Raw genomic sequence first — 53,932 nt, 5'->3', positions numbered from 1 at the left:
GAGCGCGCTTACGATAAGTTCCACGTGTTACACTCGGAGTTCTTCCAGCAGCGCCTTGCTCTCCTTCAAGTCGCGAAGGTCGAAGCCCTCGTTGAACCAACCGTAGACCGGCGCGAGAAGACCGCGTGCTTCATCACCCCTGTCCTGATCACGCCAGAGCCGGGCGAGACTGACGGCGGAGCGAAGTTCCCAGAGTTTCGCCTCCTGCTGGTGAGCAATCGCAATGGCGTGGCGAAACTCGGTCTCCGCTTCGGCCTCGGCGCCTGGCCGAGCCCTTAGCATCAACTCTCCTCGTCGCCGATGCAGTTCGGCCTGGAACCATCGCACCCCCAATTTATGGGTCAGTGCCAAGGCATCGGATAGTTGGCCAAGCCCGGTTTCGAATCGTGCCGCCTTTACCTCGGCTGCCGCGAGCTGCGCGAGGTAGAACGGAAGAGTCCATGCTGCGCCGGACGCCTGGAATCCCTCGATACCGCGCCGCAGCAAGTCCACCCCGGATTCGACGTCGCCGGCTTCTGCCAGCGTCCAGCCGCGATATGCCGTCCCCATCGCGAGAAAGAAAGCAAAGCGCTGCTCGGTGGTAAGCGCAACGAGCTCCTCCGCCCTTCGCCCAACCATACCCGCATCATCGAGCACGAAATGCAACCGGCAGGCAACGCTCAGCGCGAATGCGAGACTGATCGGGTGGGACGCATCGCGCGCCTCTGCCAGGGCGTCACTGCTCTGCACGCGCGCTTGATCGGCGAACCCAAGCAGGCCACATGTCAGCGACAGGAACGAAAGCATCGCTACGCGGGCGTTTTCTGCGAACAGAGCCGTCAGAGAGCGCTGCTGCGCCGGATCGTAGAGGGCAAGGCCCCGCTCAAGATGGGCGCGCGCCAAAGCCAATTGTCCGCGATGAAGCCAGCTATCGCCGACAGCCCGATGCCCGGCGACAAGAATGGCCGGGTCGTTTTGTCGTCCAGCCAAATCGAGCAGGTCCTCGGCGATGCGATGCGATCGTTCCGTTTCACCACGCACGTGATAATGCACGAACTCGCCCCAGAGCGCCTTGAGCAGGTTCGGCGTATCGTTCAATGCCTCGCAGAGGCAACGCGCCCGGGCGTAGGCCCTGCCCGTCTCTTCGGCCGCATGGCCCTTTGCGGCGATCAGTGCTCCGCCGAGCGCGAGTTGAAGGTCAGTTTCCGTGCGCTGGCGCCCGGGAGTATCCGCCAGATGGGATAGCAGATCGAGTGCCTTTCGCATCTGCGCGATTGCTTCTGTCATCGCCGATCGAGCCTTCGAACGCTCACCAGCCTCCTGCCAATAGGAAACTGCCTTTTCGATCAGACCCGCATGCCCGCAATGGTGGGCGAGGATCTCCGGTTGCTCTTGGATGCCCTTAGCGAGCCTCTCCTCGAGCGCGCCGGCGATCCGCGCGTGCAGCTCGCGGCGTTGGCTGCGCAACATTGTGCCGTATGCCGCATCCTGGACCAGTGCGTGTTTGAACAAAAAATTGGCATCGGGCGGTTCGCCATGTCCAAACAAGAGCTCGGCCTTGATCAGCCGATCGAGCGCCGCCTGCAGCTCGTTGTCGCACCGCTGTACGATCGCGGCGAGCAGATCGTAGGAGAACTCGCGGCCAATGGCCGCGCCGACTTGCGCCACTTCCTTAGCTATCGGGCCGATTCGGTCGAGCCGAGCCATCAACGAAGCATGCAGCGTGGCCGGCACAGCAAGTCCGGGCAGCGGCGCGAAGGAGATGGCTCGCGCGATACCCTCTGGGCTCGTTTCGAGCACCGCTTTGGTCAACTCCTCAACGAACAGCGGCACGCCATCCGTTCGTTCAGCAATTTCATTGACGATTTCGGTCGGCAGCGCCCGGCCGCCTGCCACGCTCCGGATCAGCGCAGCGCCCGCTTTCTGGTCAAGCCGGTTCAGCACGAGCAAGCTGACGTGCGGCCTTCCGGTCCATACCAACTGGAATTCGGGACGGTAGGTGATCAGGACCAAAACCGGTAGGCTTGCTACGCGATCCACGGTCCGGTCCAGCAGCTCGCGCGAGCTTGGATCGATCCATTGCATGTCCTCGAACACGACCATGATTGGACGTCTTTGCGCGAGAGCTTCAAGCTGGCGAACGAGAGCCGTGAAGCTTCTCTCCTTCTTTTGTTGCGGCGTACTCGTAACCGGCAAGCACAGATCATCGTTCGGGATCGACAGCAACTCGGCCAGGATCGCCACGTCTTCGTCGGACGGCAATGCAGGGGATAGGAGCGCTCGAAGTTTGTCGAGCTTCGCCCTCGGTGTGTCCTCACGATCGAAGCCAGCCGCTCGCTGGAGTTGTGCGGTAAAAGGGTAAAGCGCGCTTTCCTGATGATGAGGCGAACAGAAGTAGCGCAAGCAGGTGTGCGGCTCCCGCTCGATACGCTCCTGAAGAGCTGCAACGAGGCGTGACTTGCCGATGCCCGCCTCGCCGACGAGCAGCATGACTTGACCGGTACCCGCCCGCGCATGGCCCCAGCTCCGCTCCAACCGCGCGAGTTCTTCCTCACGCCCAACCAGCGGGGCGAGGACCGAAGGGTGCAACGCCTCGAAGCGGCTTTCCGCTGTTCCCTCATGAAGCACCCGCCAGGCTTGCACCGGTGCGGCGAAGCCCTTCAGCGTCACCGCGCCGAGATTTTCGTAGTCAAAGAGCCCGCCGATGAGCCGCCGCGTGTCCTCGGCAATGACTACCCCATCCGGTTCGGCGAGCGCTTGGAGTCGAGCGGCAAGGTTCGGGGTCTCGCCAAGGACTGCCTGCGCCTCCGCAGCTTCGCTGCCGATAAGATCACCTACGACGACGAGGCCAGTCGCGAGCCCAAGACGAACCCGCAGCTCGAACTCGGGTGGGGCTCCCGGCGCGTGCCTGGTCGCGGCGATCTCAAGCGCAGCGCGCACTGCGCGTTCGGCATCGTCCTCATGCGCTGAAGGATGGCCGAATAGGATGAGCATGCCATCGCCGATGTAACGGCTGACGGTGCCACCGTACTTGCGGACGACCGCCGCTACGCTGTCGCGGTACTCAGCAATTATGTCCCGTAGATCTTCCGGATCGAGCTTTGTCGCAAGTGCTGTCGAGCCGACGAGGTCGCAGAACATCACTGTGAGCTGACGACGCTCGGCGGAAGAGCTTGGTGCGGCTAACAAGCCAGCGCGTTTCGTGACCGGTGCTACGATGGACGTCGATGCGCCGGCCTCAGCTTTCACCTGCGGCGGCACTGTCGGCGTGAGCGCGGCACCGCAGTCGCCACAGAAGTTCTTGCCTGTGGGATTGTCGCCCCCGCATGCAGCGCAGCGAAAGAACAGCGGCGCGCCGCAATCGCCGCAGACCTTCGTTCCCTCTGGGTTGACTCTGCCGCAATTCGCGCAATCCATGGCCGCACCCGATCGAATTCCGACCGACATGAGTTCGCGTCGGTCTATGGGCGAATCTTCAGAGCGCGCTCTTATTCTCTTCGTCAGCCGCCTACCAAGCGCCAAGCATGATCAAACTCACAATGGCCAGGAAGTAGACACAGGCGATAGTCGCAGGGAAATGAGCCAGCCGGGTGTCATCGTTGCCTCCCGAGCGGTTGTCTCGAAAAGCTTAACCTGGCCGGCGCAATTAGGATTATGAACTGGCTAACACTCTGCAACTCAAGCCCATTTTCAATCTGAGAAAGCTGACCACAGCCTGACACGACCCAAACGCGAAATTGGAAGGCCACCAACTACCGCCTGCCGAGTCGACGAAAGGTTCTCTCGCACGTCAGCAATCGAGCGCTTTGGGGCAAATGCGAATTTGTGAGAGCGGCAGCTCTTGGGTGCAAAGCCAAAGAAAGCGACCGCACGCCCCGCCCTACGCTGTCCGCAACACCGGCGCCGGCGGCTGCGATGGCCTGACGAGCGCGAACGCGACCTGCACGATGCCGCCGGCGAGGCCGAGCGCGACGCCGATGCGCCAGGCCATGGTGTAGGAGCCGAGCGCGTCGTAGAGCAGCCCGCCTCCATAGGCGCCGAGGAAGCTGCCGACCTGGTGGCTCATGAAAGCGAGGCCCTGGATCATCGCCTGCCAGCGCAGGCCGAACATCTCGGCGACCGCGCCCGCGACCAGCGGGCCGACGCCCATCCACAAAAACCCCATGATCGCGCCGAACAGCAGCGTCGAGAACGGGCTTGCCGGCAGCATGAAGTACCAGGCGAGCGCGAGCGAGCGCAGGATGTAGATTGCGCCGAGCAGCGCCAGCTTGTTCCAGCGCTGGCCGGCCCAGCCGAAGAACAGCGAGCCCAGCACGTTGAAGCCGCCGATCATGCCGAGCGTCTGTGCGCTCAGCATCGGATCGAGGCCGCAGATCGCGAGGTACGACGGCAGATGCGTGGTGAGGAACACGAGCTGCATGCCGCAGACGAGATAGGCGCAGGTCATCACCACGAAGGAGGCATTGCCGAACGCGGTTCTCGCCGCAATTGCCGCCGAGGCGTCACCGATGTCATCGGCGGCCGGCTTCGGCAGCGGAATCTTGTCGACGCGGCCGGCATACCACGCTGCGGGAATCATCAGCGCCGACATGATGACGAAGCCGGCGAGCCCGATGCGCCAGCCAAAACCCTCGTTGAGCATCTGCCCGATCGGCGCCGACAGCAGCGCGCCGAGCGAGCCCGCGCCGGAGACGATGCCGAGCACGGTCGAGCGCACCGTCTCCGGCACCGCACGCGCCGCCACCGACATCGCGATCGCCGCCGCGGTGCAGGCGAGCGAGGTCCCGATCAGCACGCCGGCGCCGATCATGATGCTGAGAAGCCCATTCGCCGTTGCCATCAGCGCGAGGCCCGCAATGTACATCAGCGCGCCGGCGATCATGATCGGGCGAAAGCCGTAGCGCACGGTGAGCGCGCCGGCGGGCGGCTGCAGGAAGCCCCAGGCGAGGTTCTGCACCGCCAGCGCCAGCGTGAAATCCGAGATCGAAATGTGGATGTCGTGCGTCAGCGGCTGCATGAAGATGCCGAGCGACTGCCGCAGTCCCATGCTCAACGTCAACATGATCGAGGCGCCGATCAGGATCGGCAAGGTCGGGCGCAGGACCTGCAGCAGGGGCATTTTTCTTCTCCCTTTTGGGCGCGGCACGCGTGCCGTCGTCTGCTTTTGCCGATGTTTTTGGGTACACAGACCTGTTTACTTAGGCTATAGATGGAAGCGGCTGTCAAGCGAACAGGACGCATTCCGCTGCATGGCTCCCCCGCCTGCCCCACAGACGATGAAAGAGCGGATCCTTCAGACCGCCGACAAGCTGTTCTACCTGCAAGGTATTCGCGCCATTGGCGTCGACACCATCGCGGCCGAAATCGGCATCTCTAAGCGCACGCTGTACAATCACTTCCCGTCCAAGGACGCGCTGATCGCGGCCTATCTCGAGCGCCGCTTCGTCAGCGCACGCCCGTCCGACAAGCCGCCCGCCGAGCAGATCCTCGCCACCTTCGATTCGTTGGAGCGGCGCTTTGCGGCGAAGGACTTTCGCGGCTGCCCGTTCGTCAACGCGGTCGCCGAGCTCGGCCCCGCCGACCGCACCGTGAAGAAGATCGCCATCGCCTTCAAGGAAAGCCGCCGCCTCTGGTTTCGCGACCGCCTGACCGAGCTCGGCGTTGCCGATGCCGATGCGCTGGCGACGCAGCTCGTGCTGCTGGTCGACGGCTCCATCGCGCAGGACCTCGTGCGCGATGATCCGGCGATGGCACGGGCGGCCAAGGAAGCGGCGAAGGTGTTGCTGCGGAATGCGGGGGTGGATGTGGGCGAGGATGCGGAGAAGCCGGTGAAGGGACGCAAGCGCGCGCCACAATAGACGTCGCCGCACCCAACGGTGTCATCACCCGCGAAAGCGGGTGATCCAGTATTCCAGAGGCAGTGAGGCTAGACCCGGGAAGCTGCGGCGTACTGGATTTCCCGCTTTCGCGGGGAATGACAGCGGAATTCGTGGAGGAAGCGCGGACACCTGACTACTCGTCAGGACCATTTCGCGACCTTACCAATATGCTCCTGTTTTGCCCGACGGGTCAAACGGCGTTGCTGCCTGCGCGGGCGATCTTGTCGCCTGCATAACCCATTGATCCGGCTAGTGCCGCCTACTGTGCATGGGGTTGTTTTCGCACTTTTTGTGTCCGGCCCTCACGCCGCCTGCGACACGACGCGATTGCGGCCGTCGTGCTTGGCGCGGTAGAGCGCGGTGTCGGCGCGCTTGAGGACGTCGGCGACCGACTCGCCCTTTCGCTCCAGGGTGGTGAGGCCGATCGAGATCGTGACCTCGATGCGCTTGGCCCCCTTGTGAATCGCGAAGGGCTCGCCCGCGATCGAGCGGCGCAGGCGCTCGGCGACCATGCCGGCGACGTGGAGATCGGTCTCCGGCATCACGATGACGAATTCCTCGCCGCCGTAGCGGCACGCCAGGTCAATGCCGCGGATCGACTTGCGCACGCGCACCGCGAACTCGCGCAGCACGTCGTCGCCGGCATCGTGGCCGTAATTGTCGTTGATCGACTTGAAGTAGTCGATGTCCAGGATCATCAGCGCCAGCGGCTTGCCCCGGGTTGAGGCCTGCTCGGCGAGCGTCGCCAGGTGGGTCTCCATGTAGCGGCGATTGTGCAGGCCGGTGAGCGCGTCGGTGATCGCCATCTCGATCGAGTTCTGCACGTTGTCGCGCAAATGATCGGTGTAGCGGCGGCGGCGGATCTGGGTGCGGGCGCGCGCCAAGAGCTCGGTCTTGTCGATCGGGCGCAGCAGGTAGTCGTTGACGCCGATCTCGAGGCCCCGCAGCAGCCGTGTCGAGTTCTCGGGGTCGGCGATGGCCAGGATCGGCACGTGGCGCGTGCGCTCCAGCGAGCGCGCCTGGCTGCACAGGCGCAGGCCGTCGAAATTGTTGAGGTCGAGCGAGACGATCAGGAGGTCGTAATTGCCCTCGGCGGCGTGGAACAGCGCCTCCGTCGGGTTCGGCTCGACATCGACCGTGTGCTCGGCGGCGAGGATCGTCGCCAGCCGCTCGTAGGAGGACTGGCGGTCATCGACCAGGAGGATGCGGCCGCCCTTGCCGGTGTCGGCGACGGCGCTGCGCTCGGGCGCCTGCATGCCGATCTCGAGCGAGGTGATGGCGCGCATGCGCAATTCATCCGTCATCATCTTCAGCCGCGTCAGCGAACGCACGCGCGCGATCAGCACGACGTCGGAGACGGGTTTGGTCAGGAAGTCGTCGGCACCGGCCTCGAGCCCGCGGTTGCGGTCGGCGGGGCTGTCGAGCGCGGTGACCATCACGACAGGAATGTGATGCGTGGCCGGATCGGTCTTGAGGCGGCGGCAGACCTCGAAGCCGTCCATGTCGGGCATCATCACGTCGAGCAGGATGATGTCGCATTCGGCACGCCTCGAGATCGCGAGCGCCTCGGCGCCGTTCGCGGCGGTCATCACGTCGAAATATTCGGCGGAGAGGCGGGCCTCTAACAGCTTGACGTTGGCGGGGACGTCGTCGACGACCAGGATACGCGCGGACACTGTGAACTCACTTCCTATCCGATAAAACGCCGGACCGTCTCAATGAATTTGCCGACCGAGATCGGCTTGGACAAATAAGCTTCGCAGCCGCCCTCGCGGATGCGCTCTTCGTCGCCCTTCATCGCGAACGCCGTGACCGCGACGACGGGAATGGCACGCAGCTCCGGATCGTCCTTGATCCAGCGCGTCACCTCGAGGCCGGAGACCTGCGGCAGCTGGATGTCCATCAGCACGAGGTCGGGCCGCATCTTGCGCACGAGGTCGAGCGCCTCGTAGCCGTTGCTGGTGCCGGAGGTCTGGTACCCGTGCGCCTCCAACAGGTCGCGGAAGAGCTTCATGTTGAGCTCGTTGTCTTCCACGATCAGGACGGTCTTAGCCATCCCGCCCTCCTGATTGGTCCGAAGGACCGGTACATGTGAGACGCCTCAGACGCCGCTTTCCGGCGTTTCGAAAACTGGATTCAAACTAGCCTCAGATTCGCTTGAGTTTCGTTAAACCCGAGGGGCCACTTTCTGCGATGTGGTTTCCAGTTGCTTGTCCGGGGCCGCAAGACTCGAGCACGAGACTCGGGCATGATGATTCCAAATTAGAGCCCGAAAGTTAACGGAAAGGCAAACCGTCCCCGTGAAAAAGCCTGTTCACAACCCCCGCGAAGTCGCTGAAATCGTTGCGATTCAGGCCTTGTCCTTCGTTGCGGGCGAGCCTGAGCGGCTGGGCCTGTTCCTGGCCGAGACGGGGGTCGGCCCGGAGACCCTGCGCAACGCCGGCGCGGACCCGAATTTCCTCCTCAGCGTGCTCGATTTCGTGATGCGGGACGACGCCACGGTGAAAGCCTTTGCCAAGGCCGCCGAACTGCACCCGACCAACGTTGCCGCGGCGCGGCAGGTCCTCGGCGATGCGCTCGGCGACCCCTCCTGGGAGCGCGACGTGCCGTGAGCGTTCCAGAGCCGGCCGGGCCCCGCTGCTTCTGCCGGGATTGTCTGGCCGACCTCGACATGGGGGTACAGAACTTGGGCGTGCGGCGCTGCTCGGCCTGCGGTTCCCCCCGCCTCGTCCGCCACCGCTCGCTCGCGGGCCTCACCATCGCCCATATCGACTGCGACGCCTTCTACGCGACGGTCGAGAAGCGCGACAATCCTGCTATCGCCGACAAGCCCGTCATCATCGGCGGGGGCAAGCGCGGCGTGGTGTCGGCCGCCTGCTACATCGCGCGCACCTATGGCGTGCGCTCGGCGATGCCGATGTTCAAGGCTTTGGAAGCCTGTCCGCATGCGACCGTGATCCGCCCGGACATGGCAAAGTACGTCCGGGTCGGCCGCGAGGTCCGTCAGGCGATGCAGGCGCTGACGCCGCTGGTCGAGCCGCTCTCGATCGACGAGGCGTTTCTCGATCTCTCCGGCACCGAGCGGGTGCACGGCATGGTCCCCGCCAAGGTGCTGGCGCGCTTCGCCCGCGACGTCGAGCGCGACATCGGCATCACCGTCTCGGTCGGCTTGTCCTGCAACAAGTTCCTGGCCAAGATCGCCTCCGACCTCGACAAGCCGCGCGGCTTTGCCGCGCTCGACCAGGAGGAAGCCCGATTGATGCTGGCGGAAAAACCGGTCGGCTTCATCTTCGGCGTCGGCCCCGCAACACAGGAGCGCCTGATCCAGCGCGGCTTCCGCATCATCGCCGATCTGCAGAAGGCCGACGAGATCGAGCTGATGCGGCAGTTTCCGAGCGACGGCCGCCGGTTGTGGCGGCTCGCGCGCGGCATCGACGAGCGCCGCGTCGAGCCCGACCGCGGCGCCAAGACCATTTCCAGCGAGACCACCTTCGAGACCGACATCCGCGATTTCGCGACACTGGAAAAAATCCTGTGGCGGCTCTGCGAGAAGACGTCGTCGCGGCTGAAGAGCAGCGCGCTCGCCGGCTCCACCGTGACGCTGAAGCTGAAAACCGCAGATTTCCGCCAGCGCACGCGCTCGCAGTCGATCGCCGCCCCGACCCAGCTCGCCGCAAAGATCTTCTCGATCTGCCGCGAGATGCTGGCCAAGGAAATGGACGGCACCGCCTTTCGCCTGATGGGCGCCGGCGTCAGCGCGCTGCGCGAGGGCTCCGCGATCGACGACACCGACATGCTCGACCGCCGCGCCGCCCACGCCGAACGCGCGGTGGACAGCCTGCGCAAGAAGTTCGGCAGCGCCGCGGTGATCCGCGGCATCGCCTATGAGGGGCCCGAGAAGGCGCAGGAGTGATCTGGTCCTGGTCGACTCAGTCGCGTTCGAAGATCCGTGCCCCCGGATAGGCGCGCCTGGCATACTGAACGACCAACTCCCGATCCTGAGTCTCCAGGAACGGAGTTCGGATCTGACAGGACCCGATGATGAGGTGCCACAAGCCGTTGAGCTTTCGAATGACGACGTTCATTTGAGCTTCCTCGCAGTGACCCGCGTGGACTCAAATTGTAAGAATCTCCCGCCGTCGCTCAATTGTACCAGCGTAAGCCCAGCGCATGAGAAGGATTAGAGGAGATATACAAAGGTATGTTGGACATGGCCGCTGGCGCCGATAGCTTCGCAACGACGCAGACGCCCCTCCTCGTCCGGAGGCTCGCACCGTGACCGGCGAACGCGATCTCAACGTGCTGCTGAAAGTCATGAAGCCGGAGCTGGTGAACGGCACCTTCGTGTTCTGCACGCTTGCGCCAGGCGTGAGCATTCCAGCCACGATCAGCCCGACGCTGACATTCCGCGAACTCGAAGGAACAACCCTCATCATAAGACAAGAGGAGGCCGAGCGTGCCGGACTACGCCACGATTTTCCGGCGCGCCTGATCACGCTGACGGTTCACTCCGCGCTGGATGCAGTGGGCTTTCTGGCAGCCATCACGGCGCGCCTCGCCGAGGCAGGCATCAGTGTGAACGCCGTGTCGGCCTTTCATCACGACCACCTCTTCGTGCCTGTCGACCAGGCCGATGAAGCGATGGCTGTTCTACGGGAGATGTCCAGAGCGAAGCACTCTTAGCCCGCTCAATCCGCGACCGCGACCGCCTCGATCTCGATCAGCCATTCCGGCGCGGCGAGCGCGGAGACGCCGACGAGCGTCGAGGCGGGCGGCTCCATGCCTTCGAAGAAGGCGGAGCGGGCCTTGCCGATGATGGGCCGCAGCTCCGGCTTGTAGTTCACCACGAAGGTCGTGATCTTGACGATGTTGGAATAGCTCGCCCCCGCCGCCTTCAGCGCGAGGCCGAGATTCTGCATCACCTGCGTCGTCTGCGCGGCAATATCGCCCTCGCCAACGATCCGCCCCTCCTCGTCGGTCGAGACCTGGCCGGAGATGTAGATCGTGCGCGCGCCCGTCGCGGTGACGACGTGGGAATAGGCGGGGTTGTGATGCAGACCGCTGGGGCGGAGATGGTCGAGCTTGGGCATGGGCTGGCTCCCCGAGTTTGTGGTTGGGACGGAGCGTAGCTGGAGAGTGTGACGAGAGCTAGATGCCACGCGCACCAGTCTTGCTCCGTCATCCCCGCGCGACGGCAAAGCCGTCGTCGCTGGAGGTGCGAGTGATGGGGCGCGCAAAGCGCCCCATCGTGAGCCTCGAAGGATGCACGGCCCCGCTGCTGCAGCCGGGCCGTCGCCCTTCGAGGGCCGCTGAAGAAGCGGCCACCTCAGGGTGACGGTGAAAGAGTGGCGTACGACGTGGCCGAGTGCCCTCAATTACAGGGCTTGCTGTCCTTGACGTCGAACTTGCCCATGGCGCCGGAAATGACAAAATCGTTGTAGTCGAGCACGAGCTGGCGCGAGACGCCATTCTCGTAGAGCTCGAACGCCATCGCATAGACCGGGGTCTGCTCGCCCTCTTTCTGCTGAGCGTCCCGGTCGAAATAGCTCACGGTGACCGGCCAGCGCTTCAGCGACTTCATGTGCTCGTCCGCGGTCGACGGATCAGACGCGGTGGCACGGTCGGCAGGGATCGGCTGGCCGATCACAGTCAGCGTGTTGTAGACCTTCTGGCCGTCGTCGGAGCCGTCATAGACGGACAGCTCGAGCAGCGACTTGCCGTCCTTGGCGGCGGCGATGATGCGCTGGATCTGCTCGGTCGGGAACACGATCTTGCCGTCGAGCGTGAACGTTTTCGGCGCCGGCAGCTTCAGCTTGACGGTGATGTGGTCGCCGTCGCGCTCGGCCGAGCCGTCGACGCGGCCGGCATCCGCCTCGTTCATGCGCGTCTCGATCCTGAAGCGGTAGCTCTTGCCGGCGGCGTCCTCCCAGGAATTGGAGCGGAGATCGCTGAGCGTGACCTTGCCCTCGCCACTGTCGAGCTCGGAGACCTGGCGGAATTCCGAGGTATAGCCCTCGCAGGCGTTCCCCGTGAAATTGTAGAGGATGCGGCCGCGCGCGCTGTTGACCGAATTGGTGCGCGATTTAACCAGGCTGAGGTCATAGAGCGCCTGATGCGCGAGAAACGGACCGTTGGCGGCCTGAGCCCCGCCACTGAGGCCGACACTGGCCGCGGCGAGCGCCATCATACCGAGCGAAGTCCGGAAAAGGTGCACCATGTCTGTTCCCTGAGGAAGCGCAGATTCGACATTTTAATGACCGTTCCATTACGCCGCAACTGAGGCCGTTTCACGTAAAGTTGCCCCTCCACGTTGAACCTGCTGGCCTGCCTCAACAAAATGCGCCCCTCCGGTTGCTTGCATGTGGCGGCACGATGGGCGAAACAGGGCGCGCCCGGCCATCCAGGGGACGCGCCGGCGCGAAGGATTTTTGGACAATGAGGTCGGACATGGCGGGCACGGTCGAGCAGAAACTGGCGGAGCAAGGCATCAAGCTGCACGAGGCCCCTACCCCCGTCGCCAACTACGTGCCCTTCGTGCGCACGGGCAACCTCCTGTTCGTCTCCGGCCAGGTCTGCTTCGACCCCGCCGGCAAGCTGATCGCCAAGGGCAAGCTGGGCGCCGGCGTCTCGATCGAGGACGGCGCCGCAGCCGCGCGCGGCTGCGCCGTCAACCTGCTGGCCCAGGTGAAGGCGGCGCTCGGTGATCTCGACAAGGTCGTGCGCGTGGTGCGCCTTGGCGGCTTTGTCAACTCGGCCCCGGATTTCCTGGACGGGCCGAAGGTGCTCAACGGCGCCTCCGACCTGATGGTTGCCGCCTTCGGTGACAAAGGCCGCCACGCCCGCACCACGGTCGGTGTCGCCTCGCTGCCTGCGGACGCGGCGGTCGAGGTCGAAGGCGTGTTCGAGGTCGCCTGACGCCAAATGCGCGCTCCGGATTGGCTGACAGCCCGGCCGGTCGCCCATCGCGGCCTGCACGACATTTCGCGCGGCATCGTCGAGAACATGCCGGGCGCGGTGCAGGCTGCGATATCGGGCAATTTCGCCATCGAGGTGGATGTCCAGCTCTCGGCCGACGGCGAGGCCATGGTCCATCACGACCATGCCCTGGGCCGACTCACCGAGGCCACCGGCGAGGTGATTGCAAAGACCGCGGCCGAACTGAAGGCCGTCAGGTTCAAGGACACCGATGAGCGGATGATGTCGCTCGCCGACCTCTGCGCCATGGTCGCCGGACGTGTACCCCTGGTGATCGAGGTGAAGAGCCATTTCGGCGGCGATCGCAAGCTGGTGAAGCGGATGGCCGAGGTGCTGGCCTCGTATGACGGCCCCGCCGTCGGCATGTCGTTCGATCCCGACCAGGTGCTGGCGTTGCGCGAGTTGTTGCCCAACCGTCCCCGCGGCATCGTCGCGCAGCGCAGCTATGAGGACGAGTACTGGGCCAAGCTCACCCAAGAGCAGCGCGACAGCATGTTGTACCTCCGCCACGGCTTCCGGACCCAACCGCATTTCGTCGCCTTCAAGGTCGACCACCTCCCGGCCCCCGCCCCCTGGATCGCCCGCAATGTCTTCGGCTGCGCCCTGCTGGGCTGGACGGTCCGCACGCCTGAGCAGCGGAGCCGGGTCGCGCGTTATGCGGACCAGATGATCTTCGAGGGGTTCGTGCCGTAGGGCGGACTCTCGTGTCCCGGACAAGCTGCAACGCTTCAGCGTTGCCGCGCAGAGCCGGGACCCATTTCTCCGCGAGCGCGCTACCGCATGGGCCCCGGCTCTGCAGCGCACCGCTGAAGAAGCGCTGCGCTGCGTCCGGGGCACGAGAGCATGCACGTTCCCGCCCCTTGAAGTCGCTGCTGCAATGCACGATCTTGGGCGCAATGGCATCATCCGAAATTACGCTCGAGGCCGTACCGTCCATCGGCGAAATCTCGCCCGGGGATTGGGACGCCTGCGCCAATCCCGGCAAGACCTGTAATGGCGATGACGTGGGGAGTTCATCCGCCCCTCCAGGCGATTCCCTCGGGCTCTCAAGATCCGCCTATAACCCATTCGTCTCCCACGCCTTTCTCTCCGCAGTCGAGAAATCGGGTTCGGCCACGATCCGCACTGGCTGGGGACCCCGGCATCTGGTCGCCAAGCTCGATGGCCGCGTCGCCGGAGTCGCGCCCTGCTATCTGAAATCGCATTCCCAGGGCGAATACGTCTTCGACCGCGGTTGGGCGGATGCCTATGAGCGCGCCGGCGGGCGGTACTACCCGAAGCTCCAGGTCTCGGTTCCCTTCACGCCGGCGACCGGGCCGCGGCTGCTGGTCCGCGACGGCGTCGACCGTGCCCAGATCAGGGAGGCGCTGGCGAGTGGCCTCATAGCGCTGTGCGGCGTCAGCAAGGCCTCCTCGGTCCACGTCACGTTCGCGCGCGAGGACGAATGGAAGCTGCTCGCCGAGCACGGCTTCCTCCTGCGCACCGACCAGCAGTTCCACTGGCACAATGAAGGCTTTGCGAGCTTTGACGACTTCCTGGCGACGCTGAACTCGCGACACCGCAAATCGATCAAGCGCGAGCGGCGCGATGCACTGGCCCCCGGTATCACCATTCACTGGCTCACCGGCAAGGACATCACCGAGGATGCCTGGGACGCCTTCTTCGCATTCTACATGGAGACCGGCTCGCGCAAATGGGGCCGGCCGTATCTCACGCGCGAGTTCTTCTCGCTGATCGGCGAGACCATGAACGAGGACGTGCTGCTGGTGATGGCCCGCCGCAACAATCGCTGGATTGCGGGCGCAATCAACTTCATCGGCTCCGACACGCTGTTCGGCCGCAACTGGGGCGCGGTCGAGCATCACCCGTTCCTGCACTTCGAGGTCTGCTACTATCAGGCGATCGACTTCGCGATCAAACACGGCCTGAAGCACGTCGAGGCCGGCGCGCAGGGCGAGCACAAGATCGCGCGCGGCTACCTGCCGCGCACTACCCATTCCGCCCACTTCATCGCCGATCCCGGCCTGCGCCGCGCCATCGACGATTACCTCAAGCGCGAGCGCGCCTATGTTGCGGAAGCGGGACGAGAGCTTGCCGAACTCGGCCCCTTCCGCAAAGGGGCCGACGAGGCGCCTTGACGCCTCGCCACCGCTGGTGACAGTAAGCGCAAATCGTTCGAGGAGCCGCCGCCATGACCGCCTACGACAGCAACAACATCTTCGCAAAGATCCTGCGCGGCGAGCTTCCCTGCTACAAGGTATACGAGGACGAGCACGTCTTTGCCTTCCTCGACATCATGCCGCGCGTGCCCGGTCACACGCTGGTGATCCCGAAGGCCCCTGCCCGCAACATCCTCGATATCGAGCCGGACGACTTCGCCCATGTCGCCCGCGGCGCGCACAAGATCGCCGCCGCCGCAATGAAGGCGTTCGACGCCGACGGCATCACCGTGCAGCAATTCAACGAGCCTGCCGGCGGGCAGGTGGTGTTTCACCTGCACATGCACGTGATGCCGCGCCACGACGGCGTCGCCATGCTGCCACCGGCGAGCCGCAAGGAAGACGACAGGGTGCTGCAAGAGCACGCGGCGAAGTTGATGGCGGCGTTGAGGGCGGGGTAGCGCCACACACTTCGTCATTGCGAGCGTAGCGAAGCAATCCAGAATCCCTCCACGGAAGCAGTCTGGATTGCTTCGTCGCAAGAGCTCCTCGCAATGACGGGGTTAGAGCGGAACGCCCCTCACTCCGTCTCGAAATCCCCTGCTTGCGGCGCGGCCAGCGGCGTGAACTCGCAGCGATCGGGTTTGATGTCGATCAGCGGCGTGTTGTCGATGCAATCGAGGCCGCGCACCAGGATGGCATTGCCCTCGATGCCGACCAGCTTGACGATCGAGGTGCCGATCGGATTGGGCCGTACCGGCGAGCGCAGCGAAAACGTGCCGCGGGTCTTCTCATTGTTCTTCGGGCTCTGCAGGATGATGTCGCGACGCGACCGGTCGAGCCAATAGAGCACCTCGAGGTTACTGTAAAAGTCGACGCCTTTGATCGCCGGCACGAAGGGCTCGAAGATCTCGAGGCGGCAGATCGGGCCGTCCTGACGCCCCTGTCGCGGCGTCTCCAGCCGCGATGACCAGGGCGTGCGGATACGGCCGATGAAGACGAGCCCGGCATCCTGCGTCGGCGGCAGCTCGATGGCGACCTCGCCCTCGCGGAGCTCCTGTTCGCGAACCATTTGTCCTGTTCCCTGGCTATTCTCCGGCGGTTTTAGCCCAACCACCACTTGCCGGCCAGCATGAAGACTTCGCCCGTGACCACGCCCGCGAAGATCGAACGCCGGGTCAGCAGGAAGACGACGAGCCCGGCACCGACCGCGCCATAGCGCAGGACATCGGGCACGCTGGCCAGCGCCCCCGGCGGCTGGACCACGATCTGGGCGATGACGCCGGCCAGGATCGCGGTGGCCACCGCCCTCACCCAGACCAGCAACTCCGAGCCCTCGTCGATGCCGCCGCCGAACCACAGGCCCAGCATGCGCCAGATCTGGTTGGGAACGACGCCGGCAATGAACAGCACCGCCAGCGCGTGCCAGTCGCCGATTGCTTGCGCAAAGCTCATGCGCGCACCTCCCGCCACCAATGCACGCCATAAGCGATCGTGCCGGCGACCACGCCGCTGACAAGGATGTCGAGACCGGAGTTCATCTTCGACGCCAGTGGATAGAGCACGATGCCCAGCACGAGCGCGACGACATCGGCAACCTCGCGGCTGTTGCGCGCCGTCGAGAACAGGAACGACAGCGGCGTCAGCAGCAGGATCGCCGCTCCAAGCGTCTGCGTCAGGTTGGCGGCGAGGAAATAGCCCACGGTGTTGGCGACGAGGCACACCGAGACGAGGCCGCAACCGAGCCCGTGGACGAAAGCGATCCGCCGTTCGCGCGGCACTTGCGGCAGGAAACGGTGGCATTCGACCCACAGCGTCACTGCGGTGAGATGCGCGGCGAAAATCAGCTCGCGCCGCTTGGTCTTGGGTGTACGCATCAGCGGCAGCACGGAGACCACCATCGGAAACAGGCGGATGGCGCTGACGGTCACCGCGATCGCCGACTGGATGATGGTGGCGCCCGAACCGAGCGTCGTGATCAGGATGATCTGTGCCGGACCTGCCCAGACGAACAGCGTCGAGCACAACGCCCAGAGCAGGCTGAAATGGGTGTCGTGAGCGAGCGCACCGATGCCGAGATAGGTCACGAACAGCACGATGGTGAGGATCGTCTGCGTGATCGAGCGCAGTCCCCACGCGAAGGCGCGCCAGGGACTATTCCATTGCGGTGAATTTAGCGGAGGAAGCGCCACGGGAGCTTTGGCTGGTGAGGAATCGTGCCGGCATAACGCGCGAGACGGCGCCGCGCGTCAAGGAAGGGCGCGGCGGGGCTGGCATGCGCGACGCCCAGGCCCACCATCGTCATTCCGGGGGCGCGCCATTTGGCGCGAACCCGGAATCCATCAGGCCACAGAAATCGCTGCACGATGGATTCCGGGTTAGCGACTTCGTCGCGCCCCGGAATGACAGCTCATCCTACCCCGCCACACCCCTGTTCTTCAGCACGAAACACGCCCCGCCCACTTTCCGGATCCGGTTGCACAGATCATCGGCCTCGGCGCGCGTATCCGCGCCGATGCGGACCTGGTAGAAGGCGCGCGTGCCGCGACTGCGCATCACCGAGGAGAGCAGGCTCGGATCACGTCCGCCGATCACGGCGCTCAGTTTGGTGACGGCCCGGGAATACATCGCCAGCGCCTTATTGCGGTCGAAGCCGGCCGCGAGCTGGACGCCCCAGATCTTTGCCGCGGCAAGCTCGACATGCTGCTCGAGCCCGGCGACGAAGGGGTTGGGAGCACGCTTGAGCAACGCCATCAGATCACGGCAGCTCGTCGGCGGCGAGCTCGGCGGTCCCTTGCCGGTGCTCCCCGCCTTGGCCCAGGCATCGACGCTGGTGCCGGTGATCGCATAGACGTAGTTGCGGGTCTGCTCCGGCATCCCGCCGGTGCCGACGAGCCATTCCTGCACGCGCCGAGGGCCGGCATTGTAGGCGGCCGCGGCAAGGCCGAGATTGCCGAACTGGTTGCGCAGCTCGTTCAGGAATTCGGCCGACTTCGGCAAGGCCTGCACCGGATTGAAGGGATCGAGCAGCCCGCGCTCGCTGGCAGTGCCCGGCATGAATTGCGCGATCCCTTGCGCATGTTCGCCGCTGCGCGTCATGGGCCCGATCGCATCGGCCTGGAAGCGGCTCTCCTGCCAGATCACGCGTGCGAAGAACTCCAGCGGCAGGTTGTTGTCGCGCGCGGCCGCCTCCACGATCAGGCAGATCGACTCCCGCGTGTCGCTCTCGCGCACATCTTTCGGTTTCTCCGCCGGCTTCTCGGGTTCCTCTGACTTCGGCGGCGCATCGGTGGGCGACGCCTCCTCCGCGAGCGCCGGCGACAGCAGGAAAACCTGGCACGAGACAGCAATGACCTGAGCTATTCGCATGGCAATGACGCTATCGGACAAATCGGACCTTGACTTGGAACCGGAGCCAACTAGCAACAGACGGCAGTATCAACACCGGTCCCGCCCCATGGTGACAATCTTTTTTGATCTCGACGGCACGCTGACCAACCCGAAGCCCGGGATCACCCGCTCGATCCAATATGCGCTGGAACGGCTCGACGTTCCCGTGCCGAGCGAGGACGAGCTGACCTGGTGCATCGGCCCTCCGCTGCTTGCGAGCCTTCGAAAGCTCACCGGAGCCGATGAGCTCGCCGACCGCGCACTGCTGCTCTATCGCGAACGCTTCAGCGATATCGGCCTGTTCGAGAACGAGGCTTACAGCGGAATTGCGGACACGTTATCTTCGCTCGCAGCGACACGTCAGCGCATGTTCGTGGCGACCAGCAAGCCCGCCGTCTACGCCAGCCGCATCGTTGATCATTTCGGGTTGAAGCCGTATTTCGAACGCGTGTTCGGCTCCGAGCTCGACGGCACGCGTGTCGACAAGCCCGACCTGCTCCGCTACGCGCTGGACGAGGCCAAGGTCGATGCGAGCAGCGCGATCATGATCGGCGACCGCAGCCACGATGTAATCGGCGCCCGCACCAACGGCATGATCGCCATCGGCGTGCTCTACGGCTATGGCAGCGAGACCGAGCTGCGGGAGGCCGGCGCGCATCACATCTGCGCGGCACATCCCGAGCTGCTCGGTCATTGTGTCGTTTAAGTGCTGACCGTTTCGACCGCCGCCAGCATGCCCGTCTTCGGGTGACAGTTCAGATATTCGAAGAACTGTTCGTCGGCTGCCGCCACCGTCACCTCGTGATAGAGCCGCAGCTTGGCTGACGGCCCAAGCGTCGACAGATATTTCATTGCCGCGCCGAAGATCCTGACATGGGTCGGATGCGACTCGGCCCAGCGCTCGAGCGCGGCGAGGCTCTTCCACCAGCTCTGACCGTAGGACTTCTCGCTGACGCTTCCGTCGGCCGCGAGCACCCGCATATAGCGGTTGGCATAGCAGCCAATCGCGACGCCATCATCGCGCAGAAAATCCATGCCCTCGCGTAGCACCGGTTCGACCTCGTCGAGATAGAGCTTGCGCTCGGATGCTGCGGTATCGCTCCAGTCCTGCCCGGAGCGGATCAGGCAGAGATTATCGTGCGCCACGACTCTCAGTCGCGCGCCGTCGCGGATCAGCACTGGAGTCCCCGCGGGCGCCATGGCATCGGTCTGTGATTGCGGGATGCGATCGCGCATGCCGCCCCAATAGGCGTGCTCCTGCACCTCACCGCTCATGCCCTCCGCAACGACGGCGATACCTTCCGGCCGATCGGACGAGGAGAACAGCGTCTCGTGCCGGGCCACAATGGGACGCAGCACCTCGATGAAGGTACCGATGTCTTCGCGTTGCCGCCCGGTCCACATCTCGCGTGCCCGCGCGAACCAGGCATCAAAGCGCGCGAGATCGTCCCAATAAGCGACCGTGACAACATTCTCGGAGCCAGACTGATCTGTATAACTTGCCCGGTCCCAATGCGGCGGACCGCCATCCATTGCGAACAGTCCTGCGAGTTCTTTCAACGCCTCCATTGCCGCCGGTGCCGCACCGCCATACTGGACACCGAAATAGGCCATCACGACGCGGCTGACCGAAGGCTTGTAGCGCGCCACGAAGGACGGATATGGCGGCCGGTAATCGTCCGGCACGCGCTTGTGGCGCGTGCGCGGGGTTTCGAGATGCGCAGGAATTGCGGATTCCATGACCGTGTCCTCCCCCGTGATCGCGGAGATCAGCTTGCCGCCGCCGCAATGTCCATGGGCTCGACGGTGTCGACAGGCAGCGCAAATTGCTCGACCCGCTTGTAGGGCTTGTTGTTGAGCAGCAGCCGTGTGACATCGGGCCGCGAATAATGTCCGGCGGGATCGGCGGCGTTCTTGGCAACGCCAATGGCGCCGAGATCGATTTCTGCGATCAGCAGGCCCTCCTGATCGGGCGCCAGCTTCTCCCCGATCTGACTGCCGTCGGGGCCGTAGATGGCCGCAAAGCCGCCGCCCGCATGCAGCAGCGCATTCTTGTCCGGCCGGTCGCAGAGTTCGTCGATCATGGCCTGCGAAACGGTGGCGCAAGGCGCGAGCACGAAGCAGGAGCCTTCCACCGCATAGACGCGCGAAGCCGCGTTGTTGACCTCGGCCCCTAAAGCCGGCGCGAAGGGATCGTAGAGCGAGAAGCTCGGCCAGGCCGCGACATGGACCTGCTCGTTCTGAGCGTACATCGCGTATTTCGACAGCGGCTGCAGATGCTCCCAGCAGCACAGCGCGCCGAGACGGCCGATGTCGGGCCTCGCGTGCACGGCGAGGTCGCTGCCGTCGCCTTCGCCATAGACCGTGCGCTCGGCATGGGTCGGCCGCAGCTTGCGGCGCTTTGCGATGGTCTCGCCATCAGGCCCGATCAGCCATTGCGCGAGGTAAAGGCTGCCGCCGTCGCGCTCGGACAGGCCGATCACGGCGGTGAGCTTTGCCTTGCGCACGGCCTCGCGCAGGCGCTCTGCCTGCGGGCTGTCATACGACAGCGAATTGTCGAAATAGCGCTGCACGAAGCCCCGCCCGATCGCCCAAGCAGGCGAGTCCAGCCAGATGTGCCAGGGGTAACCGGGGATGAAAGCTTCCGGGAAGGCGATCAGCTTGGCGTCCTTTTCCGCGGCCTCCCCGATCAGCGCGATCGATCTGTCGATCGAGGCGTCGAGATCAAGCCAGGCCGGTGCCGCCTGCACCACTGCAACCTTGTATTTCGGATGTTCGATGCCCATTCCTGCCTCCATTGCCGGTTGATCGCAAGCCACGTCCGATGCAGTCTATTTGGCCAAGCCGGGCAGCCGGCCGCTCGACCGCGGCGGAACAAAAACTCGACTGGACGCGCGACCGGCCGGTACGAGATTTGCCTCCGGTCAGACTGGATCCCCGGGGCGATTTTGCAGGATGTGAAAGGGAGGCTGTTCAGATGCCAATCCAGTTCACGACGGACGGCAGTCCCGGCTATCGGCGGCTCGCTCTCTGGCAGGACATCGTCTGCGACGTCTTCGTCGGACTCGACTGCAAATCGGACCTCGGCAGCGCCTTTCGCGGGTCGGTCACCCAGGCTTCGCTCGGTAAAGCGGTCTGCTCCGAAGTCTGCTCCGACCGCCAGCACGTATTCCGCACGCCGTCGCGTATCGCGCGCTCAAACCAGGATTTTGTTCTTGTGGCCCTCGGCAATCGCGGCAACGGTGGCGTTGTGCAGGACGGCCGCGAGACCGTGATCCACCCTGGCGAGTTCGCGCTCTACGACACAACGCGCCCGTACGAGCTGAAGTTCAACGATAGTTTTACGCAGACCATTTTCAAGGTACCACGCGAGATGCTGCAGCGGCGGTTCGGCGGCACCGAGACGCTGACCGCAATGTCATTCGGCGCCGACGCACCGCTCGAGCGGCTCGCCTATGATTTCATTGTCCGGCTCTGCCAGAATGCGGATGGTTTGGCTCCGGATACGGCCACCGCGCTGTCGGAGCAGGCGGTTGATCTGCTTGCGATGGCCTTGAGCGAGCGGCTCGGCAAGTCATCGCTGCCGTCCTCGACCCACCGCTCGGCCCTGCTCTACCGATTGAAGGCGCATATCCGCGCGCACCTTGCCGATCCCGATCTCTCGCTCGCCGAAACCGCAGCCGCGCTCGGCATCTCGCCGCGCTACGTCAACGATCTTCTCGCAGACGAGGACACCTCCTTCCAGCGCCATGTCCTCGCCGAACGCCTCGCCCGATGCCGGCGAGATCTCGCCTCGCCACTGCTCGCCCATCGCCATATCAGCGAGATCGCCTTCGCCTGGGGCTTCAACGACCTCTCGCATTTCGGCCGCGTCTTCCGCGAGCATTTCGGGATGTCCCCGCGCGACTTCCGGCAGAGCCAGTTGCGGCATTGAGGTGGATTCCAGTCGGCTGTCATCTGCACGATCAGGTCATCCCGAGCAGGGCCGGTATGTGAGCGGATGGTAGGCCACGGCGCCTGCTTGCAGTATCTTCCGCCGCCAAGGCCGCAACGATCAATCAGCGGCCAGCCGAGGAGCAGATTGATGGAATACCGACGCTTGGGCCGGTCCGGCCTGATGGTGCCTGCTTTGAGCCTGGGAACGGGCACGTTCGGCGGCGTCGGCCGCCTTGCTGCATGGGGCATGACGGACGCCACCGAAGCGCGGCGCATGCTGGACATCTGCCTCGAGGCCGGCGTGTCGATGTTCGACACCGCGAATGTCTATTCGCTCGGCGAGTCCGAGCGGGTGCTCGGGCAAGCCATCAAGGGTCGCCGCGACAAGGTCCTGATCTCGACCAAGGCGACGTTCCGCTTCGGCGACGGGCCCAACGACATCGGCTCATCGCGCCAGCATCTGCTCGCGGCGATCGACGGTTCGTTGAGCCGGCTCGGCACCGATTATATCGATCTGTTCCAGCTCCACGGCTTCGACGCCTTCACGCCGCCCGAAGAGGTGCTCTCGACTCTCGACGTGCTCGTGCGCGCCGGCAAGATCCGTTACGTCGGCGTCTCGAATTTCTCGGGCTGGCACCTGATGAAGTCGCTCGACGTCGCCGACAAGCACGGTTTTCCACGTTACGTCGCCAACCAGACCTACTATTCACTGATCGGACGCGACTACGAATGGGAGTTGATGCCGCTCGGCCTCGACCAGGGGCTGGGCGCCGTGGTCTGGTCGCCGCTCGGATGGGGACGCCTCACCGGAAAGATCCGCCGCGGTCAGCCCAAACCCGAAGTCAGCCGCCTGCCCAAGACGGCCGAGTTCGGACCGCCCGTCTCGGACGAACATGTCTATCGCGTCGTCGATGCGATCGATGAGATCGCGAAAGAGACCGGCAAGAGCGTCTCGCAGATCGCGCTGAACTGGCTGCTGCAGCGTCCGACGGTCTCGACGCTGATCATCGGCGCACGCAACGAGACCCAGCTGCGCGAGAATCTCGGCGCGGTCGGCTGGTCCTTGACCAAGGACCAGGTTGCAAAGCTCGATGCGGCGAGCACGGTGACGCTGCCCTATCCCTATTGGCACCAGCGCGTGACCTTCAGCGACCGCAATCCGCCGGCGGTGTAGGACAGCCGCACCAAACGCGCTTGGTAAGGCGACGGCGCCGGCAGCGCGGTTCCGGAACTATCGCGGCCCTGCCCTGTTGGCGCAATACTCGGCCCCTGGCCGAGTCCCATTCGCCAACGATACGCCGCTCACGATGTCGACAGTCACCATCGAGCATGCCGACGGCCTGCCGCAGCCGCAACGCAATCAGGCGGTACTGACCATTGCGCTCGGCATCGTCATGGCGGTGGTCGACAGCGCCATTGCCAATGTGGCGCTGCCGACGATCGCGGCGGACCTCGATGCGACTCCGGCCTTCTCGATCTGGATCGTCAACGGCTACCAGCTCGCGATCACGATCTCGCTGCTGCCGCTGGCTTCGCTCGGCGAGATCGTCGGCTATCGCCGCGTCTACCTGGTCGGGCTGGCGCTGTTCACGCTGGCCTCGGCCTTCTGCGCGCTGGCCCACACGCTGCCGCTGCTGACGATCGCGCGCATCCTCCAGGGCTTTGGCGCGGCCGGCATCATGAGCGTCAACGCGGCGCTGGTGCGTTTCACCTATCCGCGCAGCCTGCTCGGCCGCGGCATCGGGCTCAACGCGCTCGTCGTCGCCTTCTCGGCCGCGATCGGCCCGACGCTCGCCGCCGGCATCCTCGCGGTGGGAAGCTGGCCGTGGCTGTTCGCGATCAACGTGCCGCTCGGCGCGGTGACGCTGGTGCTCGGCCTGCGCAGCCTGCCGCACACCAAGCCCGCGAGCCGCTCCTTCGACTGGCAGAGCGCGGGGCTGTCGGCGATCACGTTCGGCGTCGGCATCGCGGCGGTCGACAGCGTCGGTCATGGCGAGGCCGCGATCACCTGCCTCGTGCAGTTCGCCATCGCGATCGTTGCCGGCGCGCTGCTGATCTATCGCGAGACGCACATGACCTCGCCGCTCCTGCCGATCGACCTGCTGCGCATCCCCGTGTTCGCGCTGTCGATCGCGACCTCGATCGCATCGTTCTGCGGGCAGATGCTGGCCTTCGTCGCGATCCCCTTCTACCTTCAGAGCCGCTTCGGCTATTCGGCGGTGCATATGGGACTGTTGATCACGCCGTGGCCGATCGCGCTGGCGTTTGCGGCGCCCCTCGCCGGCCGCCTGGTCGAGCGTCATCCGGCCGGCCTGCTCGGCGGCATCGGGCTCACGCTGTTCGCCTGCGGCCTTGCCGCGCTGGCCTTCCTGCCCGCGACGCCAACCCCGCTCGACGTGATCTGGCGGATGGCGCTCGCCGGCGCCGGCTTCGGTCTGTTCCAGACCCCCAATAACCGCACCATGATCGCAGCCGCGCCGCGCGAGCGCGCAGGCGGCGCCAGCGGGATGCTGGGGACGGCGCGCCTGCTCGGCCAGACCACCGGCGCGGCGCTGGTCGCGCTGTTGCTCGGACGCTATCCGCTCGACGGAACCAGGCTGGCACTGCTTGCCGGCGTCGGATTTGCGCTCTGCGGTGCAATGCTGAGTATGCTGCGGCTTTCCCCAGCCGGCGCGCGCGGTGCCGAGCACGTCCGCGTGCAGGACGACCAGCGTCTGCGCGGCGACTGAGGCCGGTTCACTGAACGGATGGCGCACAACAAAAAGGCCGGCTTCGCAGCCGGCCTTTTCGATTTCATCACGTGCCGATCAAACCTTGACCAGCGGGCCCTTCGAGGTCGGCCCCTTCGAGCCGCCGGGGCCGCCCGGCTTGGGCTTGCCCGGCGGACGCTTGCGGGCGCCAGGCAGCTTCTCCTGCTTCGGCGTGACCGGCCCCTCGACGAACTCGAAGCCGATCTTCTCCTTGGTCTCGTCGGCCTCGTCCTTGACCAGGACGACGCGGACGTGGCCGCCGCCCTTCAGCTTGCCGAACAGCACCTCGTCGGCCAACGGCTTCTTGATATGCTCCTGGATCACGCGGGCCATGGGACGTGCGCCCATCTGCTCGTCGTAGCCGTGCTGGATCAGCCAGGCCTTGGCCTCCTCGGACAGCTCGATGGTGACGTCGCGGTCGCCGAGCTGCGCCTCGAGCTGAAGCACGAACTTCTCGACCACTGTGCCGATCACCTCGACGCTGAGATGGCCGAACGAGACGATGGCATCGAGACGGTTGCGGAATTCCGGCGCGAACTGCCGGTTGATCGCCTCGTGGTCGTCGCCTTCGCGCTTGGAGCGGGTGAACCCGAATGCCTGCTTGGCGAGATCGGCCGCGCCCGCATTTGTGGTCATGATCAGGATCACGTTGCGGAAGTTGACCTGCTTGCCGTTGTGGTCGGTGAGCCGGCCGTGGTCCATGATCTGGAGCAGCACATTGTAGAGGTCGGGATGGGCCTTCTCGATCTCATCGAGCAGCACGACGCAGTGCGGATGCTGGTCGACGCCGTCAGTGAGCAGGCCGCCCTGGTCGAAGCCGACATAGCCGGGGGGCGCGCCGATCAGGCGCGACACGGTGTGCCGCTCCATGTATTCGGACATGTCGAAGCGCAACAGCTCGACCCCCAACGCGGCCGCGAGTTGCTTGGCCACCTCGGTCTTGCCGACGCCGGTGGGTCCTGAGAACAGGTAGCAGCCGATCGGCTTCTCCGGCTCGCGCAGGCCGGCGCGCGCCAGCTTGATCGAGGCGGCGAGCGATTCGATCGCCTTGTCCTGGCCGAACACGGTGCGCTTCAAGGTCTGCTCGAGATGCTTGAGCACCTCGGCATCGTCCTTCGACACGCTCTTCGGCGGGATCCGCGCCATCGAGGCGATCGTGGTCTCGATCTCCTTGATGCCGATAGTCTTCTTGCGCTTGTTCTCGGCGACCAGCATCTGCGCGGCGCCGGACTCGTCGATCACGTCGATCGCCTTGTCGGGCAGCTTGCGGTCGTGGATGTAGCGCGAGGAGAGCTGCACCGCAGCCTCGATCGCCTCATTGGTGTACTTCAGCCGGTGATAGTCCTCGAAGTACGGCTTGAGGCCCTTGAGGATCGCGATGGCGTCCTCGACCGTCGGCTCGTTGATGTCGATCTTCTGGAAGCGCCGCACCAGCGCGCGGTCCTTCTCGAAGTGCTGGCGATATTCCTTGTAGGTGGTCGAGCCCATGCAGCGGATCGTGCCAGAGGCCAGCGCCGGCTTGAGCAGGTTCGAGGCGTCCATCGCCCCGCCCGATGTCGCGCCTGCACCGATCACGGTGTGGATCTCGTCGATGAACAGGATCGCGTTGGGATGCGCCTCGAGCTCCTTGAGCACCTGCTTCAGGCGCTCCTCGAAGTCGCCGCGATAGCGCGTGCCGGCAAGCAGCGTACCCATGTCCAGGGAGAACACGGTGGCGGCCGCCAGCACCTCCGGCACCTCGCTGTCGACGATGCGCTTGGCGAGCCCTTCTGCGATCGCGGTCTTGCCGACGCCGGCTTCACCGACGAACAGCGGATTGTTCTTCTGCCGGCGGCACAGCACCTGGATCGCGCGGTTGATTTCGGAATTGCGTCCGATCACCGGATCGATCTTGCCGTCGCGCGCCTTCTTGTTGAGGTTAACGCAATAGGTCTCGAGCGCCTCGCCCTTCTTCTTGGCGTCCTCGTTGCCCTTGGCTTCGGTCTCCTCGTCGACGCCGCGCACGGGCCGCGCCTCGGAAACGCCCGGCCGCTTGGCAATGCCGTGGCTGATGTAGTTGACGGCATCGTAACGCGTCATGTCCTGCTCCTGCAGGAAATACGCGGCATGGCTCTCGCGTTCGGCGAAGATCGCGATCAGCACGTTGGCGCCGGTCACCTCTTCGCGACCGGACGACTGCACATGGATCACCGCGCGCTGGATCACGCGCTGGAAACCGGCGGTGGGCTTGGCGTCGTCGGCGCCGTCCGTCACCAGGTTCTCGAATTCGGTCTCAAGGTAGTTGACGAGGCTCGTACGGAGCTTGTCGAGATCGACGCTACAGGCGCGCATGACGGCGGCTGCATCGGAGTCGTCGATCAAGGAGAGCAAGAGATGTTCGAGCGTCGCGTATTGGTGATGACGCTCATTCGCGATCGCCAGCGCACGATGCAGGGATTGTTCAAGGCTTTGGGAAAAAGTCGGCATTCGCGTCCTCTATGGCCCCCACCATCATGATCGTCATCGCCCGGTCAGGCAACAACAACCTTTGTCACATATAGTTATACAAGACCGCGGCGAAAGACCGGTTCCGCGACTCGGCGGCGACACACTTGCGGTATTTTCGATGCAAAACCCGTTCCGATTTGGGCGGGATCGGCGCCGGCGCAGAATTCCGTAGTTTTGCCGGCTGCAGCCCGTCGCGCGCGGCCGCCGCGCGACAATCACACTGCGGCTTGCACAGGAGACGGCTTCAAGCGCGCCGCAAGCCGCCTTACTTCTTTTCCATCACGCATTGCAGCGGGTGCTGGTGCTTGCGGGCGAAATCCATCACCTGCGTCACCTTGGTTTCGGCGATCTCGTAGGTGAACACGCCGCACTCCCCGATCCCGTGATGATGGACGTGCAGCATGATCTTGGTCGCGGCTTCGACGTCCTTGTTGAAGAACTTCTCCAGCACGTGAACGACGAACTCCATTGGAGTGTAGTCGTCGTTCAGGATGAGCACACGATACAGGTTCGGCCGCTTGGTCTTGGGCTTGACCTTGGTGATGACCGACGTGCTCGGCCCCGAGGGAGTACCCGAACGGTTGTCGTCATTGCTCATGCGAGGCGCGTCGGCAGCGGCTGGCGCGGACTGATCGAGGCTGGAAGTCAATTGCAGCATGGCACAGGCGTTCAAATTCCCCACGGAAGCGAATGGCGGTCACCGCGCGACCCCTCCTTCGGAGCCTGGCGCAGGCGCGCCGCCTTGGATCGCCGCTCCCGGCAAATGCGGTTCAGGCCGGATCGCTCGCCAGCAATATGGCCCTGCCCCCGGCCCGCCGCAAGCACGCGGGGGTCCAGCCCATGCCGTCGCAGCAGTCCCGATTCCCGGTCCGGGCGATCCTGTTTAGGTTAATCAATCCGGAGGGATTTGACAAAAATTTCCGCCCGGCGCGCTTAGAACATGTTGACCAGGAACCCGGCCGTTAGCCCGCCCGCGACGGTTTTCCGCCAAACGCTCCGGTTTTCTACGGTCCAGTTTACCTGCGATTCAATGACGTGGCGCGAAATCGGGCAAAACACAGATTTCGGGGATCGTCATGTCTGGTCTGCCCCTCGTCAGCCGCCTAGGTCGACAACTCGCCCGTTTCGGAGCAGCCGAGCAAGGCAATATCGCAGTGATCTTCGCCATTGCGCTCGTTCCGATGCTGAGCTTCGTCGGCGCGGCGATCGACTATAGCCGCGCGGCCCAGGCGCGCACCGCGATGCAGTCAGCCCTCGATTCCACCGCGTTGATGCTGTCAAGGGACCTGTCGGCCGGCACCATCACCACGTCACAGATCTCCACCAAGGCGCAATCCTATTTCAACGCCCTGTTCACGGACACCAAGACCCTGCCGTCGGTCAGCGTCGCCGCGACCTATAACGCGAGCACCACGATCGGCTCGACGATCCAGCTCACCGGAACCGGCACCTACACCACCAGCTTCATGAAGATCGCCGGCTTCCCGACGCTCGACGTCGGCACCTCGTCCACCAGCGCCTGGGGCCTGACGCGCATGCGCGTGGCCCTGGTGCTCGACGTCACGGGATCGATGGCGTACGACGGCAAGATGCCGGCGATGCAGACGGCCGCGAAGAACCTGGTCGATCAGCTCAGCGCGCTCGCGAAGACCAACGGCGACGTCTACATCTCGATCGTGCCGTTTTCCAAGGACGTCAACGTCGGCAGCAGCAACTATGACAAGCCCTGGATCGACTGGAGCGACTGGGAAGCGGTGAATGGCACCTGCAGCGACAACGGGTACAAGCAACAGTCAAGCTGCGTGAGCGCCGGCAAGACCTGGACGCCGAAAAACCACAACAAGTGGACGGGCTGCATCACCGACCGCGACCAGGACTACGATACCAAGAACACGACTCCGGCGAGCAGCAATTCGGCCACGCTTTTCCCCGCCGAGCAATATTCCTACTGCAACTCCAGCAATTCGGCCTACATCCAGCCGATCATGCCGCTCAGCTACGATTGGGCCACGCTCAAGTCCCTGATCGACAAGTTGGTTCCGACCGGCAACACTAACCAAGGCATCGGCCTCGCCTGGGGCTGGATGACGCTATCGACTGGCGACCCCATGAATGCCCCGGCCAAGGACTCCAACTACACCTACAAGGACGCGATCGTCCTGCTCTCCGACGGTCTCAACACGCAGAACCGCTGGTACAGCGGTGCTTCGCAGATCGACGCTCGACAGAAGATCCTCTGCGACAACGCCAAGGCCCAGCCCTACAACATCACAATCTATACGGTGCAGGTGAACACCGGCAGCGATCCGACCTCGAGCGTGCTGCAATATTGCGCCAGCAGCAGCGACAAGTTCTATCTGGTGACCTCGGCGAGCCAGACCGTCTCGGTGTTCAAGGATATCGGCACTTCCCTGTCGAAGCTGCGCGTCGCACGCTGACGGTCCCATCGCTCACAACAAAAAAGCCCGGCTGGTTCAGCCGGGCTTTTCGATTCCAGGATGTCTCGAGACGTTACTGAGCGGCCGGGGTGAACTTCGACACGATGGTCTCGACCGGCTTGAACGCCTGCTTGGCGAGGTCGCTGTAGAGGCCGGCGATCTTCTGCGATTCCGCGACGAAGGTTTCGTAGGCGGAACGGGCAAAATCGGTCTGCGCTTCCATGGCCTTGTCCAGCGACTTCACGCCGGAAAGCTTCTCGACGAAGGACTTGGTGTCTTCGAACGACTTCTTCGTATAGTCGCCGTAGGCGCTGGCGATCGCCTGGAGCCCGTGCTGCACCGAGGTCGCGGAGGCAACGCACTGCTCGAACTGCTCTTTCCCGTAGTTCTGGAAGTCTTCAACCTTGAACATTTCGGAATCCTTTTCCCTGGCTCGCGTCGGGAAGCCCCGGCTCCCTGACTCCGCCCAAATTTAGTGCAACGCACAAAAAAGTCAAGAATCTTGTGCGTCGCACAAAATTCGGCGCAAATTGCAGAGATTCCCGGGGTTTCCCGCAAGGGTTCCTTAAGCTTTTGGAAACCGGCCCGCCCTACCTTGATTCCCTGGATGTGTTCACGTCCGCGAGCGGCCAAAAGCCGTTTGAGAACATCACCTTAGCCAGAACAGCGGCTCGGGTCCAACGTCCCCCGCGGCGAACACCAGCGGAGGGACAGCCTGAGCAGGTAATGATCCCGGGTCCGATGGGCACAATTTCGCCTCACGGGCCGGTGATCAAGTCAGAAACGGGGACGGGGTTCCATGCTTCGTAAAAACTTGTCTTCCTCGCGCTTGGCGCGGGTTGGCGTTTTGGGGCTTCTTACGGTCACCACCGCAGTCATCTTCACCTCCGACGCAGCCGAGGCGCGGCGCCATCGTCGACACCATGCGCACCACCGGGTGCAGCGCGATGTGTCCGAGAGCTCCAGCTCGAAGTTCGCGTCCATCATCGTCGACGGTAATTCCGGTGCAGTGCTCCAGGCGACAAGCCCTGACGGAATCCGTCATCCGGCCTCGCTGACCAAGATCATGACGCTCTATCTGCTGTTCGAGCGCCTCGAATCCGGCAAGATGAAGCTCGACACCGAGATGCCGGTGTCGAAGCACGCCGCCGACCAGGATCCAACCAAGCTGAATCTGCGTGCCGGCCAGACCATTCGTGTCGAGGACGCCATCAAGGGCCTCGTCACCCGATCTGCCAACGACGCCGCGGTGGTGATCGCCGAAGCCATCGCAGGCGACGAGGACGCCTTTGCCCAGATGATGACGCGCAAAGCGCGCGCTCTCGGTATGTCCAGGACCGTCTACCGCAACGCCAACGGTCTTCCCAACGACGAGCAGGTCACGACCGCGCGCGACCAGGCCACGCTCGGCCGCGCCATTCAGGAGCGCTTCCCGCGCTACTATCGCTATTTCGCGACCTCGACCTTCAATTGGCGCGGACAGTCGATCCGCAACCACAATCACCTGCTCGGCAGCGTCGAAGGCGTGGACGGCATCAAGACCGGCTACACTCGCGCCTCCGGCTTCAACCTCGTCAGCTCGATGCGCCGCGGCAACCGCCACCTGATCGGCGTGGTGCTCGGCGGCCGCAGCGGCGGCTCGCGCGACGCCATCATGCGCAACCTGCTCGCGGAGAACCTCGAAAAAGGCGCCACCGTCCGCACCGTCGCCGCAGTCACGGAACGCAACGGCGCTGAAGCCAACACCGATGTCGCCGATGCGTCGGACGTGCCGGCACGTGCGGCTCCGCAGGTTCAGGCCGCTGCGGCCCCTGCTCCGGAAGCCGCTCCGTCGCGCCTTGCCGCACGCCTGTCGACGCTGGCCGCAGCGACTGCGGCGATGCCGCCCGCTCAGCCCAAACCGGAAGCTCGGCCGACGGAGTCCAAGGTGGAGCCGGCGCCGCTCACCAATGGCGTGATCTCGAGCCAGCCGCTCTCCATCATCCCCGGTTCGTCCGAGCCTATGAAGCCGGTTCGGGTCAAGACCGTTCAGGTCAGGGCTGGCGCCGTGAAGGTCGCTTCCGCGGCTCCCGCCCAGGCTGGTGTCCAGGTCGTTGCGCCGCCCGTCACCAGCACCGTCCCGCCCCGTTCCGATGTCGCGGAAACCTCCGGCGCCGTCGTCGCCAGGGCAGATCTCATCAACAAGCCGGAGACGGTGAGCCAGCCGGAAGCGCCGAAGACCGAGATGGCCCGCGCCGAACTGCCGCGGCAGCCCGCGGGGTTCGGCACCGGCAACGGCATCCTCGGCGTGCTGCCGGCCGCAACTGCCGCTGCACCCGTTCCCGCCGCTCCGAAGCTCGCGTCGGCCGACCCGGCGCCACAGGCGATCCAGATGAGCGCCACCACCAGGCCCGCCGTCACCCACAGCGGCTGGATCGTCCAGGTCGGCGCGCTCGAGAGCGAGAACGAAGCTCAGCAGCGCATCGATGCGGCCCGCAACTCGGCCCGTGGCCTGCTCAGCAAGGCGGACCCGTTCACCGAGCCTGTCGTCGCCAAGGACAATCGCAAGCTTTACCGCGCCCGCTTCGCCGGGCTTGAGCGCGATCAGGCCGAAGCCGTCTGCCGCACCTTGAAGCGTGCAGAGATCTCCTGCATCACCGTTCGCAACTGATCTCCTTCTCCGCTCCAGACCAAATGCCCGCGCCTTGCGCGGGCATTTTCGTTTGGTGCGGCGGCGACGGCTGAGCCGTTCACGAGGGCTGTTCTACAACAACCTCTCGTCAAGGATTTACGGTTAAAACTTTGCTCAAGGGATCGACCACGCCGACAAGGGCGGGCGACGGCAGACAGAGCAAACAGAGCTCACGCGGTACGGGCGTTTGTAGCGTAGTGCCGGAGTTAGCCGTTATGCGTGCGAAGCAGAGTATCCTTGGCCTCGTTTACCCGGGCAGCGAGATACGTCGAGCCCCCCTGGTCGGGATGGAGTTTCTTCATCAGGGATTTGTGGGCCCGGCTGATCTCGTCGCGCCCCGCTCCCGGCTGCAAGCCAAGGATCTGATAGGCTTCCTCCGCCGTCATTTTGCTGCTCGCCGCCGTGCGGCGCTGCCGCCCTGCCGCATCGCCCTGCGCGTTCTGACGCCAAGCGGGAAACCGGCGGTCCAAATAGCTTTCAAGTAGGGCCACGCTCTCGGCGTCGAACGTCGGGACCATCGCAAGCAAGGCGGCGAGATCGAACTCGTCTAGATTGCGCCCGGCATGAGGCCCTGCGACGATCTGGCCAGAAAGCTTGCCGGAATCGTGGTCGAGCCGCATGTCCAGGAATTGCGATCGCACCCGCGAGGCCTGCCCGGACGGGCGCGTCGCACCGCCGCCGAACAGCCCGCCGACATTGCCGAAGCCGGCATTCGCCAGTGGCGTCCAGCCGAGCAGCCCGGCGCCGAAAATTCCGAGCGGGATCGCAACCGCCAGTTCGCCGCGCAAGCCAGTGAAGGCCGCAACCGCCAGCGCCAGCACGCCGCCGCCGAACTTGATGGTGCGCGCCAGTACCGCCGGATTGGCGGAGCGGAACATCTGGAGCAGCAGGTACAGCGTGATAACGGCGACAGCGCCGGCGATCAGAGTCATGGCCGGAATATAGTCGTGCTCTTGTCAAAAAGCATGGGACACCGCCGCAAGCCGCACTGGCCTAGCCGCTATTTCATCTGGCTGATCAGCTTCGCCGCGCCACTCACGCTTCCAGCCAGCCTCAGCAGCGCCTCACGTCCACCTGCGGCATAGGCCGCAGCCGCCCGCAACAGCTCGCGCAGCTGCGCCGCCGCACCGGGATCGAACCGGCACCAGGCACCGCCAGTCAGCCGCGCGATTTCGCGGAAGGCTTGTTCGGCGACCGCGTCATGGCCCTCCTGAAACATGAATACGGGCACCTTGAGCATGCCGAGCTCGCCGGCCTTGGCGCAGAGCTCGTCGATATCTTCCTCCATGGCATCGCCGACGAAGACCACGGCCCGCACGCCGGATGCGACTGCCTCGCGCCTGGCCTCGCTCAGGACCTTGCCGATCTGGGTATCGCCGCCGCGGCAATCGATCTTGCTCATCAGGGTCGCCAGCTTGGCGCTGTCGGAAATCCAAGCCGTGGCGCGGCACTCGTTGAAGCCGCGATAATAGACCAGCCGGATGTCGAGACTGCCGAGCGCTGCGGTCTCGCGAAACATGTCGGCCTGGAGCGCGCACGCCATGTCCCAGGTCGGCTGCCGGCTCATGGTCGCATCCAGCGCGAAGATCAGCCGCCCCCTCGCGCCCGGGGCATGCGGGGAGAGAGCCCGCGCCTTGGCAACGAACGCGGCGATGTCTTCCGAGGTTGAGGTTTGCGCTTGCGGCAACGCGCCATCTGCTCGCGCCGAAACGGCATCGCGGCCGCGCGGTTTGATGGGTTCGCCCGACATCGCAGCTACACCTTGCGTCAGCAGCTAATGTGGTCGGCGCATGCGGCCCGGTCAATGCGCAAAGCCTCCGCGGGCGGGCGCCGGCGGAGGCTTCGACAATTGGTGTAGCCGAGCGGCGGCGTCAGCTCGGTCGCTCTTGGAAGTCAGTCTCTTGGACGTCAGCTATTGGAAGTCAGCTCTTGGCAGGTGCCATCAGGGCGACCGGGCCCGGCTCGAGGATCTTGGGCGGGGCGGACTGCGTGTCGACCGGCGCCACCTCGCTGTCGGTCGCACTCAGGAACTTGTCGAGCATGCCCTGGATCGAGCTTTTTGCCACATCCGGACCGGTATCGCGCATGTCGTTGTGCTGGAATTCGGTCTTCACGACCTGGATGCCCGCCTTCTCACATTCCTCCTCGGTCGGAATCACCCCGGCGTCAGCCTTGAACTGGGGATCCTGGGAGCGGAACGACAGGATCTTGAACTTGCCGGCGGTGACAAAGGGCACGCGCAGATTGTCAAGGGTGACGACCTTCTTGACCTCGTCCGGATACTGCTTGGCGAAGTACATGGTGATGTCGCCGCCCATGGAATGGCCGACCATCGTCACCTTGTCGTAGTCGGCATTGGGCTGAACCTTCTTCATCTCCTGCATGGCGAGATGGATGTTGGCGACGCCGCGAAGGATCTGCGGCAGCCGGCCGACATAGAGCTCGCCGGGCTTGGTGACCATCGGAGGATCGGTTGGCAGATCATGCTGCGGGCTCACGACCATGTAGCCGCGCGCAGCGAAGATGTTGGCGAGGAAGCCGTACTCGGTGTTCTTGACGGTGTTGCCATGATTGATCACTGCGACGGGCAGCTTGATCATGCCGGCATTGGCCTGCATTTCCTTGTCGCGGCGCACCGCGATGGAAACGGGCACCGGACGGTTGTCGCGCGAGGCATCGTAGAATGTGATGGTCTCGTGCTTGATCGCCCACTTGCTCGCCGTGAAATAGGCGATGCCGCAGAGGGCACTGACCGAAACCAGAACGGCAATTCCACGCTTCATTTTCGTCCTCAGCCTCAAGCCTAAGCGGCCTGAATCCCTGTTGAAAATCGTGTTCTCCGGGGGCTCTTCGGCCCCTTGTCGCCTATTCCCTAATATATGTCACAGCAGCGTGACAGGAAGGCTAAATGTTGTGAACCGGCAGCCCTTTCATTGTGCTTTGCACTCGTTCCGTGAGCACCCCATTCTCATACCGCTACGTCAGGGTGCAGGTCCCTATTCGACGCAACCGGTCTCGATTGGGTTCGACCCGCAGTAATGCAGCGTGAAAACGCGCGTGGCGCCGGCCGGGTTCCCGCACCCGCCGGGGGCCCGGAACGGCCGGAAGTAGCGCTATACCGCGGCGTCAGGCGCCGAGGATATCATGGACCTCGAGTGGCTTGTCCACCTGGCTGAACCACTCGGCCCGGTTGGCCGCGCGGCGGCGACCGCGCTCGTCGAGCGGAAGCTTGAGCTGGCGGAGCAGGCTCGTCACCTCCTCCCGCGCAGTGAGATGGCCGAGGTTGGGCCGCATGCCGAGCGTGGCCTCGTCGATATCGTCCAGGGCGGTCAGGCCGCGGGGGAAGAATTCGCGGTAGACGACGCGCTCGGCGAAGCCGTCGACGTAGCGAAAGCCGAGCCGCAGCGACAGATCCTTCAGGCCATCGGCCACCAGTTGCTTGTTGCGCGAGCCGAGCATGGAAAGGCGGTTGCGCACGACGATCCAGTCGGTGGTCGCGCCGTCGAGCTGCCGGCGCTTGCGCCTGACGTCACGCACCATCTCGGCGTAATGGCTCTCGCCCGTCACCGCGTAAGTCGCGGGATCGACGGTGCCGAGCACGTCGAAATCGAGGAAGCTGTCGTTGATTGGCGTGACCAGGGTGTCGGCCATCGAATGTGCGAGCCGCATCAGATAGCTGTCGGTGCCGGGCGTATCGATGACGATGAAGTCGAACCTGCTCTCGACCGCGGAGACGGCTTCCATGAACTGCTGGAACTCGGAATTCTCGTTCTCGGCAATCTGCATGGTCTCGCCGAGCTTGATGCAGCGATGCACCGGAAGCTCGAGATCGAGCTTGGTACGTTGCGCCCATGCCGACCGGTTGCTGATGTAGCGCGTGAAGCTCTGCTGGCGGCAGTCGAGGTCGATGGTGGCGACGCGCTGGCCGGCCTTCAGAAGTGCAACGGCGATGTGCAAGGCGGTGGTCGATTTGCCGGAGCCGCCCTTCTCATTGCCGAGCACAACCACATGCGCCGAGCCGGATTGGCCTTGGCTAGCCTGCACAAGCATGGCGATCCTCAACACCCCTTGCGAATATCTTCGAGTTGACAGCGTCAGCGGTCAAGTGAAATGCGTGACAGGTGATGCAAATTGCAATGCGCCGTTCCTCGCGATGAATCGCGGCGCCGTCTTTCGTCTGTAATTGCGCGGGATGCTGTGCCGCATCCGGATGCATGGCGTCCATGATCTCCGCTTGTTAAGGTTAGCCGGCCGGGCGCGACGCCCGCACCTGCGCTGCTTTCCAATCGTCGAGTCCCGATGTCAGCAAGCCCATTGATCGCCCGCACGGTCCCCGCCCTGCGACGCGCCGTCGACAATCTCCGCAAGCGAAAGGCCACGATCGCGCTGGTCCCGACCATGGGGGCGCTCCATGACGGGCATGTGTCGCTGGTTCGCCTCGCCAAGCGGCGCGCCAGCCGCGTCGTGGTGTCGATCTTCGTCAACCCGACCCAGTTCGCCCCGACCGAGGATTTCGGTGCCTATCCGCGCACCTGGAGGGCCGACATCGCCAAGCTCGCGGCCGAGGACGTCGATATCGTCTGGCACCCGGGCGTCGCGGCCATGTATCCGGATGGCTTTGCCACCCGCATCGTGCCGGAGGGGCCGGCGCTCGCCGGCCTCGAGGACCGCTTCCGCCCGCACTTCTTCGGCGGCGTCGCCACGGTCGTCGGCAAGCTGTTCACGCAGTGCCGGCCGGATGTCGCAATCTTCGGCGAAAAGGATTTCCAGCAATTGCGGGTGGTGACGCAGATGGCGCGCGACCTCGACCTCGGCGTCAACGTGATCGGCTCCCGCACCGTGCGCGAGCGCGACGGACTCGCGATGTCCTCGCGCAACGTCTACCTCTCGCCCGAGGAGCGCCAGACCGCCCCCGTCCTCTACCGCGCCATGAAAGAGAGCGCCGGGCGCATCCGTGCGGGCGATGCGATCGCGCCGGCGATGGCGGGGGGCGCCGAGATGATCAAGGCCGCCGGCTTTGCCCTCGACTATTTCGAGCTGCGCCACGCCGAGACGTTGGCACCGGTCACATCGCGCAAGGACGGCCGCTTGCGGATCCTGGTCGCCGCCAAGCTCGGCACCGTCAGGCTGATCGACAATATCGCGGTTTAGAGTAGCCCGAGGTCACGCAGCTCGCGCCGCATCGGCTCCGGCATTGCCGCAATCGAGCCGGCCGCAGACTTGCCGAGATCGGCCGGCGCGGAATCGTCGGTCAGATAGCGCCAGCCCTGGAACGGTCGCATCGGCCGCGGCGAGACCGAGATCACCTTCGGCTGCATCACGATGCGGCAGCGCCCGATGCCGTCCTTGTCGCGGAACGGCTCGATGCCGATGATCTTTTCGCGCGCGGCGATCTCGCCCTTGATCACCCAGTAGAGCGAACCGCCGGCGAGGATCTCGGCATCGCGCTTGGGCACCATGCGGGTGATGTGGATGTGATGTTGCGGCAGACCCTTCTTCTTGGCGGTCTGCATCCGTTCGGCCACCCACTCCTTCAATTCCTTGACGGAGTCGCAGCCGACGGCGAGCTTGATCAGATGGAGTGGCATGCCCAAGCATTAGCCGGGCAGCGGCGCATTTGGAATGCCGATCTACTCGTTATCCGCAGGCGCGGGAGCAGCGGTCGAGGCCGGCGGCGGCGCGAGCGGAACCGGCGCCACAGGCGCACGCGCAGCCTTTTGGGCCGGCGGCTTCTTCGCAGCCGGCGGGCTTGATGCCGGCGGCGCTGCGGCCTGTGCGGAGGCCGCGGCCGGCGCACGCGGTGCCGCCGCCGCATTTGCGGCCGGCGCCGCCTGGCGCGTCGCCGCCGTGGACGGCTCCGGATTCATGATGCTTACCGGCGGTGTCGAGGACGCGCTCGGGAACTCGGCATTGGTCGGCCTGCCCGTCGGCAACGACGGCGGCAATCCGGCGAGCGCGGCGTTCGCCGGCATCGCCGGCGCTGCTGCGGGTGCGTTCCAGGTCGGCGCATAGCGCGCGACCAGCGTCTCGTAGAGATGGGAGTCCATGTTGGCCGCGACCTGCTGCTGGTCGGTCAGCGAGCGGAACGCGGCGCAATCGAACTGCGTGCAGCCGTCGCGTGCCACCAGCACATGCGCAACGAGGCCGTAGCGATCGCGCTCGAGCGATTTGCGCAGCACCTTCATGTCCAAGGTCAGGCTCTTCTCCGCCGTGGCGACATCTCCGAGCGCGGTCAGCCGGTCGATCCTGACGGCCGTGGAGGAGACCGCCGCAGCCGCAGCATCAGGCGCGCCGAACAGCGCCTTCTCGCAGCCGGCGGCGACGACATCGCCGGCGAGATCGTCGAGACAGGACAGCGCAGGCAGGCTCGCGCTCACCACAGCTTGCGCGCGCGCCTCGGCCGGAGCGGACGGCGCGTCCGGTGCATAGAGACGCATCGTGGCTGCGCCGGCGATCGCGATGGATAGCAGGGTAATGACGGTCAGCGCCCCGTTCGCGACCGATCTGTCGGCGCGCAACAGCGCGATCAGCAGGATAAGCCCGAAGAATCCGGCAGCCGCCAGCGTCATCCACATCGGGAAGGCCGGCGAACGCCAGATTTGGTCGAGCGAAGTGGCCCATGCCCAGTTCATGCGCGACGTCCCCTCACGCGAGCAAAGAGCGGATGGTCAAGCGAGCACCGCGAGTCGGCAACTGCCCCACCACTCACGTTGTGAGGGTGAAGCGGGCCTTTTGACGGCGGCAGAACACAATTCCCGGGAGGCACCTATGCGCTGACGGCGTCAGCGTTCAGGAGAGCGCGAGCTGGCTTTCCTTGGCAACGCGCTCGAAGGCTTCGGTCGAGCTTTTGATCCGGTACTGGCAGTCGTCGCCTTCGGTCGGAAGCAGACGGATGACCTCATACGCGCCGCTCGCGGCCGGACGCGCGACATTGCTGGCCGTGAACAGGACGCGCGTTCCCACGGGGAATTTGTGCTTCAACACCCTCTCCATCACTCAAACAGCGCCGGCCTCGCCCAGTGTCCCACTGCGATGGCCGGCCGGAAACCCGGGCCGCTGTATAGCACGCGTCGCGCCGTTTTGGCCAGCGCCATGCCGGCATGGCATGCGCTCGAATTTTGCAGCCATTTCAGAGCGATAGGGGGACAGCCGGCGGGCCGATGATACCGGCGGAGGGGCTCATTCGCCCGCGCCGGTCGCAGGTGGTGTCGCAGCTCCCCCGATCTCACGGCCCCCCATCGCGGGCCCCGGGGGCCGCTGGCCGGGCGCGCGGCCGGCCGCTGCCGTCAGTCCTTCCGATCAGGCGTCCTCGAACTTGGCAATGACCAGCGTTTCGGCCAGCCCGTCGCGCGTCCATTCCTGGAACGCCGGCAGCGCCATCATCGTCTCCATGTAGGCCATGGTGTCCGGCGCCACCTCGATCGCATAGGTGCGGAAGCGGTGCACGACCGGGGCGTACATGGCGTCCGCGGCACCGAAGCGGCCGAACAGGAACGGCCCCTTCGCGCCATAGCGGGTACGGCACTCGCGCCAGATCTCCTCGATGCGCGCGACGTTGGCCTTGGCGTCCGCCGACAGCGCCACGGGGCGGATCGGCCGATGCAGGTTCATGCCGCATTCGTTGCGCAGCGGCACGAATCCGGAATGCATCTCGGCGCACACCGAGCGGGCATGCGCGCGCGCCGCGACATCGTCGGGCCACAGCTTCTTCTCCGGGTAGCGCTCGGCGATATATTCGATGATGGCGAGCGAATCCCACACCGTGATGTCGCCGTCGACCAGCACGGGCACCTTGCCGGCGCGGCTGAAGGACAGGATCTGCTCCTTGTCGGCGGGATCGTCGGTGTAGAGCGGGATCAGCGTCTCCACGAACGGGATGTCGTTGGCGCGGAGCGCGAGCCAGGGCCGCATCGACCATGACGAGTAGTTCTTGTTGCCGATCGCGAGTTTCAGCGCAGCCATGTCACTGTCCTTCGTTTGAGTCCTGCGGTTGCAGCCGCTTTTAGCGCCATCGCCTGCCGCCAATCAATCGTTGCTGCGTCCCGTCATGCGTGGCAATCGTTGCAATCCTTGCGAGGACACCGACATGAGCAGGCATTGGGTCGACATCACCGCCGTCGGCTTCTTCATCATCGAGTGGCTGGTCTATGCGCTGACGCTGGAGCACTCGGCCTATGGCCGCGACAGCCTGTCGGCGCGCATGAACCGCTACCGCGAGGTCTGGGTGCGCCAGCTGCTCGACCGCGACACGCGCATGGTCGACATGCAGATCATGGCCTCGCTTCAGAACGGCACCGCCTTCTTCGCCTCCACCAGCCTGTTCGCGCTCGGCGGCGCGCTGGCGCTGCTGCATGCCACCAACGATGCCATCACGATCCTGAGCAAGCTGCCGGTCGACCTCAGCACTTCGCCGGCAATGTGGGAGCTGAAATGCGTCGGCCTAGTGCTGATCTGCGTCTACGCCTTCTTCAAGTTCGCCTGGGCCTACCGCCTGTTCAACTACGTCGCGATCCTGTTCGGCGGCATGCCGCCGGCCTCCCAGCGCGACACGGCCGAGGCCGAAGCCCATGTCATCCGCACCACACGCCTGTTCGAATCCGCTGGCCGCCATTTCAACCGCGGCCAGCGCGCCTTCTTCTTCGCGCTCGGTTATCTCGGCTGGTTCGTCAGCCCCTGGGTGCTGTTCGTGACCACGGCAGCGGTCGTGGTCGTGACCTGGCGACGGCAGTTCGCGTCCAGTGCCTGGGCCGCAATGGCGCCGGAGGTGGATGGCGGAGAGGCGCGGAAGCTTGGTCACTGATCTATCGTGTCCCAGCTCTGCAGCGCACCGCTTGCTGGACGATGCTTCACATCGCCAGGGAAGCGCTGCACCGCGTCCGGGGCACGAGAGCGAAGCGTGGCGTGCGCTCGCAGACATGCCTTCGCAGTCTCGCGGCGCAATTCGCCCGAGTTTTGCTTGGTCAATCCGCCCTCTTGAGCCAAGAGGGCGCAGGGAAGGCCGGGTGCCGGCGGCACCCGCGGTCCGCTGCGCGAAGAAGCACACGCAGGAAGAACCGCACAGCAGCATACAGGTGAAGCCCAACACACGGCCTTCCCTGCGCGATGGTCGGACGGCTTATGCCGCGCTCTCCCGGGAGCCGAGTTCGTTTTGGCCTCCCTCACTCCGCGAAAGTCACCGGCCCCGCGCCGGTTGACGCGAGCGCCGCATTCGCCAGAGCTTGACCGTAGCAACGACGGTCAGGACCACACGGTTTTGCCGTACGCGCGGTTCGTTGGCGCCGCAGGGTTCGACGGCGTTGTGCACGTTGCCATCGAAATGCCGGCGCGACGAACCTGACAGCGCCGCTCGTCCGTACGAAGCCTTCGGGCTCACGGAGAGCAATCCGCCCTGCCCTCAGCTCTCGTACACGACGCTGCCGCGTCCACCGCAAGCCCGGCTCGCGACAATGACGACCGCATGATCGCCCCTCGAGATTGAGCCGGGATGGGCGACACATACGATATTTCCGAATTTCGGTAAAGCGGAATGTTTTCGCAATGACGACTTGACACGGCCGCGACACAGGCACGAGAGCTGGCTGGGGGCGTTAGCCGCCGAAATCCCGCGGGCTGAACGGCAGGTCCAGCACCTTCCACTCGCCGTACAGATTGGCCGGCAGCATCTTGTAGGGCTGGCAGCTCTGCAGCGCGCTCGTTGCGGACTTGACGATGGCCACACCCTTGGCGGACGGCGGCGCCTCGATCAGGATGGGCTCACGCGCCAGCGTGCCGTCGGTGGCGAACACGGTGCGCAGCTTGACATGAACGTTGTCGGTCGGCGCGACGCCGGCCGGCAGCTTGGCGCAGGTGCGCAAATGACGGCGAAGCTCCGCGATAACCTCGGGCGGAAGCTTCGCAGCGATTGAAGCGTTGGCATCGCCGCCGTCGTCCTTGGCGCCTTTGGGCTCGACCGGCAATTCGGGCGGCAGACCCAGCATGACACCGTACTTGATGGTGACGTCCGGCTGCGGCGCCTGATAGGCCGGCTGCGGCGTGGTCTGCGCCGGCGGTTGCGCGTTGGCCTCGCGTTGCTTCGAGGCCTGCGAGGGTTGCGGCTGCTTCTGCTGCGGCTCGGGCGAGGCCTGCTGGGATGGCGATGGTGCTGGCGCCTGCGGCTTGGCCGCTGGCTCCGAGGCCTCCGTCTTGTCGGTGGCATCCGGCTTCGGCAGCTTCAGATCGGGGAGCGGCTCCGGCGGCTTCGTCTCTTCCTTCTCCCCGGCCTTGGCTTCCTCCTTCACCTGCTCCGGCGTGACGATATCGACCGTGACAGTCTCGGGCGGCTGGCTGTGAAACGGACGGACCTCGCTGATCACGATGATCAGCGCCACCAGCGTCAGATGGGCGATTGCCGAGGCGGCAATATCCGTCCGTATGATCTTCCGCAGTTCCATCGCCCGATCTTGGGTTGCCGCCGCGGTCCTAGCATACCCCGGGTCCCTCTCAATCCCATTTCGGGGCGAAGCCAAAGTCGGTCAGGCGGCCCTTCGGATTGGCGAGCGCGGCGATCCGGCTCATTTCGTCTTTCGACAGCTCGAAATCGAAGATCTCGATGTTTTCCGACAGGCGCTCGATGCGCGAGGTGCGCGGGATCGCGGCGACATTCTGCTGCACCAGCCAGCGCAGGCAGACCTGCGCCGGCGTCTTGCGGTGGACGCGACCGATCTCGGCCAGCGTCTGGTCAGACTTGATGCGGCCCTTGGCGATCGGGCTGTAGGCGACGAGGGCAAGGCCATGCTGGTCGCAGGCCGCCCTCACCTTCGCCTGGTCGAGATAGGGATGATACTCGACCTGGTTGCAGACCAGCGGCTCCGCCGACAGCGCGACCGCCTGCTCGATCAGCGCCACGGTGAAATTGGAGACGCCGATGTGACGGGTCAGGCCCATCGTCTTCGCATGCGACAGCGCGCCCAGCGTCTCCGCGAGCGGCACATGAGGATTGGGCCAGTGCAGCAGCAACAGATCGACCGAGGGAAGCCGCAGGCGTGCGAGGCTCTCCTTGACGGAGCGCTCGAGATCATGGGGCGCGAAATGGTTGGTCCAGACCTTGGTGGTGAGGAAGACGTCGTCGCGGCGCACGCCGGAGGCGCGCAAACCGTCCCCGACCTCGCGCTCATTGTCGTAGACCTGCGCGGTGTCGATATGGCGATAACCGAAACGTAGCGCTTGCTCGACCACGCGCGCGGCCAGCCTTCCGCTCAGCTCCCAGGTGCCGAGACCGATCGCCGGAATCCTTGCGCCATTGGCCTCGACGAACAGCATGAGGAATCCTCTTCCGTTGCGGCAGCCCCGGAAGTCATTATGGACCCGGTCGATGATGCTGCCAACGGAAGCCGCAGCAGTCAGGCCGGATATTGGACGCAAGCCTAACGGAAGGTTGTACTCAGGCCTTGGCGAGCGCCTGGAATACCGTGTCCGGAGCATGCGCGATCACTGCGAGCAGTGCGCGGGCCGGGCCGCGCGGGGCGCGCTTGCCCTGCTCCCAGTTGCGGATGGTCTCGACGGGAACGCCGAGCCTGGCTGCGAACTCCATCTGGGTCAGGCGGGCGCGCCGGCGCAGATCGCGCACCGCGAGCGGGCCGGTGTCAGCCGGCGCCGCATGGGCCGTCGGCTGAACCGCAAGCGGCTGGACCGGAAACTCCTGGCCATCCCGCAATTCGACGATCCGTCCGTCCGCCTTCAGCCGCAACCGCATGCCCATTCCCCCAAGCAGAGCCGATGATGCGGCAGGTCGCTTAAAGCCGGATTAAAAATGATGGACGTGCCCCGGACGCGCGCCGCGTTTGCGGCGTGGTGCGCTGCTGAGCCGGGGCCCATATCGCCGCGACGTGCCCTGCCGCTCTGGGTCCCGGCTCTGCGCCGCAACGCCAAAGGCGTTGCAGCTTGTCCGGGACACGAGGTGTATGAGACCTCGGCTAATCCAACATCCACTCGTGCCCCGGACGCAGCGCAGCGCGCCGCGTTTGCGGCGTGGTGCGCTGCTGAGCCGGGGCCCATCTAGCCGCAGCATACCGTGCCGCTTGCTGGGTCCCGGTTCTGCGCAGCAACGCCAAGAGCGTTGCAGCGCGCCCGGGACACGAGAGCAAGGACGCTCCCTACTTCAACCCGAACCAGAGCGTCGCAATCCCGAGGAAGGAGAAGAAGCCGACGACGTCAGTCACGGTTGTCACGAAGGTGCCGGAGGCTACCGCCGGGTCGGCCCGCACGCGCTCCAGCGCCATCGGGATCAGGATGCCGCCGAGCGCGCCGGCGACGAGGTTGCAGATGATGGCGAGCCCGATGACGATGCCGAGGCCCGGGATCTTGAACCAGGCCACCGCCGCGATGCCGGTGATCACGGCGAAGGCGAGGCCGTTGACGAGGCCGACCAGGGCCTCGCGCATCACCACGCGCCAGGCGTTGGAGGAGCCGAGCTCGCGCGTCGCCAGCGCCCGCACCGCTACCGTCATGGTCTGGGTCGCGGCATTGCCGCCCTGGCTCGCCACGATCGGCGCCAGCACCGCGAGCGCGACCATCTTCTCCAGCTGGCCCTCGAACAGGCCGAGCACGGAGGACGCCAGGAACGCGGTAGCGAGGTTCACCAGCAGCCAGTTGAAGCGGCCGCGGGCGATGGTGAGGAACGTATCCGACAGCTCTTCGTCGCTGGTGACGCCGCCGAGCGCCTTGAGGTCCTCGTCCGCCTCCTCCTCGATGACGTCGACGACATCGTCGACGGTGATGACGCCGACGAGGCGGTCCTGGGTGTCGAGCACGGGCGCGGCGACGAGATTGTACTTGCCGAACATGCGCGCCACCTCTTCCTGGTCCTCCAGGACGGAGACGCGGCGGCGGTCCTCGTCGGTGAGTTCGGTCAAGGCCACCGGCCGGCGCGTGCGCAGGAGCACGTCGAGCGGCACCGCACCCTGCCAGTGCTGGTCCTTGTCGACGACGTAGATCTCGTAGAAGCGGTCGGGCAGATCCGGCGTCTCGCGCATGTAGTCGATCGCCTGGCCGACGGTGAAATCCTGGGGCACGGCGATGAACTCGGTCTGCATGCGGCGCCCGGCGGAGTTTTCCGGATACAGCAGGCTGCGCTCGAGCGCGACGCGCTCCTTGAGCGGCAGCTTCTCCAGGATCTCTTCCTGCTCCTCGGCGCCGAGCGTTTCCAGGAGCTCGACCGCATCGTCGGATTCGAGCTCGCGGACGCCCTCGGCGACCGTCTCCGGCGGCAGCTCCTCGAGGATCTCCTCGCGCACCGTCTCATCGACCTCGTTCAGCGCCGAGAAGTCGAAATCACGGCCGGTGAGCTCGACCAGGCGGACGCGGTCGTCGGGCTCGAGGGCACCGATCAGATCGCCGAGGTCGGCCTCGTGCAGCTCCGCGACGCAGGCACGCAGCGCCGCGCTGTCCCCGGCCTCGATCGCACGCGCGACTTCCTCGACGAATTCGTGCCTGATTTCACCGTCTTCATTGCGCATCGGCACGTGGTCGAGTACCGAATCCGCAGCGAATGGGGCAACGTCCAGATGTTCATCCATGGCGCGCCTCGCCGTTTGACAGGTTGGAACGGGTGGTGTGAGCTGATGGTTCAGGCAATACCCACAAGGCAAAGCCGAGCGCAATGACAAAGATGCTGGGACTGAGGTGGACCTCGACCATGGCGGGCGCGCTCGCCGCAACCGTCATCGGCAGTGCCGCGACCGTCATCGGCACCGCCGAGACGGAGGCCGCCGAGTGCCCGCGCAAGGACGCGCTCGGCACCTCGCGCGTCCTCAGCGTCGATCCCAAGACCTATCCGCGCGTCGGCCTGAAGAGCTTTCCGCAGACGCTGCCGCTGGCCGATCGCGAGGTCGTGCTGACCTTCGACGACGGGCCGCACCCGCCGACGACGTCGAAGGTGCTGGCGGCGCTGGAACAGGAATGCGTGCGCGCGACCTTCTTCCTGATCGGCCAGCACGCCTCCGAGCATCCGGACATGGTCAAGCGCATCGCCCGGGAGGGCCACACCGTCGGCCATCACTCCTTCTCGCATCCGTTCATGGGGCATATTCCGTTCGAGAAGGCCATTGCCGATGTCGACCGGGGCATTGCCGCAGACGAAATGGCGCTGCACGGAACCTCGACGACGACACCTTCGACCCCGTTCTTCCGCTTTCCCTATTTCGAGTCGACCCAGGCAGAGCTCGACCTGCTGCAGTCGCGCGGCATCGTTGTGTTCGGGGCCGATTTATGGGCCAGCGACTGGGAGGAGATGACGCCGGAGCAGCAGTTGAAGCTCGTCACCGAGCGCCTCGCTGCGAGCGGCAAGGGCATCATCCTCTTCCACGACAACAAGGCGCGCACGGCCGCCATGATGCCGGCGTTTCTGCGGTATCTGAGGGAGAACGGCTATCGGGTTGTCCACATCGTACCGACGGGCACATCACAGAGGAACGCCGATACGCGCTGATGCCGGAATGTCACGCCCGGGCAAAATGGGGTGATTTGCAGCCAATTAACACTCTGTTCATGCTACGGCGTGCAAAGATGAGGGCGGCTACGGCTGAACCGTTTTGAGCCATCTCCGACCTATCTAAGCGCCAATTGCATGGGGGCAGACGAGGTTCATGATCGGAAGTAGCGTTGTTTTGCGGACGCGATCGTGGATCGTCCTGTGTCTGGGAATGCTCACCGCCGGTTCGCCGGCCGCGCTTGCGGCCGACTGTCCGGGCCGCCCCGACGCCCTCGGCACCTCCCGCACCCTCGTGGTCGATCCGCGCGAGCATCCGCTGATCGGCACCATGCAGTACCGCGAGACGCTGCCGCTGAAGGACCATGAGGTGGTCCTGACCTTCGACGACGGCCCGATCCCGAAATATTCCAACCAGGTGCTCAAGATCCTCGCCGACGAATGCATCAAGGCGACGTTCTTCATCGTCGGCAACCAGGCCAAGGCCAATCCGGACGGCGTGCGCAAGCTGGTCGCGGCCGGCCACACCGTCGGCACGCACAGCATGGACCATCCGCTGACCTTCGACCGGATGCCGATCGAGAAGGCCGAGGCGGAGATCAATGGCGGCATCGAATGGACCGCGGCCGCGATGACCGATCCGTCGCAGCTCGCCCCGTTCTTCCGCATTCCCGGGCTGATGCGCGCCGAGGGCGTCGAGAGCCATCTGATCTCACGCGGCATCCAGGTCTGGAGCGCCGACTTCCCGGCAGATGATTGGCGGCACGTCTCGTCAGACCGCGTCTACCAGCTCGCGATCCAGCGCCTGGAGGCCAAGGGCAAGGGCATCCTGCTGCTGCACGACATTCAGGCCCGCACGGTGGCGGCGCTGCCCAAGATCATCCGCGAGCTCAAGGCGCGCGGCTATCGCATTGTGCATGTGGTGCCCGCCACCCCCGAGCGGCCGGCGACGCCGACCACGCAGGTCGAATGGCTGCTGCATCCGCCATCCGAGACGACGCCGATCGCGCGCTGGCCGCGCGTGCCGCAATTCGTGTTCACGCAGACCAAGACGCTGCCAGCGCCCGCGCTCGCAGACCTCAATGTGCAGGTCGAGCATCAGTCGCTGCTGCCGCGCCGGAGCAAGGGCCAGATGGACCTCGCATCCACCCTGCCCGTGCCGGGCCGCGATCTGTTCGCGATTCCGGAAGGCTCGGTCGAGGTGCTGATGTCGACGACCTCATCGCGGCGCGCCGCGACCCGGCTCGCCATGGCGGCCGAGAGGCCGCATCCGGCCAAGGACAAGGCAGCGCAGGGCAGAGCCGCGAAAGGCAAGACGGCCAAGCTGCAGGGGCGGCGAACCGCCCAGGTGGCGCCGGCGGCGGATCATGCCGCGCAGCCCGTCGACATCGTACCCAAGAGCAGCGCAGCGAAGAGCACCGCGGCCAACGGCGCGGCCTCCAAGGGCATGGCGCCCCGTCCGACCCGCGTCGCCAGCCTGAAAAAGCGCGCCTAGGCTGCTATTGCCGCATGATGGCGGCGACGCAGAGCAGCACGATCAGCGCCAGGAAGAACAGGTCCATGTAGGACTTGAGCTCGCCGTCGCGGCGCAGCCGCGCGACGTCGGCGATCACCTGCTTGCGCGCGGTGGTGCCCCCCGAACCGTCGTTGATCGGAGCCTGAAGGCGCTTGGTCTCGGCTTCCAGCCTCTCGATCTTCTGGAAGAAGTAGAACGCCCGCAGCGTCGAGGCCGCGCGCATGGCGGCATAGACCAGCACCAGGATCGCCAGGATCGCCCGGTTCGGATACTTCTCCATGAAGTTCAGGCTGAAATAGACCACCGCCATGAAGGCGAAATTAGTCAGGAAGCGGTAGACGAAACTGAGAAAGACCATGCTGGCTCGAACCTTGAGGGGGGCGCAACCCTATGGTGTTGCGAAAGTAGCGGGATCGGGACCCAGGCCGAACGGCGAGCCGGGATGCGGCCCGTCTACGCCAAGTTTGTTTCAATAAAGATACTGCCGCCCCCGCAACTTGCCGCCTTTTAGCCTCACGTGGCCATAAGGCAAGCCGGAGCATGGCCCCTTGGCCCTGCCCGCGCAGGGTGCCCGCAACGGCTCAATGGCGATTTGGTCGAAGGCGCGGTAAACTGCGCCGCCGCCAGATCTGGGGTTCTTCCGATGTCGAAGAAGGGAATCACGGGCCACGACGACTGGGTCATGACCGAGGCACTCGCGACCGCCCTGGTCGCGCTGGAGCAGCTCGAGCCGAAGCACCAGCCGAGCGCGCATATGGAGGACATCCGCAAGCTGCTCGCCAACGGCAAAGAGCCGGCGGCGGTGAGCCTGCACCTCGCCCAGGCCAAATGCCGCCTGTTTCCCGAGCTCGACCCGCTGGAGATCTACCGGGAATACGGCATCGGCGAGGAGTATGGCTGAGGCCGCGGGTCGAGGATCGAGCTCAAGGCCCGCCGGCGACCGATCCCGCGATCACCATGACCAGCGCGCCGAGGTCGATCTTGCCGTTGACGGTCAGCTCCTCCGAGTCCGTCGCGTCGCCTGCGCCCTGGACCTTCAGCGATTGCGGCCGGTCGGCGGCCTGACGCTGCAACTCGCCGACGATCGCTTCCTTGAGCTTCTCTTCCAGCATGGGCTCTTCCTCAAGCCGCCATCGCGCGGCAGGATTGGGCGCAGGAGCGGCACGTCGCGACGCATTCGTCCATGCCGCCGATCCGGGCGCAATCCTCGGCACATTCGGCGCAGATTTCCGCGCACTCACCACAGGTGTGCTTATGATGCGGCGTGTTGATCAGCATGAAATGCGCGGCGGTCCGGCACATTTCGGCACAGGCCATCATCAGGCGGAAATGCTTCGGCTCGACATGCTGGCCGCCGGTCTCGAGGCAATGGTTCATCGCCGTGCCGAGACATGTCTGGTAGCAGCTCATGCAAAGCGCGATGCAGCGGGTCATGTCTTCGGATTGAGCCATCGTTTGTCTCCAGTTGCGCGCCCCGCTCCGCTCGACCAAAGCGGGGCACCGCACTTCGTTCCCGGTTCCGGTCGATTGTGAGGCTCACCGCCGTCCCGTCAGGCCAGCCGCGGCGGCAGGCTGTTGTGGATCGTGCAGGCGGCGATGGCGGCATGGCCGAACGCGACCGAGATCTGGTGCAGGTCGGTGACGACGTCGCCGATGCCGTAGAGCCCGGCGATCGACGTGCGCTGGTGATCGTCAACCTCCAGATAACCCTCCGCGTTATGACCGGCGCCAAGCGCCATCGCGAGCTGCGAGCGCACCTGCGCCCCCATCGCGGGATAGACCATCTCGAATTGCGCCGTCCTGCCGTCGGCAAAGACGGCTTCGAGGCCCTCGCCTTGTCGCCGCAAACGCAGGTCGGGCGCGAACACGACCTTGACGCCCGCTTCGGCCAGCCGTGACGTTGCCGACCGATCGTCATCAGGCCCCGTTGCGAGCAGCGTCACGTCCCGCGAATAGCCGCGCAGGAACAGCGCCTTGCCCGCAGCGCGGGCGAGCGGGCCGATGACTCCGATGCGGCGGCCGGTCGCCTCGAAGGCGTCGCAGACGGGGCAGTAGCGCAGCAGGCCATCGGTGACGGCGGTGCGCCATTCGTCGAACGGCGGACGGGTATCGACGATCCCGCAGGCGAGAATGACGGTGGCGGCCGCGTGCGCGCCCCCATTCCAGCTCGCTTCGAAACCATCTTGGTCACACTGCAACGCCGTGACCTCGGCCTCCACGCGCGTGACGGCGAGCTCGTGCAGCTGGGCCGACATCCGCTCGATCAGCTCCGTGCCGGACAGGCCGTGGACGAAGCCCGGGACGTTGTGGCTGCGCGGGATCAGCGCCGCCCGGCTCGCGCCGGCGTCCACGACGCAGACGCGGCGGCGAAAGCGCGCCAGATAGATCGCGGCCATCAGTCCGGCCGGGCCGCCTCCGACGATCAGGCATTCAACTGGTGGCGCGTCGATCATTTGGGATTTGGGTCCGCAAGACCGGCGCCGGGCTCCTCGAGGCGCCCGCCTCGCGCCAGCCGAACCGCGTTGCCGAGCGCGCGCGCCGCATTCTGCACCTGTTGCTGGAATTCGCGATCCTCGTCGAGCTCGCGATGCGAGGTGGCGTACGGCGCCATGTAGCCGACATAACCGTCGAGCTCGGCGTAGCGGCCCGCCGAGATCAGATGCATGTCGGTCAGCCAGTCGGACAAGGCCCGGCGCACGCCCTCCGCGCCGACCGCGTCGCCGTGAACGACGATGCCGAAATGACGGCCGGCGAGATGGCGCGGATAGGGCCAGCCCTTCAGCTCGATCGCCTTGGCTTCCGCGGCGTTCTTGCCGTGGGTCGAGGTCGGATCGGGATTGCCGCCGTCGGCGCAGACCATGCGGTCCATCATTGCCTTGAGACCGGCGGGCACATGATACCAGTTCACGGGCGCCACGATCAGGATGCCGTGGGCCGCAACCCAAAGCGGATAGATCTCGTTCATCCAGTCGTGGGTCTGGCCCAGCGAGTAGTTCGGATAGCAGCTGCACGGCCAGTGGCACAGCGGCATGGCGGTGCCGACGCAGGACTTGCAGGGATGAATGGTCTTGCCGAATTCGGAGGCGAGGCGCGACAGATCGAGGATGTCGACGGCAAAGCCCATCTCGATGAAGACGGGCTCGGCCAGCTTGACCAGCCGCCAGGTCTTGGACATCTCGCCGGGACAGGTGTGCTCGCTGCGGGCCGAGCCGTTGATGATCAGGATGCGCGGCGTCTCGTCGGCATCGTCGTGGCGACGCTGCGCGTCCATGATTTTTGCGCGCGCTTCGAGCCAGTCGACGGCGAGATCGTAGTCGGGGTCGGAGAAGCCTGCGCCGGCCTTCCGCGTCAACGGCGCCTTGCGCGAATTTCTGTAGGCATCCCAGGCCGCAGCAATGATGGCGTCGAGCTCGCGCCCGAGCGGAGCAAAGGCGGGATCGACGAACTGACCCCTGTAGCGCTGCTCGAACTCCTGGCGCGACAGCTTGACGGGCGGCATCCCCTTGCGAATGTCGGCGTCCGTCATGCTGTCTCCTGGGAAGTCGGTGTCATCCGACCCAACCCGGCGCCCAGCGCGCGGTTCCCAACGCTTTACTGGCGAGCAAGCTCCTGCGGCGCATCGAATTTGGCGATCCGCTGGTCCAGCCGCCACAGCTCGATGCGATGCGCCAGAACGAGCGAGGCGGCCTCGCGCTTGGCCTCTTCGTCGTCGTCGCAGACCAGGTTGATGCATCCGAACACGTGCCCGTCCGGATCGATCTGGAACGCACGGTAATGCTTGATGCTTGCCACTATGGGTGTCCTCGCCTGGGAGCGGCGGGTGCGCTCAGCCAATCCGTCAGGTTCGAGGTCACTTCGTTCTGCTTGGCGCGGCGCAGCAGCATCTCGCGCTCTCTGCCGGGCGGCAGGCTGCTCGCGCGCTCGCGGGCGCTTTCCGCAAAGGCGGCCAGCCGCTCCTGAAGCGTTTGGGTTTGTTTCCTGCGGTTACGTTTCGCGGTCATCTGTACTTCTGAACTCTCGTGGACAATTCGGTTCGAAGGAAATCGGCCCCGGCGGGGGATCGGGCGCCGGGGCCCAGGTTCTGTTGTCACTGAAGTCGCTTGCCGGCCGAGGCGGCTCAGCCCGGCAACGATTGTAGCTTCCGCCGCAATTTGCGGTTCCAGCATTTCCATAAGTTAACGCTGCGCGATTTTGCGCAAAGCACAACCGCGGGACCGATCGATCCGGACTGCGCCGGAACCGAAATGCTGATTCGTATGTTCAAGGACGACTTGAAGGAGGATCATGATGGCAAAAGCAGCATGGAAACGCCCAGGCTCGCCGATCGGCCGCAAAGGACCGCGCAAGGCAAATCCCGCCTACAAGCGCCGCACGCGCGAGCCGTGGACGGCGGCGGATGTGAGCAAGCTGAAGCAGCTCGCGAAAGGCAACACGCCGACAGGCGTGATGAGCATCAAGCTGCAGCGCCCCGTCGCCGCCATCCGCAGCAAGGCGCAACGCGAAGGAATTTCGCTGCGGCCGGTCAACCGCTCGCCCTACAACCGGCGAAGCAAAGCTGCGAAGCGGCGCTGACGACGGGCGCCGCCGGGCTAGTTCGGCGGCTGCAGGCCCGGCGACCTCAGCCACTCGCTCATCTGCGATCCCGTTTCCGCCTGACGTGCCTTGCGCAGGATCTCGTCGCGCGCCGCGCCGGGCGGAAGCAAGCTCGCCTGTTCGCGCAGGCGCTCCGCCTCGGCGGCCAGCCGCGCTTCCAGAGTGTCGACTTGCTTGAACCGATGTCGCGTCCTCATCAGGCGTCCTCCTGGTGCATGAGGTCGAGCGCGTCGTTGCGTTCCGACGGGTGTTGATGCCAGGCTGCACGCACAGCCTCGCAAAGGATCTAACGTTCCAGAAAGGGAACGGTTGCCTGTTACGGCGAAAAGACCGGAGCTAGGATTCCTCGTTGTCGCGGCGCGCCCTGATCTCGGAGCGAAGCATGGCGCTGTCCATAATGGCCAAACGCAAATCGTTCACGGCCTCGCCATAGCGTCCCGCAACTTGTCTGTGCTGCTCCCGGAGGGCGCGGCTCTCTTCGATAGCGCGTGTTGCGCGGGCAAACAGGGTGTCTGGCATCAGCCATCCTGCAACAGTGCTCCCGAGCGCGCCTTTGCATAGGTTACTCAAATTGCGCCAACGGCTCGAAAAGCGTCGCCGATTAACTTGGATCAAGCCGCCACGACGCCGCCGGACCGTCCTCAACCACGCGCCGGTAACCCGGAACGACGGAACGCCGTCAGCGGACCGCTTCG

59 protein-coding genes (1 of these 59 running past the window's edge) are annotated in these 53,932 nt (G+C 65.1%); 20 read left to right on the top strand and 39 right to left on the bottom strand.

Going from position 1 to position 53,932, the window contains the following annotated elements; translation table 11 throughout:
- Positions 1–27: 27 nt before the first annotated feature.
- Together HZZ13_RS11310 and HZZ13_RS11305 are read right to left on the bottom strand one after the other, a co-directional pair.
- Positions 28–3,426, bottom strand: coding sequence for an adenylate/guanylate cyclase domain-containing protein (locus HZZ13_RS11310; RefSeq protein ID WP_197959678.1), 3,399 nt, complete (start codon positions 3,424–3,426; stop codon positions 28–30).
- Positions 3,427–3,859: 433 nt separating this feature from the next.
- A complete protein-coding gene (locus HZZ13_RS11305) occupies positions 3,860–5,098 on the bottom strand; it encodes an MFS transporter (protein ID WP_197959677.1) in 1,239 nt (412 codons plus the stop codon).
- A gap of 130 nt (positions 5,099–5,228) precedes the next feature.
- On the opposite strand from HZZ13_RS11305, the gene HZZ13_RS11300 reads away from it, so the two are divergent.
- Positions 5,229–5,837 carry a TetR/AcrR family transcriptional regulator gene (locus tag HZZ13_RS11300; RefSeq protein WP_197959676.1) on the top strand — a complete coding sequence of 203 codons (609 nt, stop codon included), beginning with the start codon at positions 5,229–5,231 and terminating at the stop codon, positions 5,835–5,837.
- A 323-nt stretch (positions 5,838–6,160) separates the two neighbouring features.
- On the opposite strand, the gene HZZ13_RS11295 is transcribed toward HZZ13_RS11300, so the two are convergent.
- Positions 6,161–7,534 carry a PleD family two-component system response regulator gene (locus tag HZZ13_RS11295; RefSeq protein WP_197959675.1) on the bottom strand — a complete coding sequence of 458 codons (1,374 nt, stop codon included), beginning with the start codon at positions 7,532–7,534 and terminating at the stop codon, positions 6,161–6,163.
- Positions 7,535–7,548: 14 nt separating this feature from the next.
- On the bottom strand, positions 7,549–7,914 hold the full coding sequence (locus tag HZZ13_RS11290; protein ID WP_008566616.1) for a response regulator: 366 nt from the start codon (positions 7,912–7,914) through the stop codon (positions 7,549–7,551).
- A gap of 244 nt (positions 7,915–8,158) precedes the next feature.
- Between HZZ13_RS11290 and HZZ13_RS11285 the strand changes: the two genes are divergently transcribed.
- Positions 8,159–8,470, top strand: coding sequence for a DUF3572 domain-containing protein (locus HZZ13_RS11285; protein WP_197959674.1), 312 nt, complete (start codon positions 8,159–8,161; stop codon positions 8,468–8,470).
- Complete coding sequence (locus tag HZZ13_RS11280; protein WP_197959673.1) at positions 8,467–9,771, top strand: DNA polymerase IV; 1,305 nt, start codon at positions 8,467–8,469, stop codon at positions 9,769–9,771. The genes HZZ13_RS11285 and HZZ13_RS11280 overlap by 4 nt, the downstream gene beginning before the upstream one ends.
- Before the next feature lie 16 nt (positions 9,772–9,787).
- On the opposite strand, the gene HZZ13_RS11275 is transcribed toward HZZ13_RS11280, so the two are convergent.
- Positions 9,788–9,943 carry a hypothetical protein gene (locus tag HZZ13_RS11275; RefSeq protein ID WP_197959672.1) on the bottom strand — a complete coding sequence of 52 codons (156 nt, stop codon included), beginning with the start codon at positions 9,941–9,943 and terminating at the stop codon, positions 9,788–9,790.
- Between the two features lie 190 nt (positions 9,944–10,133).
- Between HZZ13_RS11275 and HZZ13_RS11270 the strand changes: the two genes are divergently transcribed.
- The gene (locus tag HZZ13_RS11270; RefSeq protein ID WP_197959671.1) at positions 10,134–10,541 is read left to right on the top strand and encodes an ACT domain-containing protein; all 408 of its coding nucleotides are present in this window, start codon (positions 10,134–10,136) and stop codon (positions 10,539–10,541) included.
- A 5-nt stretch (positions 10,542–10,546) separates the two neighbouring features.
- Here the strand turns inward: HZZ13_RS11270 and HZZ13_RS11265 are convergent, their stop codons facing one another.
- Both HZZ13_RS11265 and HZZ13_RS11260 read right to left on the bottom strand, forming a co-directional pair.
- A complete protein-coding gene (locus tag HZZ13_RS11265) occupies positions 10,547–10,948 on the bottom strand; it encodes a RidA family protein (protein WP_018646938.1) in 402 nt (133 codons plus the stop codon).
- 281 nt (positions 10,949–11,229) lie between these two features.
- Positions 11,230–12,075 carry a cell envelope integrity EipB family protein gene (locus tag HZZ13_RS11260; RefSeq protein WP_197959670.1) on the bottom strand — a complete coding sequence of 282 codons (846 nt, stop codon included), beginning with the start codon at positions 12,073–12,075 and terminating at the stop codon, positions 11,230–11,232.
- A 230-nt stretch (positions 12,076–12,305) separates the two neighbouring features.
- On the opposite strand from HZZ13_RS11260, the gene HZZ13_RS11255 reads away from it, so the two are divergent.
- From HZZ13_RS11255 to HZZ13_RS11240, 4 genes are all read left to right on the top strand, one after another.
- On the top strand, positions 12,306–12,773 hold the full coding sequence (locus tag HZZ13_RS11255; RefSeq protein ID WP_197959731.1) for a RidA family protein: 468 nt from the start codon (positions 12,306–12,308) through the stop codon (positions 12,771–12,773).
- 6 nt (positions 12,774–12,779) lie between these two features.
- Positions 12,780–13,526: a glycerophosphodiester phosphodiesterase gene (locus HZZ13_RS11250; protein ID WP_197959669.1), complete on the top strand. Its 747-nt coding sequence runs from the start codon at positions 12,780–12,782 to the stop codon at positions 13,524–13,526.
- A gap of 203 nt (positions 13,527–13,729) precedes the next feature.
- A complete protein-coding gene (locus tag HZZ13_RS11245) occupies positions 13,730–14,971 on the top strand; it encodes a GNAT family N-acetyltransferase (protein WP_197959668.1) in 1,242 nt (413 codons plus the stop codon).
- A gap of 53 nt (positions 14,972–15,024) precedes the next feature.
- The gene (locus HZZ13_RS11240) at positions 15,025–15,453 is read left to right on the top strand and encodes an HIT family protein (protein ID WP_197959667.1); all 429 of its coding nucleotides are present in this window, start codon (positions 15,025–15,027) and stop codon (positions 15,451–15,453) included.
- Positions 15,454–15,572: 119 nt separating this feature from the next.
- On the opposite strand, the gene tsaA is transcribed toward HZZ13_RS11240, so the two are convergent.
- From tsaA to HZZ13_RS11220, 4 genes are all read right to left on the bottom strand, one after another.
- The gene (gene tsaA, locus HZZ13_RS11235; RefSeq protein WP_197959666.1) at positions 15,573–16,064 is read right to left on the bottom strand and encodes a tRNA (N6-threonylcarbamoyladenosine(37)-N6)-methyltransferase TrmO; all 492 of its coding nucleotides are present in this window, start codon (positions 16,062–16,064) and stop codon (positions 15,573–15,575) included.
- Between the two features lie 32 nt (positions 16,065–16,096).
- Positions 16,097–16,447 carry a branched-chain amino acid transport AzlD family protein gene (locus HZZ13_RS11230; RefSeq protein ID WP_197959665.1) on the bottom strand — a complete coding sequence of 117 codons (351 nt, stop codon included), beginning with the start codon at positions 16,445–16,447 and terminating at the stop codon, positions 16,097–16,099.
- A complete protein-coding gene (locus HZZ13_RS11225) occupies positions 16,444–17,184 on the bottom strand; it encodes an AzlC family ABC transporter permease (protein WP_197959664.1) in 741 nt (246 codons plus the stop codon). The genes HZZ13_RS11230 and HZZ13_RS11225 overlap by 4 nt, the downstream gene beginning before the upstream one ends.
- Positions 17,185–17,407: 223 nt before the next feature.
- Positions 17,408–18,361 carry a transglycosylase SLT domain-containing protein gene (locus HZZ13_RS11220; protein WP_197959730.1) on the bottom strand — a complete coding sequence of 318 codons (954 nt, stop codon included), beginning with the start codon at positions 18,359–18,361 and terminating at the stop codon, positions 17,408–17,410.
- Between the two features lie 88 nt (positions 18,362–18,449).
- Between HZZ13_RS11220 and HZZ13_RS11215 the strand changes: the two genes are divergently transcribed.
- On the top strand, positions 18,450–19,088 hold the full coding sequence (locus tag HZZ13_RS11215; protein WP_197959663.1) for an HAD family hydrolase: 639 nt from the start codon (positions 18,450–18,452) through the stop codon (positions 19,086–19,088).
- On the opposite strand, the gene HZZ13_RS11210 is transcribed toward HZZ13_RS11215, so the two are convergent.
- Positions 19,085–20,122 (bottom strand): phenylacetaldoxime dehydratase family protein, encoded by a 1,038-nt coding sequence (locus HZZ13_RS11210; RefSeq protein WP_197959662.1) that lies wholly within the window; start codon positions 20,120–20,122, stop codon positions 19,085–19,087. The genes HZZ13_RS11215 and HZZ13_RS11210 overlap by 4 nt on opposite strands.
- Positions 20,123–20,151: 29 nt before the next feature.
- On the bottom strand, positions 20,152–21,168 hold the full coding sequence (locus tag HZZ13_RS11205) for a carbon-nitrogen hydrolase family protein (protein ID WP_197959661.1): 1,017 nt from the start codon (positions 21,166–21,168) through the stop codon (positions 20,152–20,154).
- A gap of 191 nt (positions 21,169–21,359) precedes the next feature.
- Between HZZ13_RS11205 and HZZ13_RS11200 the strand changes: the two genes are divergently transcribed.
- The 3 genes from HZZ13_RS11200 (at position 21,360) to HZZ13_RS11190 (ending at position 25,047) form a co-directional block, all read left to right on the top strand.
- A complete protein-coding gene (locus HZZ13_RS11200; RefSeq protein WP_197959660.1) occupies positions 21,360–22,316 on the top strand; it encodes an AraC-like ligand-binding domain-containing protein in 957 nt (318 codons plus the stop codon).
- A 150-nt stretch (positions 22,317–22,466) separates the two neighbouring features.
- Positions 22,467–23,492 carry an aldo/keto reductase gene (locus HZZ13_RS11195; RefSeq protein ID WP_197959659.1) on the top strand — a complete coding sequence of 342 codons (1,026 nt, stop codon included), beginning with the start codon at positions 22,467–22,469 and terminating at the stop codon, positions 23,490–23,492.
- A 133-nt stretch (positions 23,493–23,625) separates the two neighbouring features.
- A complete protein-coding gene (locus HZZ13_RS11190; RefSeq protein WP_197959658.1) occupies positions 23,626–25,047 on the top strand; it encodes an MFS transporter in 1,422 nt (473 codons plus the stop codon).
- A 78-nt stretch (positions 25,048–25,125) separates the two neighbouring features.
- Here HZZ13_RS11190 and clpA read toward each other — a convergent pair whose 3' ends face one another.
- Both clpA and clpS read right to left on the bottom strand, forming a co-directional pair.
- Complete coding sequence (gene clpA / locus HZZ13_RS11185) at positions 25,126–27,534, bottom strand: ATP-dependent Clp protease ATP-binding subunit ClpA (RefSeq protein ID WP_197959657.1); 2,409 nt, start codon at positions 27,532–27,534, stop codon at positions 25,126–25,128.
- 286 nt (positions 27,535–27,820) lie between these two features.
- Complete coding sequence (gene clpS, locus HZZ13_RS11180) at positions 27,821–28,153, bottom strand: ATP-dependent Clp protease adapter ClpS (protein WP_197947744.1); 333 nt, start codon at positions 28,151–28,153, stop codon at positions 27,821–27,823.
- A 478-nt stretch (positions 28,154–28,631) separates the two neighbouring features.
- Here clpS and HZZ13_RS11175 point away from each other — a divergent pair, with 478 nt between their 5' ends.
- Positions 28,632–29,993, top strand: coding sequence for a TadE/TadG family type IV pilus assembly protein (locus HZZ13_RS11175; RefSeq protein WP_197959656.1), 1,362 nt, complete (start codon positions 28,632–28,634; stop codon positions 29,991–29,993).
- A gap of 73 nt (positions 29,994–30,066) precedes the next feature.
- Here the strand turns inward: HZZ13_RS11175 and HZZ13_RS11170 are convergent, their stop codons facing one another.
- Positions 30,067–30,405 (bottom strand): phasin family protein, encoded by a 339-nt coding sequence (locus HZZ13_RS11170; RefSeq protein WP_128920536.1) that lies wholly within the window; start codon positions 30,403–30,405, stop codon positions 30,067–30,069.
- Positions 30,406–30,792: 387 nt separating this feature from the next.
- Here HZZ13_RS11170 and HZZ13_RS11165 point away from each other — a divergent pair, with 387 nt between their 5' ends.
- A complete protein-coding gene (locus tag HZZ13_RS11165; RefSeq protein WP_197959655.1) occupies positions 30,793–32,643 on the top strand; it encodes a D-alanyl-D-alanine carboxypeptidase in 1,851 nt (616 codons plus the stop codon).
- A 227-nt stretch (positions 32,644–32,870) separates the two neighbouring features.
- Here HZZ13_RS11165 and HZZ13_RS11160 read toward each other — a convergent pair whose 3' ends face one another.
- The 5 genes from HZZ13_RS11160 to HZZ13_RS11140 all read right to left on the bottom strand — a co-directional run bounded on the left by HZZ13_RS11160 (position 32,871) and on the right by HZZ13_RS11140 (position 36,889).
- On the bottom strand, positions 32,871–33,596 hold the full coding sequence (locus HZZ13_RS11160) for a DnaJ domain-containing protein (RefSeq protein WP_197959654.1): 726 nt from the start codon (positions 33,594–33,596) through the stop codon (positions 32,871–32,873).
- Between the two features lie 68 nt (positions 33,597–33,664).
- A complete protein-coding gene (locus HZZ13_RS11155) occupies positions 33,665–34,414 on the bottom strand; it encodes a vWA domain-containing protein (protein ID WP_197959653.1) in 750 nt (249 codons plus the stop codon).
- A gap of 172 nt (positions 34,415–34,586) precedes the next feature.
- A complete protein-coding gene (locus tag HZZ13_RS11150; RefSeq protein WP_197959652.1) occupies positions 34,587–35,447 on the bottom strand; it encodes an alpha/beta fold hydrolase in 861 nt (286 codons plus the stop codon).
- A gap of 343 nt (positions 35,448–35,790) precedes the next feature.
- Positions 35,791–36,714 (bottom strand): division plane positioning ATPase MipZ, encoded by a 924-nt coding sequence (locus HZZ13_RS11145; protein WP_197959651.1) that lies wholly within the window; start codon positions 36,712–36,714, stop codon positions 35,791–35,793.
- Entirely contained in the window at positions 36,698–36,889 is a 192-nt protein-coding gene (locus HZZ13_RS11140) for a hypothetical protein (RefSeq protein ID WP_197959650.1), read from the bottom strand. The genes HZZ13_RS11145 and HZZ13_RS11140 overlap by 17 nt, the downstream gene beginning before the upstream one ends.
- A 74-nt stretch (positions 36,890–36,963) precedes the next feature.
- On the opposite strand from HZZ13_RS11140, the gene panC reads away from it, so the two are divergent.
- Positions 36,964–37,815, top strand: a complete 852-nt coding sequence (panC, locus tag HZZ13_RS11135; protein WP_197959649.1) for a pantoate--beta-alanine ligase — start codon at positions 36,964–36,966, stop codon at positions 37,813–37,815.
- Here the strand turns inward: panC and HZZ13_RS11130 are convergent.
- The 4 genes from HZZ13_RS11130 to HZZ13_RS11115 form a co-directional block, all read right to left on the bottom strand.
- Positions 37,812–38,252 carry a DUF1489 family protein gene (locus HZZ13_RS11130; RefSeq protein ID WP_197959648.1) on the bottom strand — a complete coding sequence of 147 codons (441 nt, stop codon included), beginning with the start codon at positions 38,250–38,252 and terminating at the stop codon, positions 37,812–37,814. The genes panC and HZZ13_RS11130 overlap by 4 nt on opposite strands.
- Positions 38,253–38,294: 42 nt before the next feature.
- Positions 38,295–39,296 carry a hypothetical protein gene (locus tag HZZ13_RS11125; protein ID WP_197959647.1) on the bottom strand — a complete coding sequence of 334 codons (1,002 nt, stop codon included), beginning with the start codon at positions 39,294–39,296 and terminating at the stop codon, positions 38,295–38,297.
- Between the two features lie 157 nt (positions 39,297–39,453).
- Positions 39,454–39,657 carry a hypothetical protein gene (locus HZZ13_RS11120; protein WP_085969273.1) on the bottom strand — a complete coding sequence of 68 codons (204 nt, stop codon included), beginning with the start codon at positions 39,655–39,657 and terminating at the stop codon, positions 39,454–39,456.
- Between the two features lie 306 nt (positions 39,658–39,963).
- On the bottom strand, positions 39,964–40,626 hold the full coding sequence (locus HZZ13_RS11115; RefSeq protein ID WP_197959646.1) for a glutathione S-transferase family protein: 663 nt from the start codon (positions 40,624–40,626) through the stop codon (positions 39,964–39,966).
- A 124-nt stretch (positions 40,627–40,750) separates the two neighbouring features.
- Here HZZ13_RS11115 and HZZ13_RS11110 point away from each other — a divergent pair, with 124 nt between their 5' ends.
- On the top strand, positions 40,751–41,464 hold the full coding sequence (locus tag HZZ13_RS11110) for a DUF599 domain-containing protein (protein WP_197959645.1): 714 nt from the start codon (positions 40,751–40,753) through the stop codon (positions 41,462–41,464).
- 787 nt (positions 41,465–42,251) lie between these two features.
- Here the strand turns inward: HZZ13_RS11110 and tolA are convergent.
- From tolA to mgtE, 4 genes are all read right to left on the bottom strand, one after another.
- The gene (gene tolA / locus HZZ13_RS11105; RefSeq protein WP_197959644.1) at positions 42,252–43,094 is read right to left on the bottom strand and encodes a cell envelope integrity protein TolA; all 843 of its coding nucleotides are present in this window, start codon (positions 43,092–43,094) and stop codon (positions 42,252–42,254) included.
- 49 nt (positions 43,095–43,143) lie between these two features.
- Positions 43,144–43,962 (bottom strand): aldo/keto reductase, encoded by an 819-nt coding sequence (locus tag HZZ13_RS11100; RefSeq protein WP_197959643.1) that lies wholly within the window; start codon positions 43,960–43,962, stop codon positions 43,144–43,146.
- 121 nt (positions 43,963–44,083) lie between these two features.
- Positions 44,084–44,401, bottom strand: a complete 318-nt coding sequence (locus tag HZZ13_RS11095; RefSeq protein WP_197959642.1) for a helix-turn-helix domain-containing protein — start codon at positions 44,399–44,401, stop codon at positions 44,084–44,086.
- 394 nt (positions 44,402–44,795) lie between these two features.
- Positions 44,796–46,217 carry a magnesium transporter gene (mgtE, locus tag HZZ13_RS11090; RefSeq protein ID WP_197959641.1) on the bottom strand — a complete coding sequence of 474 codons (1,422 nt, stop codon included), beginning with the start codon at positions 46,215–46,217 and terminating at the stop codon, positions 44,796–44,798.
- 83 nt (positions 46,218–46,300) lie between these two features.
- On the opposite strand from mgtE, the gene HZZ13_RS11085 reads away from it, so the two are divergent.
- Positions 46,301–47,128 (top strand): polysaccharide deacetylase family protein, encoded by an 828-nt coding sequence (locus HZZ13_RS11085; RefSeq protein ID WP_197959640.1) that lies wholly within the window; start codon positions 46,301–46,303, stop codon positions 47,126–47,128.
- Between the two features lie 157 nt (positions 47,129–47,285).
- Entirely contained in the window at positions 47,286–48,623 is a 1,338-nt protein-coding gene (locus HZZ13_RS11080) for a polysaccharide deacetylase family protein (RefSeq protein ID WP_197959639.1), read from the top strand.
- 4 nt (positions 48,624–48,627) lie between these two features.
- Here the strand turns inward: HZZ13_RS11080 and HZZ13_RS11075 are convergent, their stop codons facing one another.
- On the bottom strand, positions 48,628–49,002 hold the full coding sequence (locus HZZ13_RS11075) for a hypothetical protein (protein WP_197959638.1): 375 nt from the start codon (positions 49,000–49,002) through the stop codon (positions 48,628–48,630).
- 285 nt (positions 49,003–49,287) lie between these two features.
- On the opposite strand from HZZ13_RS11075, the gene HZZ13_RS11070 reads away from it, so the two are divergent.
- Positions 49,288–49,545, top strand: a complete 258-nt coding sequence (locus HZZ13_RS11070; protein WP_197959637.1) for a hypothetical protein — start codon at positions 49,288–49,290, stop codon at positions 49,543–49,545.
- Positions 49,546–49,567: 22 nt separating this feature from the next.
- Here the strand turns inward: HZZ13_RS11070 and HZZ13_RS11065 are convergent, their stop codons facing one another.
- The 6 genes from HZZ13_RS11065 to HZZ13_RS11040 form a co-directional block, all read right to left on the bottom strand.
- A complete protein-coding gene (locus HZZ13_RS11065; protein ID WP_197959636.1) occupies positions 49,568–49,756 on the bottom strand; it encodes a hypothetical protein in 189 nt (62 codons plus the stop codon).
- Between the two features lie 10 nt (positions 49,757–49,766).
- On the bottom strand, positions 49,767–50,096 hold the full coding sequence (locus HZZ13_RS11060; protein WP_197959635.1) for a four-helix bundle copper-binding protein: 330 nt from the start codon (positions 50,094–50,096) through the stop codon (positions 49,767–49,769).
- A 98-nt stretch (positions 50,097–50,194) separates the two neighbouring features.
- Positions 50,195–51,097, bottom strand: a complete 903-nt coding sequence (locus tag HZZ13_RS11055) for an NAD(P)/FAD-dependent oxidoreductase (protein WP_197959634.1) — start codon at positions 51,095–51,097, stop codon at positions 50,195–50,197.
- Positions 51,094–52,170, bottom strand: a complete 1,077-nt coding sequence (locus HZZ13_RS11050; protein WP_197959633.1) for a flavodoxin family protein — start codon at positions 52,168–52,170, stop codon at positions 51,094–51,096. The genes HZZ13_RS11055 and HZZ13_RS11050 overlap by 4 nt, the downstream gene beginning before the upstream one ends.
- A gap of 65 nt (positions 52,171–52,235) precedes the next feature.
- Positions 52,236–52,436: a hypothetical protein gene (locus HZZ13_RS11045; protein ID WP_197959632.1), complete on the bottom strand. Its 201-nt coding sequence runs from the start codon at positions 52,434–52,436 to the stop codon at positions 52,236–52,238.
- Positions 52,436–52,645, bottom strand: coding sequence for a hypothetical protein (locus HZZ13_RS11040; RefSeq protein ID WP_197947768.1), 210 nt, complete (start codon positions 52,643–52,645; stop codon positions 52,436–52,438). Before HZZ13_RS11040 ends, HZZ13_RS11045 begins: the two co-directional genes overlap by 1 nt.
- A 286-nt stretch (positions 52,646–52,931) precedes the next feature.
- Here HZZ13_RS11040 and HZZ13_RS11035 point away from each other — a divergent pair, with 286 nt between their 5' ends.
- Complete coding sequence (locus tag HZZ13_RS11035; protein WP_197959631.1) at positions 52,932–53,216, top strand: hypothetical protein; 285 nt, start codon at positions 52,932–52,934, stop codon at positions 53,214–53,216.
- A 17-nt stretch (positions 53,217–53,233) separates the two neighbouring features.
- Here the strand turns inward: HZZ13_RS11035 and HZZ13_RS11030 are convergent, their stop codons facing one another.
- The 3 genes from HZZ13_RS11030 to HZZ13_RS11020 all read right to left on the bottom strand — a co-directional run.
- Entirely contained in the window at positions 53,234–53,434 is a 201-nt protein-coding gene (locus HZZ13_RS11030) for a hypothetical protein (RefSeq protein ID WP_197959630.1), read from the bottom strand.
- A 139-nt stretch (positions 53,435–53,573) separates the two neighbouring features.
- A complete protein-coding gene (locus HZZ13_RS11025; protein ID WP_197959629.1) occupies positions 53,574–53,756 on the bottom strand; it encodes a hypothetical protein in 183 nt (60 codons plus the stop codon).
- 160 nt (positions 53,757–53,916) lie between these two features.
- On the bottom strand, positions 53,917–53,932 hold the final stretch of the coding sequence (locus HZZ13_RS11020; protein WP_197959628.1) for a Crp/Fnr family transcriptional regulator. Its footprint extends 743 nt past the window's final position; 16 of the gene's 759 nt are visible here — the last part of the coding sequence; its start codon lies beyond the right edge, outside the window; its stop codon occupies positions 53,917–53,919.

It is taken from the genome of Bradyrhizobium agreste (genome assembly GCF_016031625.1).
In the GTDB taxonomy this organism is placed as follows: domain Bacteria; phylum Pseudomonadota; class Alphaproteobacteria; order Rhizobiales; family Xanthobacteraceae; genus Bradyrhizobium; species Bradyrhizobium agreste.
The sequence above is the reverse complement of the archived record's forward strand: the minus strand, read 5'-3'. Positions and strand labels throughout refer to the sequence as shown.

Excerpts from the sequence above, each read along its gene's own strand:
- mgtE (WP_197959641.1), bottom strand. The coding sequence starts at position 46,217 with ATGGATGAACATCTGGACGTTGCCCCATTCGCTGCGGATTCGGTACTC.
- HZZ13_RS11145 (WP_197959651.1), bottom strand. The coding sequence starts at position 36,714 with ATGCTTGTGCAGGCTAGCCAAGGCCAATCCGGCTCGGCGCATGTGGTT.
- HZZ13_RS11025 (WP_197959629.1), bottom strand. The coding sequence starts at position 53,756 with ATGCCAGACACCCTGTTTGCCCGCGCAACACGCGCTATCGAAGAGAGC.
- tolA (WP_197959644.1), bottom strand. The coding sequence starts at position 43,094 with ATGGAACTGCGGAAGATCATACGGACGGATATTGCCGCCTCGGCAATC.
- HZZ13_RS11170 (WP_128920536.1), bottom strand. The coding sequence starts at position 30,405 with ATGTTCAAGGTTGAAGACTTCCAGAACTACGGGAAAGAGCAGTTCGAG.
- HZZ13_RS11155 (WP_197959653.1), bottom strand. The coding sequence starts at position 34,414 with ATGTCGGGCGAACCCATCAAACCGCGCGGCCGCGATGCCGTTTCGGCG.
- HZZ13_RS11305 (WP_197959677.1), bottom strand. The coding sequence starts at position 5,098 with ATGCCCCTGCTGCAGGTCCTGCGCCCGACCTTGCCGATCCTGATCGGC.
- HZZ13_RS11210 (WP_197959662.1), bottom strand. The coding sequence starts at position 20,122 with ATGGAATCCGCAATTCCTGCGCATCTCGAAACCCCGCGCACGCGCCAC.
- clpA (WP_197959657.1), bottom strand. The coding sequence starts at position 27,534 with ATGCCGACTTTTTCCCAAAGCCTTGAACAATCCCTGCATCGTGCGCTG.
- HZZ13_RS11195 (WP_197959659.1), top strand. The coding sequence starts at position 22,467 with ATGGAATACCGACGCTTGGGCCGGTCCGGCCTGATGGTGCCTGCTTTG.
- HZZ13_RS11100 (WP_197959643.1), bottom strand. The coding sequence starts at position 43,962 with ATGCTGTTCGTCGAGGCCAATGGCGCAAGGATTCCGGCGATCGGTCTC.
- HZZ13_RS11310 (WP_197959678.1), bottom strand. The coding sequence starts at position 3,426 with ATGTCGGTCGGAATTCGATCGGGTGCGGCCATGGATTGCGCGAATTGC.
- HZZ13_RS11160 (WP_197959654.1), bottom strand. The coding sequence starts at position 33,596 with ATGACTCTGATCGCCGGCGCTGTCGCCGTTATCACGCTGTACCTGCTG.
- HZZ13_RS11050 (WP_197959633.1), bottom strand. The coding sequence starts at position 52,170 with ATGACGGACGCCGACATTCGCAAGGGGATGCCGCCCGTCAAGCTGTCG.
- HZZ13_RS11275 (WP_197959672.1), bottom strand. The coding sequence starts at position 9,943 with ATGAACGTCGTCATTCGAAAGCTCAACGGCTTGTGGCACCTCATCATC.
- HZZ13_RS11205 (WP_197959661.1), bottom strand. The coding sequence starts at position 21,168 with ATGGGCATCGAACATCCGAAATACAAGGTTGCAGTGGTGCAGGCGGCA.
- HZZ13_RS11150 (WP_197959652.1), bottom strand. The coding sequence starts at position 35,447 with ATGAAGCGTGGAATTGCCGTTCTGGTTTCGGTCAGTGCCCTCTGCGGC.
- HZZ13_RS11300 (WP_197959676.1), top strand. The coding sequence starts at position 5,229 with ATGGCTCCCCCGCCTGCCCCACAGACGATGAAAGAGCGGATCCTTCAG.
- HZZ13_RS11200 (WP_197959660.1), top strand. The coding sequence starts at position 21,360 with ATGCCAATCCAGTTCACGACGGACGGCAGTCCCGGCTATCGGCGGCTC.
- HZZ13_RS11290 (WP_008566616.1), bottom strand. The coding sequence starts at position 7,914 with ATGGCTAAGACCGTCCTGATCGTGGAAGACAACGAGCTCAACATGAAG.
- tsaA (WP_197959666.1), bottom strand. The coding sequence starts at position 16,064 with ATGGTTCGCGAACAGGAGCTCCGCGAGGGCGAGGTCGCCATCGAGCTG.
- HZZ13_RS11110 (WP_197959645.1), top strand. The coding sequence starts at position 40,751 with ATGAGCAGGCATTGGGTCGACATCACCGCCGTCGGCTTCTTCATCATC.
- HZZ13_RS11220 (WP_197959730.1), bottom strand. The coding sequence starts at position 18,361 with ATGCGAATAGCTCAGGTCATTGCTGTCTCGTGCCAGGTTTTCCTGCTG.
- HZZ13_RS11120 (WP_085969273.1), bottom strand. The coding sequence starts at position 39,657 with ATGGAGAGGGTGTTGAAGCACAAATTCCCCGTGGGAACGCGCGTCCTG.
- HZZ13_RS11115 (WP_197959646.1), bottom strand. The coding sequence starts at position 40,626 with ATGGCTGCGCTGAAACTCGCGATCGGCAACAAGAACTACTCGTCATGG.
- HZZ13_RS11140 (WP_197959650.1), bottom strand. The coding sequence starts at position 36,889 with ATGGACGCCATGCATCCGGATGCGGCACAGCATCCCGCGCAATTACAG.
- HZZ13_RS11085 (WP_197959640.1), top strand. The coding sequence starts at position 46,301 with ATGACAAAGATGCTGGGACTGAGGTGGACCTCGACCATGGCGGGCGCG.
- HZZ13_RS11240 (WP_197959667.1), top strand. The coding sequence starts at position 15,025 with ATGACCGCCTACGACAGCAACAACATCTTCGCAAAGATCCTGCGCGGC.
- HZZ13_RS11030 (WP_197959630.1), bottom strand. The coding sequence starts at position 53,434 with ATGAGGACGCGACATCGGTTCAAGCAAGTCGACACTCTGGAAGCGCGG.
- HZZ13_RS11245 (WP_197959668.1), top strand. The coding sequence starts at position 13,730 with ATGGCATCATCCGAAATTACGCTCGAGGCCGTACCGTCCATCGGCGAA.
- HZZ13_RS11230 (WP_197959665.1), bottom strand. The coding sequence starts at position 16,447 with ATGAGCTTTGCGCAAGCAATCGGCGACTGGCACGCGCTGGCGGTGCTG.
- HZZ13_RS11265 (WP_018646938.1), bottom strand. The coding sequence starts at position 10,948 with ATGCCCAAGCTCGACCATCTCCGCCCCAGCGGTCTGCATCACAACCCC.
- HZZ13_RS11060 (WP_197959635.1), bottom strand. The coding sequence starts at position 50,096 with ATGGCTCAATCCGAAGACATGACCCGCTGCATCGCGCTTTGCATGAGC.
- HZZ13_RS11125 (WP_197959647.1), bottom strand. The coding sequence starts at position 39,296 with ATGAACTGGGCATGGGCCACTTCGCTCGACCAAATCTGGCGTTCGCCG.
- HZZ13_RS11040 (WP_197947768.1), bottom strand. The coding sequence starts at position 52,645 with ATGACCGCGAAACGTAACCGCAGGAAACAAACCCAAACGCTTCAGGAG.
- HZZ13_RS11250 (WP_197959669.1), top strand. The coding sequence starts at position 12,780 with ATGCGCGCTCCGGATTGGCTGACAGCCCGGCCGGTCGCCCATCGCGGC.
- HZZ13_RS11075 (WP_197959638.1), bottom strand. The coding sequence starts at position 49,002 with ATGGTCTTTCTCAGTTTCGTCTACCGCTTCCTGACTAATTTCGCCTTC.
- HZZ13_RS11130 (WP_197959648.1), bottom strand. The coding sequence starts at position 38,252 with ATGCCACTCCATCTGATCAAGCTCGCCGTCGGCTGCGACTCCGTCAAG.
- HZZ13_RS11255 (WP_197959731.1), top strand. The coding sequence starts at position 12,306 with ATGGCGGGCACGGTCGAGCAGAAACTGGCGGAGCAAGGCATCAAGCTG.
- HZZ13_RS11260 (WP_197959670.1), bottom strand. The coding sequence starts at position 12,075 with ATGGTGCACCTTTTCCGGACTTCGCTCGGTATGATGGCGCTCGCCGCG.
- HZZ13_RS11055 (WP_197959634.1), bottom strand. The coding sequence starts at position 51,097 with ATGATCGACGCGCCACCAGTTGAATGCCTGATCGTCGGAGGCGGCCCG.
- HZZ13_RS11065 (WP_197959636.1), bottom strand. The coding sequence starts at position 49,756 with ATGCTGGAAGAGAAGCTCAAGGAAGCGATCGTCGGCGAGTTGCAGCGT.
- HZZ13_RS11070 (WP_197959637.1), top strand. The coding sequence starts at position 49,288 with ATGTCGAAGAAGGGAATCACGGGCCACGACGACTGGGTCATGACCGAG.
- panC (WP_197959649.1), top strand. The coding sequence starts at position 36,964 with ATGTCAGCAAGCCCATTGATCGCCCGCACGGTCCCCGCCCTGCGACGC.
- HZZ13_RS11190 (WP_197959658.1), top strand. The coding sequence starts at position 23,626 with ATGTCGACAGTCACCATCGAGCATGCCGACGGCCTGCCGCAGCCGCAA.
- HZZ13_RS11035 (WP_197959631.1), top strand. The coding sequence starts at position 52,932 with ATGGCAAAAGCAGCATGGAAACGCCCAGGCTCGCCGATCGGCCGCAAA.
- HZZ13_RS11165 (WP_197959655.1), top strand. The coding sequence starts at position 30,793 with ATGCTTCGTAAAAACTTGTCTTCCTCGCGCTTGGCGCGGGTTGGCGTT.
- HZZ13_RS11175 (WP_197959656.1), top strand. The coding sequence starts at position 28,632 with ATGTCTGGTCTGCCCCTCGTCAGCCGCCTAGGTCGACAACTCGCCCGT.
- HZZ13_RS11080 (WP_197959639.1), top strand. The coding sequence starts at position 47,286 with ATGATCGGAAGTAGCGTTGTTTTGCGGACGCGATCGTGGATCGTCCTG.
- clpS (WP_197947744.1), bottom strand. The coding sequence starts at position 28,153 with ATGAGCAATGACGACAACCGTTCGGGTACTCCCTCGGGGCCGAGCACG.
- HZZ13_RS11215 (WP_197959663.1), top strand. The coding sequence starts at position 18,450 with ATGGTGACAATCTTTTTTGATCTCGACGGCACGCTGACCAACCCGAAG.
- HZZ13_RS11095 (WP_197959642.1), bottom strand. The coding sequence starts at position 44,401 with ATGGGCATGCGGTTGCGGCTGAAGGCGGACGGACGGATCGTCGAATTG.